This is a genomic window from Pantoea sp. X-Soil-TKNS-1280, assembly GCF_059730475.1.
Map to the genome: position 1 here is coordinate 2,005,857 of NZ_AP035962.1, position 57,671 is coordinate 2,063,527.

General features: G+C 55.2%; 54 protein-coding genes (2 of these 54 cut by a window edge). 31 read left to right on the forward strand and 23 right to left on the reverse strand.

The genetic code is table 11. The annotated features are described in order from the left end of the window. The 7 genes in view from AC6I8X_RS09410 to AC6I8X_RS09440 are tightly spaced (at most 20 nt apart) and all read right to left on the reverse strand, a layout consistent with a single transcriptional unit that may run on beyond the window. Positions 1–588, reverse strand: the beginning of a protein-coding gene (locus AC6I8X_RS09410; RefSeq protein WP_497840954.1) for an amidase family protein. Its footprint begins 678 nt before the window's first position; only the first 588 of its 1,266 coding nucleotides appear in the window; it begins with the start codon at positions 586–588; its stop codon lies off the left edge, out of view. A gap of 3 nt (positions 589–591) precedes the next feature. Further along, positions 592–1,446 (reverse strand): TauD/TfdA dioxygenase family protein, encoded by an 855-nt coding sequence (locus tag AC6I8X_RS09415; protein WP_313683420.1) that lies wholly within the window; start codon positions 1,444–1,446, stop codon positions 592–594. Positions 1,447–1,464: 18 nt separating this feature from the next. Then, positions 1,465–2,202: a class II aldolase/adducin family protein gene (locus tag AC6I8X_RS09420; protein WP_299452792.1), complete on the reverse strand. Its 738-nt coding sequence runs from the start codon at positions 2,200–2,202 to the stop codon at positions 1,465–1,467. Between the two features lie 2 nt (positions 2,203–2,204). Further along, positions 2,205–2,942 (reverse strand): ABC transporter permease, encoded by a 738-nt coding sequence (locus AC6I8X_RS09425; protein ID WP_299452794.1) that lies wholly within the window; start codon positions 2,940–2,942, stop codon positions 2,205–2,207. Between the two features lie 2 nt (positions 2,943–2,944). Then, positions 2,945–3,691: an ABC transporter permease gene (locus AC6I8X_RS09430; protein ID WP_313683419.1), complete on the reverse strand. Its 747-nt coding sequence runs from the start codon at positions 3,689–3,691 to the stop codon at positions 2,945–2,947. Continuing rightward, positions 3,688–4,518 (reverse strand): ABC transporter ATP-binding protein, encoded by an 831-nt coding sequence (locus tag AC6I8X_RS09435; RefSeq protein ID WP_313683418.1) that lies wholly within the window; start codon positions 4,516–4,518, stop codon positions 3,688–3,690. Before AC6I8X_RS09435 ends, AC6I8X_RS09430 begins: the two co-directional genes overlap by 4 nt. A gap of 20 nt (positions 4,519–4,538) precedes the next feature. Next, positions 4,539–5,549 (reverse strand): ABC transporter substrate-binding protein, encoded by a 1,011-nt coding sequence (locus AC6I8X_RS09440; protein WP_299452800.1) that lies wholly within the window; start codon positions 5,547–5,549, stop codon positions 4,539–4,541. Positions 5,550–5,812: 263 nt separating this feature from the next. Between AC6I8X_RS09440 and AC6I8X_RS09445 the strand changes: the two genes are divergently transcribed. The 6 genes from AC6I8X_RS09445 to AC6I8X_RS09470 all read left to right on the forward strand — a co-directional run bounded on the left by AC6I8X_RS09445 (position 5,813) and on the right by AC6I8X_RS09470 (position 12,159). Continuing rightward, positions 5,813–6,490, forward strand: coding sequence for a GntR family transcriptional regulator (locus tag AC6I8X_RS09445; protein ID WP_299452802.1), 678 nt, complete (start codon positions 5,813–5,815; stop codon positions 6,488–6,490). Between the two features lie 63 nt (positions 6,491–6,553). After that, entirely contained in the window at positions 6,554–7,336 is a 783-nt protein-coding gene (locus tag AC6I8X_RS09450; RefSeq protein WP_021183342.1) for an SDR family oxidoreductase, read from the forward strand. 13 nt (positions 7,337–7,349) lie between these two features. Then, a complete protein-coding gene (locus tag AC6I8X_RS09455; RefSeq protein WP_497840955.1) occupies positions 7,350–8,483 on the forward strand; it encodes a pyridoxal phosphate-dependent aminotransferase in 1,134 nt (377 codons plus the stop codon). A gap of 10 nt (positions 8,484–8,493) precedes the next feature. Further along, positions 8,494–9,372, forward strand: coding sequence for an alpha/beta fold hydrolase (locus AC6I8X_RS09460; protein ID WP_497840956.1), 879 nt, complete (start codon positions 8,494–8,496; stop codon positions 9,370–9,372). Positions 9,373–9,390: 18 nt separating this feature from the next. Then, positions 9,391–10,617 (forward strand): M20 family metallo-hydrolase, encoded by a 1,227-nt coding sequence (locus tag AC6I8X_RS09465; RefSeq protein ID WP_497840957.1) that lies wholly within the window; start codon positions 9,391–9,393, stop codon positions 10,615–10,617. 135 nt (positions 10,618–10,752) lie between these two features. Beyond that, positions 10,753–12,159 carry an MFS transporter gene (locus tag AC6I8X_RS09470; RefSeq protein ID WP_313683413.1) on the forward strand — a complete coding sequence of 469 codons (1,407 nt, stop codon included), beginning with the start codon at positions 10,753–10,755 and terminating at the stop codon, positions 12,157–12,159. 62 nt (positions 12,160–12,221) lie between these two features. Here the strand turns inward: AC6I8X_RS09470 and idnD are convergent, their stop codons facing one another. The 3 genes from idnD to AC6I8X_RS09485 are packed head-to-tail and all read right to left on the reverse strand — an operon-like array spanning position 12,222 to position 15,448. After that, a complete protein-coding gene (idnD, locus tag AC6I8X_RS09475; protein WP_497841031.1) occupies positions 12,222–13,262 on the reverse strand; it encodes an L-idonate 5-dehydrogenase in 1,041 nt (346 codons plus the stop codon). After that, the gene (locus AC6I8X_RS09480; RefSeq protein ID WP_313683410.1) at positions 13,262–14,632 is read right to left on the reverse strand and encodes an MFS transporter; all 1,371 of its coding nucleotides are present in this window, start codon (positions 14,630–14,632) and stop codon (positions 13,262–13,264) included. The genes idnD and AC6I8X_RS09480 overlap by 1 nt, the downstream gene beginning before the upstream one ends. Positions 14,633–14,680: 48 nt before the next feature. Further along, positions 14,681–15,448 carry an SDR family oxidoreductase gene (locus AC6I8X_RS09485; RefSeq protein ID WP_497840958.1) on the reverse strand — a complete coding sequence of 256 codons (768 nt, stop codon included), beginning with the start codon at positions 15,446–15,448 and terminating at the stop codon, positions 14,681–14,683. 284 nt (positions 15,449–15,732) lie between these two features. Between AC6I8X_RS09485 and AC6I8X_RS09490 the strand changes: the two genes are divergently transcribed. From AC6I8X_RS09490 to AC6I8X_RS09500, 3 genes are all read left to right on the forward strand, one after another. After that, positions 15,733–16,437, forward strand: coding sequence for a FadR/GntR family transcriptional regulator (locus tag AC6I8X_RS09490; protein ID WP_416412547.1), 705 nt, complete (start codon positions 15,733–15,735; stop codon positions 16,435–16,437). Between the two features lie 70 nt (positions 16,438–16,507). After that, complete coding sequence (locus tag AC6I8X_RS09495; RefSeq protein ID WP_497840959.1) at positions 16,508–17,761, forward strand: enolase C-terminal domain-like protein; 1,254 nt, start codon at positions 16,508–16,510, stop codon at positions 17,759–17,761. A gap of 141 nt (positions 17,762–17,902) precedes the next feature. Then, positions 17,903–18,535 (forward strand): DapH/DapD/GlmU-related protein, encoded by a 633-nt coding sequence (locus AC6I8X_RS09500; RefSeq protein ID WP_497840960.1) that lies wholly within the window; start codon positions 17,903–17,905, stop codon positions 18,533–18,535. Positions 18,536–18,696: 161 nt separating this feature from the next. Here AC6I8X_RS09500 and AC6I8X_RS09505 read toward each other — a convergent pair whose 3' ends face one another. Next, entirely contained in the window at positions 18,697–19,665 is a 969-nt protein-coding gene (locus AC6I8X_RS09505; RefSeq protein ID WP_313687598.1) for a GT-D fold domain-containing glycosyltransferase, read from the reverse strand. 612 nt (positions 19,666–20,277) lie between these two features. Between AC6I8X_RS09505 and AC6I8X_RS09510 the strand changes: the two genes are divergently transcribed. Further along, the gene (locus tag AC6I8X_RS09510; protein ID WP_313687586.1) at positions 20,278–22,638 is read left to right on the forward strand and encodes a membrane-bound PQQ-dependent dehydrogenase, glucose/quinate/shikimate family; all 2,361 of its coding nucleotides are present in this window, start codon (positions 20,278–20,280) and stop codon (positions 22,636–22,638) included. A gap of 72 nt (positions 22,639–22,710) precedes the next feature. On the opposite strand, the gene AC6I8X_RS09515 is transcribed toward AC6I8X_RS09510, so the two are convergent. After that, complete coding sequence (locus AC6I8X_RS09515) at positions 22,711–23,340, reverse strand: LysE family translocator (protein WP_497840961.1); 630 nt, start codon at positions 23,338–23,340, stop codon at positions 22,711–22,713. Between the two features lie 130 nt (positions 23,341–23,470). Here AC6I8X_RS09515 and AC6I8X_RS09520 point away from each other — a divergent pair, with 130 nt between their 5' ends. The 5 genes from AC6I8X_RS09520 to AC6I8X_RS09540 all read left to right on the forward strand — a co-directional run bounded on the left by AC6I8X_RS09520 (position 23,471) and on the right by AC6I8X_RS09540 (position 30,776). Continuing rightward, positions 23,471–24,130 carry a glutamate racemase gene (locus AC6I8X_RS09520; protein ID WP_497840962.1) on the forward strand — a complete coding sequence of 220 codons (660 nt, stop codon included), beginning with the start codon at positions 23,471–23,473 and terminating at the stop codon, positions 24,128–24,130. A 243-nt stretch (positions 24,131–24,373) separates the two neighbouring features. Continuing rightward, positions 24,374–25,531 carry an efflux RND transporter periplasmic adaptor subunit gene (locus AC6I8X_RS09525; protein WP_299452835.1) on the forward strand — a complete coding sequence of 386 codons (1,158 nt, stop codon included), beginning with the start codon at positions 24,374–24,376 and terminating at the stop codon, positions 25,529–25,531. Between the two features lie 2 nt (positions 25,532–25,533). Further along, a complete protein-coding gene (locus tag AC6I8X_RS09530; protein WP_497840963.1) occupies positions 25,534–28,695 on the forward strand; it encodes an efflux RND transporter permease subunit in 3,162 nt (1,053 codons plus the stop codon). 1 nt (position 28,696) lies between these two features. Beyond that, the gene (locus AC6I8X_RS09535; RefSeq protein ID WP_497840964.1) at positions 28,697–30,124 is read left to right on the forward strand and encodes an efflux transporter outer membrane subunit; all 1,428 of its coding nucleotides are present in this window, start codon (positions 28,697–28,699) and stop codon (positions 30,122–30,124) included. An 85-nt stretch (positions 30,125–30,209) separates the two neighbouring features. Beyond that, positions 30,210–30,776, forward strand: coding sequence for a TetR/AcrR family transcriptional regulator (locus AC6I8X_RS09540; RefSeq protein WP_497840965.1), 567 nt, complete (start codon positions 30,210–30,212; stop codon positions 30,774–30,776). 1 nt (position 30,777) lies between these two features. Here AC6I8X_RS09540 and AC6I8X_RS09545 read toward each other — a convergent pair whose 3' ends face one another. After that, positions 30,778–31,353: a TetR/AcrR family transcriptional regulator gene (locus AC6I8X_RS09545; protein ID WP_497840966.1), complete on the reverse strand. Its 576-nt coding sequence runs from the start codon at positions 31,351–31,353 to the stop codon at positions 30,778–30,780. Positions 31,354–31,519: 166 nt separating this feature from the next. On the opposite strand from AC6I8X_RS09545, the gene AC6I8X_RS09550 reads away from it, so the two are divergent. From AC6I8X_RS09550 to AC6I8X_RS09585, 8 genes are all read left to right on the forward strand, one after another. Beyond that, complete coding sequence (locus AC6I8X_RS09550; RefSeq protein WP_299452845.1) at positions 31,520–32,224, forward strand: pirin family protein; 705 nt, start codon at positions 31,520–31,522, stop codon at positions 32,222–32,224. 263 nt (positions 32,225–32,487) lie between these two features. Further along, on the forward strand, positions 32,488–33,270 hold the full coding sequence (locus tag AC6I8X_RS09555; protein WP_497840967.1) for an SDR family oxidoreductase: 783 nt from the start codon (positions 32,488–32,490) through the stop codon (positions 33,268–33,270). Next, positions 33,270–33,647 carry a nuclear transport factor 2 family protein gene (locus AC6I8X_RS09560; protein WP_313684490.1) on the forward strand — a complete coding sequence of 126 codons (378 nt, stop codon included), beginning with the start codon at positions 33,270–33,272 and terminating at the stop codon, positions 33,645–33,647. The genes AC6I8X_RS09555 and AC6I8X_RS09560 overlap by 1 nt, the downstream gene beginning before the upstream one ends. 17 nt (positions 33,648–33,664) lie before the next feature. Further along, positions 33,665–34,525, forward strand: coding sequence for a fumarylacetoacetate hydrolase family protein (locus AC6I8X_RS09565; RefSeq protein ID WP_313684492.1), 861 nt, complete (start codon positions 33,665–33,667; stop codon positions 34,523–34,525). After that, positions 34,522–35,748 carry a DUF3500 domain-containing protein gene (locus AC6I8X_RS09570; protein WP_497840968.1) on the forward strand — a complete coding sequence of 409 codons (1,227 nt, stop codon included), beginning with the start codon at positions 34,522–34,524 and terminating at the stop codon, positions 35,746–35,748. The genes AC6I8X_RS09565 and AC6I8X_RS09570 overlap by 4 nt, the downstream gene beginning before the upstream one ends. 154 nt (positions 35,749–35,902) lie before the next feature. Continuing rightward, positions 35,903–37,237, forward strand: coding sequence for a hypothetical protein (locus AC6I8X_RS09575; protein WP_313684496.1), 1,335 nt, complete (start codon positions 35,903–35,905; stop codon positions 37,235–37,237). 12 nt (positions 37,238–37,249) lie between these two features. Next, positions 37,250–37,636, forward strand: a complete 387-nt coding sequence (locus tag AC6I8X_RS09580) for a RidA family protein (protein ID WP_313684498.1) — start codon at positions 37,250–37,252, stop codon at positions 37,634–37,636. Between the two features lie 149 nt (positions 37,637–37,785). Continuing rightward, entirely contained in the window at positions 37,786–38,607 is an 822-nt protein-coding gene (locus AC6I8X_RS09585; RefSeq protein ID WP_497840969.1) for a DUF2218 domain-containing protein, read from the forward strand. A 110-nt stretch (positions 38,608–38,717) separates the two neighbouring features. On the opposite strand, the gene hpaI is transcribed toward AC6I8X_RS09585, so the two are convergent. The 7 genes from hpaI to hpaD form a co-directional block, all read right to left on the reverse strand. After that, entirely contained in the window at positions 38,718–39,482 is a 765-nt protein-coding gene (gene hpaI / locus AC6I8X_RS09590; RefSeq protein ID WP_497840970.1) for a 4-hydroxy-2-oxoheptanedioate aldolase, read from the reverse strand. Between the two features lie 7 nt (positions 39,483–39,489). Beyond that, positions 39,490–40,293, reverse strand: a complete 804-nt coding sequence (gene hpaH, locus AC6I8X_RS09595) for a 2-oxo-hept-4-ene-1,7-dioate hydratase (protein WP_313684536.1) — start codon at positions 40,291–40,293, stop codon at positions 39,490–39,492. Positions 40,294–40,295: 2 nt separating this feature from the next. Further along, entirely contained in the window at positions 40,296–41,171 is an 876-nt protein-coding gene (locus AC6I8X_RS09600; protein ID WP_497840971.1) for a fumarylacetoacetate hydrolase family protein, read from the reverse strand. 120 nt (positions 41,172–41,291) lie between these two features. After that, on the reverse strand, positions 41,292–42,338 hold the full coding sequence (locus AC6I8X_RS09605) for an amidohydrolase family protein (protein ID WP_313684506.1): 1,047 nt from the start codon (positions 42,336–42,338) through the stop codon (positions 41,292–41,294). A 34-nt stretch (positions 42,339–42,372) separates the two neighbouring features. Then, the gene (locus AC6I8X_RS09610; protein WP_313684508.1) at positions 42,373–43,659 is read right to left on the reverse strand and encodes an FAD-dependent monooxygenase; all 1,287 of its coding nucleotides are present in this window, start codon (positions 43,657–43,659) and stop codon (positions 42,373–42,375) included. A gap of 26 nt (positions 43,660–43,685) precedes the next feature. Further along, entirely contained in the window at positions 43,686–44,852 is a 1,167-nt protein-coding gene (locus AC6I8X_RS09615; RefSeq protein WP_497840972.1) for an MFS transporter, read from the reverse strand. A gap of 64 nt (positions 44,853–44,916) precedes the next feature. Further along, positions 44,917–45,930 (reverse strand): 3,4-dihydroxyphenylacetate 2,3-dioxygenase, encoded by a 1,014-nt coding sequence (gene hpaD / locus AC6I8X_RS09620; protein ID WP_313684513.1) that lies wholly within the window; start codon positions 45,928–45,930, stop codon positions 44,917–44,919. Between the two features lie 289 nt (positions 45,931–46,219). Here hpaD and AC6I8X_RS09625 point away from each other — a divergent pair, with 289 nt between their 5' ends. From AC6I8X_RS09625 to AC6I8X_RS09645, 5 genes are all read left to right on the forward strand, one after another. Next, entirely contained in the window at positions 46,220–47,218 is a 999-nt protein-coding gene (locus AC6I8X_RS09625) for an alpha/beta fold hydrolase (RefSeq protein ID WP_497840973.1), read from the forward strand. A 91-nt stretch (positions 47,219–47,309) separates the two neighbouring features. Further along, positions 47,310–48,050: a response regulator gene (locus AC6I8X_RS09630; protein WP_299452887.1), complete on the forward strand. Its 741-nt coding sequence runs from the start codon at positions 47,310–47,312 to the stop codon at positions 48,048–48,050. Next, positions 48,047–49,342 (forward strand): ATP-binding protein, encoded by a 1,296-nt coding sequence (locus AC6I8X_RS09635; protein WP_313684519.1) that lies wholly within the window; start codon positions 48,047–48,049, stop codon positions 49,340–49,342. Before AC6I8X_RS09630 ends, AC6I8X_RS09635 begins: the two co-directional genes overlap by 4 nt. A gap of 167 nt (positions 49,343–49,509) precedes the next feature. Next, complete coding sequence (locus tag AC6I8X_RS09640) at positions 49,510–50,280, forward strand: alpha/beta fold hydrolase (RefSeq protein WP_313684521.1); 771 nt, start codon at positions 49,510–49,512, stop codon at positions 50,278–50,280. Positions 50,281–50,300: 20 nt separating this feature from the next. Next, positions 50,301–51,488 (forward strand): cytochrome c biogenesis protein DipZ, encoded by a 1,188-nt coding sequence (locus tag AC6I8X_RS09645; RefSeq protein ID WP_313684523.1) that lies wholly within the window; start codon positions 50,301–50,303, stop codon positions 51,486–51,488. Between the two features lie 36 nt (positions 51,489–51,524). Here AC6I8X_RS09645 and AC6I8X_RS09650 read toward each other — a convergent pair whose 3' ends face one another. Further along, the gene (locus AC6I8X_RS09650) at positions 51,525–52,946 is read right to left on the reverse strand and encodes an aldehyde dehydrogenase family protein (RefSeq protein WP_313684525.1); all 1,422 of its coding nucleotides are present in this window, start codon (positions 52,944–52,946) and stop codon (positions 51,525–51,527) included. Between the two features lie 106 nt (positions 52,947–53,052). Here AC6I8X_RS09650 and AC6I8X_RS09655 point away from each other — a divergent pair, with 106 nt between their 5' ends. Together AC6I8X_RS09655 and AC6I8X_RS09660 are read left to right on the forward strand one after the other, a co-directional pair. After that, positions 53,053–53,958: a LysR family transcriptional regulator gene (locus tag AC6I8X_RS09655; protein WP_497840974.1), complete on the forward strand. Its 906-nt coding sequence runs from the start codon at positions 53,053–53,055 to the stop codon at positions 53,956–53,958. Between the two features lie 262 nt (positions 53,959–54,220). Further along, positions 54,221–55,120: a diguanylate cyclase gene (locus AC6I8X_RS09660; RefSeq protein ID WP_497840975.1), complete on the forward strand. Its 900-nt coding sequence runs from the start codon at positions 54,221–54,223 to the stop codon at positions 55,118–55,120. Here AC6I8X_RS09660 and AC6I8X_RS09665 read toward each other — a convergent pair. Next, the gene (locus AC6I8X_RS09665) at positions 55,111–55,410 is read right to left on the reverse strand and encodes a hypothetical protein (RefSeq protein ID WP_497840976.1); all 300 of its coding nucleotides are present in this window, start codon (positions 55,408–55,410) and stop codon (positions 55,111–55,113) included. The genes AC6I8X_RS09660 and AC6I8X_RS09665 overlap by 10 nt on opposite strands. A gap of 124 nt (positions 55,411–55,534) precedes the next feature. Here AC6I8X_RS09665 and AC6I8X_RS09670 point away from each other — a divergent pair, with 124 nt between their 5' ends. Further along, the gene (locus tag AC6I8X_RS09670) at positions 55,535–56,647 is read left to right on the forward strand and encodes a lactonase family protein (RefSeq protein ID WP_497840977.1); all 1,113 of its coding nucleotides are present in this window, start codon (positions 55,535–55,537) and stop codon (positions 56,645–56,647) included. 65 nt (positions 56,648–56,712) lie between these two features. On the opposite strand, the gene AC6I8X_RS09675 is transcribed toward AC6I8X_RS09670, so the two are convergent. After that, a protein-coding gene (locus AC6I8X_RS09675; protein WP_497840978.1) for a hypothetical protein crosses the window boundary here: on the reverse strand, positions 56,713–57,671 show its final stretch. Its footprint extends 4,564 nt past the window's final position; 959 of the gene's 5,523 nt are visible here — the last part of the coding sequence; its start codon lies off the right edge, out of view — the gene reads right to left on this strand; the stop codon is at positions 56,713–56,715.

Sequence of the window (57,671 nt, forward strand, 5' to 3'; positions counted from 1 at the left end):
GTCGATGCGTTGCGCCAGAATTCCAGCGGTATCGCGGCTGACCGAGATGGGCGCGATGCCCTGTTGCGGATAGCGCAACAGTGAAGGGCGAAAACCGATCAAACCGCAAAATGAAGCGGGCAGCCGGACAGAGGCCCCGGTATCGGTGCCGATGCTGGCAGAGACGATCCCTGCCGCCACGGCAGCCGCGCTGCCACTGGAGGAGCCACCCACCACGCGCCCGGAGAGAAAAGGGTGCAGCACATCCCCCTGAGCAGCGTTCAGCCCGCTGGTGCCGGAAGCCAGCTCATGCATACTGGCTTTACCGATAATAATGGCCCCTGCCTGTTGCAGGCGGGTGATGATCTCTGCGTTGCGGCTGACGTTTTCCTCCGCCAGCAATGCGGTGCCAATACTGGTCGGCATCCCCGCCACATCAATATTGTCTTTGACCACCAGAGGCAAACCGGCGAGCGGCGCTGTGCTGGTGCTTAACGTGGCAGCCGCTGCCAAAGCAGGCTCCGTCGCCAGCCAGCTCAGGCTATTAAGATGGCGTTGTTTATAAGCCTGCAACAACGCCCGATGCAGTCGTTCACCGGATTGCGCCATGATTTACCCCATCGCCTGCGGGCGTTCGCTGCCTTTTACCGTGGCGCGATGCATCACGCGGCGGTAAGCAACATCATCATAAGGGGTGGCCTGATGCATGGTGCAGCGGTTATCCCAGATCAGCAGATCGTGAGCCTGCCATTTATGGCGGTAGGTAAAGGTTTCACTGATGGCGTGGGCGTTAAGGCGCGCCAGCAGCGCCTCGCTTTCTTCCGGCTCCAGGCCGACGATCTCTTTCACGATGTCCTGCCCGACAAACAGCGATGGACGCCCCGTTTCCTGATGGCGGCGCACCAGCGGGTGGACGACATCCGGGGTCGCCGCTTTTTGCTCGGCGCTGAGGGGTTCACGGTCGGCAAAGGCTTTGGCGTAGTAGGTTGAATACGAATGCACGGCGCTCAACGGCTGAATCAGGCGTTTGGTGTCGTCATCCAGCGCGTCATAAGCGGCAAACATCGAGGAAAATAGCGTATCAGCCCCCACCGGTGGCACTTCCACCGCGTGCAGCACCGAGCCAAAACAGGGCACTTCGTAATAGGACCAGTCAGAGTGCCAGTTCCAGCCCTCTTTATGGTTGCCAATGGGTTTGCCGTCCTGTTTCACGTTCGATAACACATACAACTCAGGGTATGGCGTGGTCAGAAACTGGCTCAGCACATGCACCTGAAGCTCACCGAATTCACGCGCAAACGCGACATGCTGTGCTTCAGTCACTGGCTGGTTACGCAACAGCAGCACAGAGTGGGTATTGAGTGCGGTGCGAAGTGCAGCAAATGTCGCTGGATCAATGGGTTGTGTCGCATCGATGTTCAGCACTTCCATGCCGATATGATCTGTTAACGGGCGTAACTCTAACATCGGTAACCTCCTGAATGTTTACTGACGATAGCTGGGATCGAGTTTGTCCAGCAGACGGATAAAAGCGGGCCACTCGCGCTCACCACGCAGGCGGATATCCCCTTCACATTGATTAAACTGACGGGCGGCTTTCTCGGAGACCGCTTCCGGTGGCAGCAGCAATTTGCTGCCGCTGCCCTGTGCCATCAACTGAATGCGCGAAGCGCGTTCAAAGTAGTAAGCGAGCATAAAGGCTTCCGGAATGGTGCGACCGGCCGCAAGGATGCCGTGGTTGCGCAGCACCATCACCTGATGCGGACCCAGGTCACGCACCAGCCGGGCGCGTTCGTCGGTGTCCAGCGCCACGCCTTCATAGGCGTGATAGCCGAGGCGATTCCAGAAATGCATCGCGAACTGGCTCACCGGTTGTAAGCCTTCTTCCAGCGCGGAAACTGCCGTGGCAGCGTCAGAGTGGGTATGCAATACGCAGATGGCGTCTTCACGGGCCGCGTGGATAGCGCTGTGGATGACAAACCCGGCGCGGTTGACCTCATAGTCACTTGGTTCCAGCGCATTGCCTTCCAGATCGATTTTGATCAGGCTGGAAGCGGTGATCTCCGGGAAAAACAGGCCATACGGGTTGATCAGAAAGTGGTGTTCCGGCCCCGGCAGGCGCACAGAAATGTGGTTGTAAATCAGGTCATCCATGCCGAAATGCGCCACCAGCCGATAACAGGCGGCAAGCTGAATACGAAGTTGCTGCTCGGTTTGCGTCATGATTATTTCCACCAGATAAAGGTTGTGTCGATCCAGGCCAGCAGGCCATACAGCGCGATGCTAACCAGTGAAGAAACCACCACGGCTGCCCACACGGTCAGCAGATCCACCTGCTGGGTGGACTGGAAGATGGTCCAGCCGATGCCCTGATACGCCCCCAACATCTCAGCAACGATGGCCACGATGATGCTGCGCACCAGGCCAACACGCAGCCCGCTGACAATGTTGGGTAAGGCGGCAGGCAGTTGCAGCTTGCGCATGATGGTGACGCGGCTGGCACCGAAGCTGCGCATCAGGTTGATCATCTGCGGGTCAGCCTGTTTCAGCCCATGCAGGCTGTTGACCAGAATCACAAAGCTGACGGCCAGCACCACCAGCACGATTTTTGACATGGCCCCCATGCCAAACCAGATCAGCGCCAGCGGGATCCAGGCCACGGTAGGCACTGAGTTAATCGCCACCGCCAGCGGCATCAGAATGGCTTCCAGTGGGCGGAAAACCGTCATCAGCATCGCCAGCAGCAATCCGGCCAGCAGGCCCAGCGCGAAGCCGCTGAGTGCTTCCAGCAGGGTCCAGCCCATCGATAACCACAGGCTGCTGCCGCTGCTGATGATGGCCAGCACGATGCTGTGCAGCGAAGGCAAAACAAACGGCTGAATATCAAACAGCCAGATACTGCCTTCCCACAGCAGGATCAGGCTCAGCACGCCGCATATTGGCGGCAGAAGTTGGCGTATCACGGCTATTTTCCCCACCATGCTAATTTTCTCTCGCAGCGCTCCACCACGGCATACAGCAGCGCCCCTGTCAGCCCGCAAATGACGATTAACGTCCACATGCGCACCACATCTTCGTTGTACATTGACTGGATCAGCAGTACGCCCAGTCCAACGGTGTCGCCAAACCACTCGCCGACAATCGCGCCGACCAGGCTCAGGGAAATGCCCAGCTTGAGGGCGACGAAAATTGAGGGGGCAGCAGCGGGGAAGTGCAGAACCAGGAAACGTTTCATCCCACTGGCCCCAAAGCTGCGCAACAGGCTGATATGCAGCGGGTCCACCATTTGCAGCCCGCGTTTGGTATTGAGCGTGACCGGCAGAAAGGTCAGATAAAAGGCAATCATCACCTTGGCAAACAGCGTATTGCCGAACCAGATCACCACCAGCGCGCCGAAGGCGATCACCGGTACGGTTTGCGAAACGACAAACAGCGGAAACCAGGCGCGATCGATCCAGCTGACGTAGAAAAACAGGATGCCGCAAGCCACGCCAAATGCGGTGCCGAGCGCAAAGCCCAGTAGCGTCTCCAGCGCGGTGCGTCCGGTGCTGGCCAGCAACTGCGCTGCATTCGCCTGGATATCCTGCGCCACCATCTGAATGGACGGCAGGTAGCGCGGGCTGATGGAGAACAGCGTGACGCTGCCCTGCCAAAACAGCAGCACCAGTAGCACCGTGACCAGCAGCGGATGAGTCAGCAGGCGCTTCGTCATGATTGCCCCTCAAGTTGGGTAAAGCGGAACGACTTCATGCTTTCTTCTTCGATCGCATCGAGCAGGCGCTTTTTGATGGCGATAAATTCAGCAGAAGTCACGATATCCGCGGTACGTGGGCGAGGCAGGTCGATCGGTTCGATACATTTGATGGTGCCAGGGCGCGCGCTCATCACCACCACTTTGCTGCCAAGAAAGATCGCTTCGTCAATATCGTGGGTGATAAACAGAATGGTGCGGCGATGCTGTTCCCACAGCTGGAGCAGCCAGCGCTGCATCAGCGTGCGCGTCAGCGCATCCAGCGCGCCAAATGGCTCATCCAGCAGCATCAGATCGCGCTGAAACAGGAAGGTACGCATCAGGGCGACACGTTGACGCATGCCGCCGGATAATTGATGGGGGTAGCTCTGTTCAAAACCGCTCAGACCGAAGCTGGGAAACAGCGCCTCGGCCCGTTTGCGCGCGTCCTTGCGCGCAATGCCTTCACATTCCAGTGCCAGAATGGCGTTATCCATAATGGTGCGCCACGGCAGCAGCAGATCGCGTTGTGGCATAAACGACACTTTGCCCAGCAACTCGCCATCCTGCTGTGACTGGCCTTTAAACAGGATGGCACCGTCGTTGTCCGGATTGATCAGGCCAGCGATCATGTTAAACAGCGTCGATTTGCCGCAACCGGAAGGACCCACCAGCGTGACAAACTCCCCTTCGTTCACCGTCAGGTTGACGCCAGAGACGGCGACCACCGGCTTCTGTGCATCGCCAAAGCGTTTCCATAAATTATCCAGCTGCAACAGGGGCAGTGAGTTTTTGGGTGCAACGGTCATCAGGCTTCTCCGCGCGGGCTTTAGTTGAGGGTTTTGTCTGCTGCCGGGACTTTCTGCCAGAAACTCAGATCAAAGGTTTGATTCACGTCCACCGGCTGCTTCAGCGCGCCGTATTGCACCAGCAGCTTCATCATCTTCTCTGCCTTCGGCATATCGACGTAGCCCAGTCCCGGTGAGCCCTGCGGGTACATCAGCGTGGCGATGGTATCGAGCATCGCTACCTGGTGTTTACGGTCGAGACTCGGGTTGGTTTTCATCAGGATATCGATGGTTTCAGCGCGGTGGGTGAGTGCGTATTTCCAGCCTTCCAGCGTGGCATCCACAAACGCCTGAACTTTTGCCGGATCTTTTTCCACCATGGCTTTTGAGGTGATCAGCGCATCCTGCTGAGTGGTGACGCCGACATCGTCCGGCGAGATCAGCTTCAGATTGGTCACGCCTTTCTCTTTCAGCGTGTTGTATTCGTTGTACAGGGTGACGGTGGCGACATCGACCTGCTTATCAATAAACGGGTTAAGCGACACTGATTGCGGCAGCAGGGTGATATCGTCTTTCTTCAGGCCAGCGGCACCCAGCGAGGCCAGCAGGGGATACTGCACCCCGGTAAACCACACTGACACCTTCTTACCTTTGAAATCTTTGAAACTGTTGATACCGGAATCCGCATAGGTGACAAAGGCAAACGGGGTGCGCTGCTGCGACATCGCCAGCGCGACAATAGGCAGGCCTTTTTCCCGTGCCGCCAGTACGCTCTCCATGCCGCCCGCCAGGCCGAAGGTATCGGCACCGGAAGCGACTAACGTCTCAACGTTGATGTTCGGGCCACCGGGATTGATGGTGACATCCAGCCCCTGTTGTTGATAAAAGCCTTTTTCTTTTGCGACATAAAAACCGGCGAACTGCGCCTGAGCCAGCCATTTCAGGCGGACTGAAACTTTCTCCGTGGCAGCCTGCGCGGCGCTGGCGAGCAACGCGGTGCAGAGTAATCCGGTCAGACAACGGCGGGCGAACGGTGAGGTGAATCCTGGCATTGGTTTATCCTCTGGTCTCGGGTGTCAAATAGCCTGGTCATGTCTTAGGTACTTAATCTATGTATACATCTCATCGCTTATAAAATTACGGTGATGCATTACCGGACTTGCAGGATGTGTGCCAGCTTCGATAAAGGGCATTGACCCGTGCCAGAAATCAGCGACAATATGCATTATCTAGTGACGGAATGGATGTATACCTAAAGTAATTTAAGGTATGCAAAAAGGATCATATCAGTGCAACCTGACGAGCAAAAAGCACCATGAGTGAGCAAAAAAGTCTCTCCCGCCTGGCGGGAACATCGCTGGCGGATGGCCTGAAGCAGAGCCTGGAAAAAGAGATCGCCAGCGGAGTGCTGGAACCCGGTAAGCGTCTGGACGAAAAGGAAATTGCCGCACGCTTTGATGTCTCACGCACCCCGGTACGTGAGGCTTTTCGCCTGCTGGCAGCGGATGGGCTGGTGGATCTGAATGGCCGCCAGGGCGTGATGGTCCGGGCGCTCGGCATGAATACGCTGCTGGAGATGTTTCAGGTGATGGCAGAGCTGGAGGGACTCTGCGCCCGACTGGCAGCGCGGCGGATCGCGCCGGATCAGTTGCACCAGCTACGCCAGATCCATCAACAGATGGCAGATCAGGGCACCTCGATCTCACCTGCCGCGTTCTATGAAATGAACCTCAGTTTTCATGAGGCAATCTATGCCTTTGCCCGTAATGAGTTTTTAGCGGAGGAGACGCGTGCGCTGCGTAATCGTGTGGGCGTGTATCGCCGCCGGGTCACCTTTCATCCGGGCCGGGTGAATAAGACACTGGAGGAACACGGTGCGATTGTCGAAGCCATTGCCCGCAACGATGCTGATGCCGCACACGATGCGATGCGTAAGCATCTGACTTTACTGGGTGACGATTTGGTGGATTTTATCGCGGGTTTCGCCGGATAAATAAATTTGCTTTCCTGGTATGCAAATTGCTTTGCCTTGTATACCTAACACGGAGAGCACAACATGAAACTGAATCTGAATGGCAAAAGCGCGCTGATCACTGGCGCATCAAAAGGGATTGGTGAAGCGACAGCACGGGTGCTGGCTGCGGAAGGTTGCACCTTACATCTGGCGGCGCGCAATGGCGCGGCGATGCGCGATTTGCAGCAGGCGTTAATAGCGGAATATGGCGTCAGCGTCTCGGTTTATGAAAAAGATCTCAGCTCCACAGCGGCGATGGAGTCGCTGGCGGCAGAAGTCGGGGCCATCGATATTCTGGTTAACAACGCCGGTGATATTCCCGCCGGATCGCTGGATATCGTTGATGATCAGGCCTGGCGCGCCGGTTTTGATCTCAAGGTCTTCGGCTATATCTCGCTGTGCCGTCTTTATTATCCGCAAATGAAAGCCGCCAAAAGTGGCGTGATCATCAATGTGATTGGCAACTCCGGCGAGAACTGGGACGCCAGCTACATTGCTGGCAGCACCGGCAATGCAGCGCTGATGTCGTTTACCAAAGCGCTGGGTGGTCGCAGTCTCGATGACGGTATCCGGGTTATCGGCATCAACCCAGGTCCGGTAGCGACCGATCGCATGCTGAAAATCATGAAGCGTAAAGCGATTGATATGCTGGGTGACGAAGCGCGCTGGGAGGAGCTGTTCGCGCTCTATCCGGGCAAGCGTCCGGCGACTTCAGAAGAAGTGGCGGACCTGGTGGCGTTTATGTCTTCCGATCGTGCCGGTTATATCAGCGGCACCAATATCACTATCGACGGCGGCATTGCTGCGCGTGGGTCGGTCATCTAACCGGGAGCGCAGCATGTCAGATATCTATACCCGTAACGCCTGGTTTGATCAGTTATTTGCCACCGAAGGGCTGATCTGGATGGGGCAAAATACCAACCATTTACCTGCACATCCGACGGTGCTGGCGGCGCTGCAAGCGTCGGTGGCGGCCGCCGAGTTTAACGCCTATGCGCCGCCGCTCGGTTTTGAATCGCTGCGCCGCGCCATTGTCAATGACATTGGCGTCGCCGGGGTTGAAGCGATGGTAACCGATGGCGGCGTGAATGCGTTGGCGACGCTGTGCCGTGCGCGCTGCCGTCCCGCCACCACCTTCGTCACCACCGATCCCAGCTGGAAATGGCCATGCCAGTTTGCGCAGCAGATGGGATCGCAGGTGATTCAAATCCCTATCTGGAATGCAGCTTGTCATTATCGCCTGACCCCGGAAGCACTGGCGGCGGCGGTGGATGACAATACCGCCCTGATCTACCTCGTCGATCCGAATAACCCGCTGGGTATTCACTACAGCCGTGAAGAGTTGCAGGCGTTTATCGCCATTGCGCGTCGGCATAATGCGCTGCTGATTCATGACTGCACCTATCGCGATTTCGCCCCGGACCATGTTGCTGCGCTGGGACTGGATAGCGAGCAAGTGGTGATGTCGGTGAGCTTCTCGAAATGGCTGGGACTGGCAGGGTTGCGCGTCGGCGCGTTGATCGCCGCACCGCAATTGCTGGCAGAGCTGGCTCCATACAACGGCGGGGTGCTGGGGGCCAGCGTACCGGCACAACGTGCGGCCGAAGCCGGGCTTCAGGTGAAAGAGGAATGGATGGCCCGCTTACTGGCGGCCGATCACCACAATAAGGCATTGATTGCTGAAGCGGTCAGGGCCGTACCCGGTTTGTCGCTGCCGGTGTATCCCTCCGGTGGCAACTTCCTGGTGATCGATGTCACCGGCGCAGACATTCGCCCGGAAGCGCTGGTGGAGTGCTATCTGCAACAGGGCATTCAGATCCGTCACGGCGGTTATCACACTGCAACCTTTGGCGATCGCTTTATCAAAGTCAGCACCACGGTTCCTGCTGCCTGGGCAGAGAAGTTTGCTGCACTGCTACCGGAAATGGTGGCGCAGGCTGCGCAACAGCAGGAATTCCGTCAACCCTTCTGAGGATCGAACCATGTTTATCACTACCAATGATGACGTTCAGCTGTGGGTCGAAAGTACCGGTACTGGACTGCCGATTCTTTTTATCCACGAATTTGGCGGCAACTACGATAGCTGGCAGCCGCAAATCCATGCCTTCAGTCGTCGTTATCAGTGCATCACTTATGCGGCACGCGGCTATCCGCCTTCTTCGGTGCCGATGCAGTTAGAGGCCTACTCACAACAACGTGCGGTGGAAGACGCGCTGGCGGTGCTCGATGGTCTGGGTATTGAGCAGGCACACATTGTCGGTTTATCGATGGGCGGGTTTGCGGCGCTGCATTTTGGTCTGAATGCGCCTGAGCGTGCGCTGTCGCTGACCGTAGCCGGGGCGGGTTACGGTTGTGAGCCGGAAACCGAAGCCTATTTTCGTCAGGTCTCGCTCCAGGTTGGGGAAAACTTTGCCAGCCAGGGCGCTAAAAAGTTTGCGCCGACCTATGCGCTGGGTGCCAGCCGTGTGCAGTTCCAGAATAAAGATCCGCTGGGCTGGCAGCGTTTTGCCGATCGGCTGGCAGAGCATGACTCGCTCGGGGCATCGCTTACCATGCGCGGGGTGCAGGCGCGTCGTCCGGCCTTTTATCAGCTGGAGCCACAGATTCAGGCGTTGCAGTTGCCCGTCCTGATTATGGTGGGGGACGAGGACGACCACTGCCTGCAACCCGGCCTGTACCTGAAAAAGCATCTGCCCGCTGCCGGGCTGGCGATCCTGCCGAAAACCGGCCACACCCTCAACCTGGAAGAACCGCAGCTGTTTAATCAACTGCTGGCGGAGTTTTTTGCCCAGGTGGAGAGCGGCAACTGGGGTGAGCGCGATCCGCGCGCCAATCCGGCGCAGATTATGCGTACCGACTGATACCGGCTGGCAGGAGAGATGATGAAAATTGCGGGTGAACGCCTGTGGCAGCGGTTGATGCAAATGGCACAAATCGGGGCCATTCCCGGTGAGGGCGTCAATCGTCAGGCACTGAGCAGGGAAGAGGAGGAGAGCTGGCAGCTGATGCAGCACTGGGCGCAGGAAAGCCAGCTGGAAACCTGCGGCGATGCGGCAGGAAATTTGTTTGTGATTTTACCGGGGGTTGACCGCCAGGCCGCGCCTTTGCTGTTGGGCAGCCATCTTGATAGTCAGCCCACGGGTGGACGCTTTGATGGCGTTTACGGCGTGCTGGCAGCGCTGGAAGTGTTGACGGTACTGCGCGAGAGCAACTGGCAACCGCGCTGTGATGTGGTAGCCGTCTCCTGGATGAATGAGGAAGGGGCGCGCTTTGCTCCCGGTATGATGGGTTCCTCCTGGTTCGCCGGGGCGCGTGATCTGGCGGCGATTCACGCCGTCGCCGACGCCAGTGGGGTGACGGTGGGTGAGGCGCTGGCGGCCATCCGGCAAAGGATGCCGTTGCCGGTCTGGCGCGGCACCTGGCCCCCGGCGGCTTACCTCGAGGCGCATATCGAGCAGGCAACCGTACTGGAAAAAAACGGAGCGACCATCGGCGTGGTGAGCGGGATTCAGGGAAAAGTCACCTGGCAAGTGACGCTACACGGCGAGCGCGGCCATGCGGGTACCGTCCCGATGAAAGAACGGCGCGATGTGCTGCGCAGTTTTACCCGCATTGCTCAGCAACTTTATCAGGTAACTGGCGACGCCGATCCTGAGGTGATGTTTACCATCGGGCGGGTCGAGATGCTGCCCAATGCGCCCTCGGTGATCCCGGATAACCTGACGTTTCGCATCGACCTGCGTCATCCACAGGAACCGATGCTGACCGCGCTGGCAGCGCAAATCGAACAGATCATGAATGCGCTGGCGGCCCCCTGCCAGGTGGTAATCTCCCGGCTGAGCGAAGCTGCGCCAAATACCTTTGATCCCCGCTTGCAGCAGATGATCGCCGGGTCTGCCCGCGAACGGGGTTATCCGGCCATGCCGTTGCTCTCAGCGGCCGGTCATGATGCGCGCTATCTGGCGGCCATTTGTCCCGCGGCGATGATCTTTATTCCCTGCCGGGCGGGGATCAGTCATGCCCCCGAGGAGTGGTCTGAACCAGAACAGGTGTGTGCCGGGGCACAGGTGTTGCTGGATGTGGCGGTGAAGTGGCTGGAGAGGTAACACAACACCGGTAGCGGCGCGATTTATCGCGCAGTTTTTTGCGGCTGCATATTGAAAAGAGCGCGATAAATCGCGCCGCTACGGCTATCCTGTGGATTCTTCACGCAATTTGTACCTGAACAGGATGCCGCAGGAATGTCTCACCCCTCGTCGCAAACCCCCTCAACAGCAGGCAGTCCGCTCTGGCTGGCGCTGCTGGTGGCGCTGACCTTTTTTATGGAAAACCTCGATGCCACGGTGATTGTCACCGCGATACCGCAAATGGCGCATGAGTTTGCCGTTGGCCCGGTGGCGCTCAACGTCGGCATCAGCGCCTATTTGTTAGCGGTGGCGATATTTATCCCGATCAGCGGCTGGCTGGCGGGACGCATCGGGGCGCGTAATCTGTTTGCTGCCGCCATTCTGTTGTTTACCCTGGCATCGGTGTTGTGCGGCGTCAGCGACAATCTGCCATTCTTCACCTTTAGCCGGGTGTTGCAGGGGATCGGTGGTGCCTTGATGGTGCCAGTTGGGCGTATGGTGGTGCTGGGTGTCACGGCGAAAAAACACATGGTGAAAACTATCGCGGTGATCACCTGGCCTGGCTTGATTGCGCCGGTGCTGGGGCCGCCGTTGGGTGGTTTTATCGTCACTTATGGTCATTGGTCGTGGATCTTCTGGCTGAATATCCCGTTAGGCATACTGGCGCTGCTGGCCACCTTCAGGCTGGTACCGAAAACCCATAACACCTCAGCGCGACCGTTTGACGGCCTTGGCTTTGTTTATACCGCTTTAGCCTGTGTTGCACTGGTCACCGGGCTGGAATTGCTGGGACACAGCGAGCTGACCAGTGGATTGTTGCTGATGGCGGTGGGTATCGTCAGTGCGGTACTGACCTACCGCCACAGCCTGCACCATCCGGCACCGTTGTTGCCTTTCGGCACGCTGTCGATTCCAACCTTCCGCAGTACGGCGATTGCCGGATCGTATTTCCGTGCCTCCATCAACGCCATTCCCTTCCTGCTGCCGCTGCTGTTTCAGTTGAGTTTTGGCTGGAGTGCGGTACAGGCAGGATCGATGGTGTTGTGGGTGTTTGCCGGTAATCTGGCGATGAAACCTGCCACCACCTGGCTGATGAATCGTTTTGGTTTCCGCCGCATCCTGCTGTGGAATGGCTTGATTAGTCTGCTGGCGATTCTCAGCTGTGTACTGCTCAGCCCCTCACTTAGCTATTTCGCCATCGCCACCATTCTGTTTATTGGTGGCCTGACGCGCTCGCTGCAGTTCAGTTGCTATAACAGCCTCGGATTCGCCGATGTACCGCAGGAAAAGATGGCGGATGCGTCGGTCATTTTCAGTATCTTCTTCCAGTTCAGCATGAGTGCCGGGATCGCAATTGCCGCGCTGCTGATGCGTATCTCAATGGGATGGCGGGAGAGTAGCGTGCCAGGACAGGCGGATGTGAACGTGGCTTTTATTGGCGTGTCATTGCTGGTGGCCTGTTCGCTGTTCAATGTCTATCGGCTGGAAAAGAATGCCGGGCAGCAACTGCTGAAACAATAAAAAAATCGCGCCCGGTTGTTGCGGCGCGATTTTTTCACCGATTAAAGTCCGCTATCGGATGATTAAAACACCAGCTGCACTTTGGCGGCCCGCTCTTTATCGGCGGCCAGATCCAGCGCGCTAACCGCTTCCGTCATTGCAATTTCGGCGGTGAGCAGTGGCAGTGGCTTTATTTTGCCTGATTCCAGCCAGCGCACGGCAGTAGTGAACTCACCGGTAAAGCGGAAAGAACCGCGCAACTGGACTTCTTTGACCAGCAGCGGGCCGACAGGGTAATTCACTTCAGGGGTGCCCATTCCGAGCTGGACAATGATGCCGCCGGGCCGGGTAAAACTGACGGCAGATGCGACGGCCGAGGCTGCGCCGGAGGCCTCAAAGCAGACATCAAAGGCACCGCCATTTTCCGTCCAGCCAGCGGTGATGTCCGTTACGCGCGGATCTGCCGTCAGCGAGGCCCCCATTTGCTGTGCCAGCTCACGACAACGTTCACTGATGTCGGTCGCCATCACCTCCGTCGCACCTGAGGCCAGAGCCGCAGCAATCACCAGACAACCGATCGGGCCCGCACCGGTGACCAGCACCCGTTTGCCGGTCAGGTCGCCCGCCTGACGCACCGCATGGATACACACCGCCAGCGGTTCCGCAAATGCGATGACCTTCGCCGCCACGCTGGCGTCGTAAGGCACACACTGCACCGGATTGACGGCAACATATTCAGCAAATCCCCCATTCACATGGGGAAAAAACTGCGCGCTGCCCATAAAACGCATCGAACGGCACAGATTCTGTTTACCCTCCAGACAAAATGCACATTGCTGGCAGGGCTGCGAGGGGTTGATCGCCACGCGCTGGCCCGGCTGTAAACCACTACCCGCAGGTGCCTGATCGATAATGCCGACAAATTCATGCCCCAGCACCATCGGTGCTTTCAACACTGACATCCCTGCGCGACCATGCTGATAATAATGAATATCTGAACCGCAAATCCCGCCACGTTCAACACGTACCAGTACCTGATCGTCATGCCACTCAATATCACGGTTTTCACAGTGCACCTGATGTGCGGCGCTGACGACAACTGCTTTAACTGTTTTCTGCTGCATCATGCTTCTCTCTGTACGTTGGATTGGGTATCAAAATGTTCTTCTGCCTTGTCCTGCGATGGTTCGGCGGGCGGCGTCAGTACCTCAATTCTTCCGACCAGCAGCAGATAAGCGAGAAAGCCGCACAGCGCAACGGCGGCGATATACCACATCGCGTATTGGAAATTCTGGGTCCGCTGCAGAATGACACCAATGATGATGGGACTCACAATGCCGGAGAGATTGCCGAAGATATTCAGGAAGCCGCCAATGGTGCCGATCAGGTGACGGGGAATGACATCGCTGCACACCACCCAGCCAAGATTAGAAAACGCGTTGGCAAAGAAGGCGATAGACAAAATGGCGATGGCGATCACCGGCTGATCCTGAAAGAAGTTCACCAGGGCGATAGAGCAGGTCAGCAGCATACCGGCCATCACCGGTAGTTTGCGCGAGAAGGTACGGGAGTGGCCGCGTTTCAGCAGCATATCGCTCAGCGTACCCCCGCACAGCACACCGGCCATTGCCATCAGATAAGGAAACATGGCACCGATACCGGCTTTATCAATCGACAGGTGCAGCCCTTTCTCCAGATAAACGATAAACCACGTCAGGAAAAAGTAGAGGGTTGAGGAGGCGGCAAACTGAGCAATAAACAGCCCCCAGGTGATGCGCTGACGCAGAATATAACGCACCGATTGCCAGTTAATGCTGGGGTTTTGACTCAGCTGACCAGAGGAACCATAGCCACCTCCCTGACGAATCACTTCCAGTTCCGCCTGGTTAACACGGGCGCTGTGCTGCGGATCGCGATAGGCAATCAGCCAGTAAATGCCAAACACGATACCGATCAGTCCCGAGATATAGAACGACATCTCCCATCCCCACTGGCTGACGATAAATGACAGCGCCGGAGTCAGCAGAGCCAGACCAATATATTGCGCGCTGGAATAGGTGGCCGTGGCGCGGGCGCGTTCATGATCCGGAAACCAGGTAGCAATGATTTTAGTATTGGAAGGAAAAGAGGGCGCTTCCGCAACACCAATCAGGGCACGGCAGACCAGTAACATCATAAATGATGCGGTGGCTGTGGTGAAAAAGTGATGAGACGCCAGCCCCATTAACAGTGTGAAGAGGCTCCATAGCACAATGGCACTGCCGTACAGCCAGCGTGAACCAATGCGGTCGAGCAGGTAGCCGACCGGGATCTGACTCATGGCATAGAACCAGGTAAACATGGAAAACAACAATCCCAGCTGAGTGGCTGACAGGAAGAATTCTCCCTGGATGTGAGAGCCGGCAACGGACAGGTTGGCACGGTCCATATAGTTAATGGCAGTGACAACAAATAGCATTGCCAGAACAGAAAGTCGGGTACGGGTCGGTTTCATATTCAGCCTTTACCGTGAATGTTTTTTATTGGTGAAGTGACGAGGGGTTTATAACGTGGCCAGCCAGCCACCATCCACGTAGATCATCTGGCCGTTAACATAATCGGAGGCGGCAGAAGCCAGATACACTGCGGTGCCCACCAGTTCTTCTGGCTTGCCCCAGCGGCCGGAAGGGTTGCTGCTGCACACCCACTTGTTGAATTCTTCGTTATCGACCAATGCCGCGTTCATATCGGTGAGGATGTAGCCCGGCCCGATACCGTTGGTCTGAATATTGAATGCCGCCCATTCGGCCGCCATGGATTTCGTCAGCAGTTTGATGCCCCCTTTGGCCGCGGTGTAAGGCGCAACCGTGGCGCGTGCCGCTTCACTGGTCAGAGAGCCGATATTGATGATTTTGCCACCGCGTTTGCGTGCCACCATACGACGGGCCGCTGCGCGAGCGACCAGGAAGGCACTGGTCAGATTGACATCCAGTACGCGCTGCCAGTCAGCCAGCGCCAGCTCCAGCATCGGTTTGCGGAACTGGATGCCAGCGTTGTTGATGACGATATCAACGGCAATCTGTTCGGCATCCAGCCGGGCGAAAACCGCTTCAATTTCTGCTTCATTGGCCACGTTAAACAGAAATCCGCGAGCCTCGTAGCCCTGTGCCTTCAGAGATTCCAGCGCATGATGCATATGTTCTTCACTGGTGCCATTGAGGATGACGCGGGCACCCGCCTGGGCGAGCCCCTGTGCGTAGGCAAATCCCAGACCGCGGGTAGAACCGGTGATCAGCGCCGTTTTGCCGCTGAGGTTAAATAAGCTTTGCATAGAAATTTATCCCCTGATGTAACATGACTAACAAGTTGTATGGTGACGTTGTACGTTAAGCGATAATCGACAGCAATTCTGATGGCGAGTAATTGCAGGATGAGTCACATTTTTGCTGAGTCATATTGAGGATGGGAAACAAGGTTTTCTATTTAAATTATTGAAATTAATCATAAAATAGTTTATTTAATAAAATGCTATGCCGAAGGGGGAATAATTTTTCCTTGTCAGGCGGGCGCTGAAACGTTAAAACCTGACACATGTAGGACAAGTGAGAGCGCCCGGTGAGTCTTGAAAGTATCCAAAAACATAATGTCGTTGACGTTATTTATGAGCAGATGAAGCAAAACATTCAGAATGGCGTCTGGGAGTCCGGCTGTAAGTTGCCTTCTGAGGCGGAGCTGACGGCAACATTCCAGGTGAGCCGGGTCAGTGTCAGGAGCGCGGTGCAGAAACTGCGTGATCTGGGTGTGGTGGTGACGCATCAGGGCAAGGGGACGTATGTGACCCGCGATCTGGCGCGCTATGATGCCTTCAGTGACAACGCGCCCATCCTGCATCTGTCACAGGAAGAGTTCGACGATATGCGGGTGTTCCGCCAGACTGTCGAGTTCCGCTGTATGGAGTTGGCGGTAAAGAACGCCACCGATGAAGATGTCCAGGCGCTGGAAAAGGCGCTGAATCGGATGCTGATTAGTCGCGACGATTATAAAAAATACTCACTGGCTGATTATGACTTTCATCTGGCGATTGTTAAGGCATCCCACAACAAAGTCTTTATTCACGTGATGGAATCCCTGAAAGGGATCTACGTGCATTATCTTGAGGAACTGAACCGGGTGCTGGGCATTACGATTGAAAGCGTAGAGGCCCATATCAAGGTGTTTATGGCGCTTAAAAATCGCGATGCTGCATTGGCGACGGAGACACTAAACAGCGCCATGACGCATAACGTGCATGCCATCGAAGACGTGCGTCACAACGCTTAAAAAGAAGCCCATCGCGGGCTTTTTAATTCATTCAACATGTAGGACATCATACAGGATAAGTGAGGATTTCATGAGTGATCTGAAAATTACTGACGTCAAAACCATACTCACGGCTCCCGGTGGCATTGATCTGGTGGTGGTGAAAATCGAAACCAGCGAACCGGGACTGTACGGCCTTGGTTGCGCGACCTTCACCCAGCGTATATATGCCGTGGCCGCCGCTATCGAGAGTTACATCAAGCCTTTTTTGCTTGGCAAAGACCCGTCGCGTATTGAAGACCTGTGGCAATCTGCCGCCGTGAGTGGTTACTGGCGTAATGGCCCGGTAATGAACAACGCACTGTCAGGTATGGATATGGCGTTGTGGGATCTGAAAGGAAAGCTCGCTAACCTGCCCGTGTATGAGTTGCTGGGCGGTAGATGTCGTGACGGCATCGCCCTGTATCGCCACTGCGATGGCGCGGATGAGATCGAAGTGGAGGACAATATCCGCGCGCGTATGGAAGAGGGTTACCAGTACGTGCGTTGCCAGATGGGGATGTACGGAGGAGCCGGTACTGATGACCTGCGCCTGATTGCGGGAAAATTGTCGCGTGCGAAAAATATTCAGCCCAAAGTGTCACCACGTAGCCAGACGCATGGCGTCTATTTTGACCCCGATGCCTACGCGCGTGCCGTGCCACGTCTGTTTGATCATCTGCGTAACAAGCTTGGTTTTGGTGTGGAATTTATCCATGACGTGCATGAACGTATCACGCCGATTGCGGCGGTGCAGATGGCAAAATCACTGGAACCTTACCAGCTGTTCTTCCTTGAGGACCCGGTGGCCCCGGAAAATATCGACTGGTTAAGCAAACTGCGGGCCCAGAGCAGCACACCGGTGGCAATGGGGGAACTTTTTACTCAGATCAACGAGTGGAAGCCGCTGATCCAGCATCAGTTAATTGATTATATTCGCTGTCATGTCAGCACCATTGGCGGCATCACTCCGGCGAAAAAGCTGGCGACTTTTGCCGAGTTATACGGTGTCAGAACCGCCTGGCACGGCCCTGGCGATATCTCACCCGTCGGTGTGGCGGCCAATCTGCATATCGATATGAGTATCACCAATCTGGGCATTCAGGAATACACGCCAGTCAATGAGGCATTGCAGGAAGTCTTCCCCGGTTGCCCGGAAATTGATCGTGGCTATGCCTATTTGAGTGACCGTCCGGGACTCGGCGTGGATATCGACCTCAAACAGGCAGCGAAATATCCGGTTTCTGGCGGCATCCCGGATTGGACCAATGCCCGTTTGCCGGATGGCACAGCCGCTCGCCCGTAAAATCCGTGAAGCATCACGCGACTCTGTCCGGATGGTGTTGCTTGCCATCTGGCTGTCATCCTGGCCGGTTAAATTGATGTCTCGTCGCTGCCCTGTGGCAGCCAGGTTATCCAGACATCTGACCACTACGGAGTTTTCGCTATGGCACTCGCTGCTGTGCAACCGGCCAAATTACAACATACCGTCATCGATCCCAGCGTGCGTATGCGTGAGACCAACATTGGTCAGCAGTGTGAGATCCTCGCACACAGTTACCTTGAATATTGCGAGCTGGGGGATTTCTCTTACGTAGGTGAGCACTGCTGTATTGCTGATGCGCAAATTGGTCGCTTCACGGCCATTGCCAATCAGGTACGCATTGGCGCACCGAACCATCCGATGGATCGGGCTTCACAGCATCGTTTTACTTATTGCCCGGAATATTATGACAATCAGGCGCAACGCGATGCTTCCTTCTTTGCCAATCGCCGTGCCGATAGGGTGGTCATTGGCCATGATGTCTGGATTGGTCATGGGGTGATTGTGCTGCCCGGCGTCACGGTGGGTGATGGGGCAGTGCTGGCGGCAGGGGCAGTGGTGAGCAAAGATGTACCACCTTACACCATCGTAGGTGGCGTACCGGCCAGGCCAATTCGCGTACGTTTTACGCCAGCCATCGCCGCGCAGCTTCAGACAATCGCCTGGTGGCACTGGCCGCTGGAGAAGATTATGGCGCATCTGGCGGATTTCCAGTCCGGCGACATTGACGCTTTTTGCCAGCGCCATGGTCAGTAAATCCGTCGGACTTGCTTGTGGTTTGCCCACCCGGTTATCTCACGCAAACTCAAAATGACCCATTTTTGAGATTGCTTGCGATGAAGATACGCCGTCCACCCACTTGTGGGTTGAAACCGTGCAGGAATGGCTGGCAAAATCAGGCTGACGTTGCCAGCTATTCACTGCATTGTCTGTCGCAGCGGCTGGGTTGTCGGCACCACTTCGGGTTTCAATCCCACGTGTAGCAGAATCTGGCTGCGATAATGTTCATCATTGTCGCGTACTTCATCGCTCAGCAACACGCCAGCTTCGTTAACATTTTTTCCGGCGACCTTCACTTTGTCGCGCGCTGCGCTGCGCATCCACTCATACTCAATATCGATATGGCCGCTATCAATGCAGCGAATGCCTTGCTGGCTGAGATCATAGGCCAGCACCGTCGCGGTAGGACCAAGTGAAATCAGGACCAGGTCGAAATCGCGCCCGTGTGCCAGCACGGCGCTGTAAAGATCGTTGTAGAGTGAAAAAGCATTACGATTCAGCGTGGTGATCCGTTTAATTTCTGCCGCCCCGGACAGCAGGTCATTACCCATACCTAAACGCGTGCCACTGCCTTCCACGATTAAAATTTTCTTATTTTCAAAGAGCTGTTTAAATTTGGCAAACATCACTGCGGATAAGGCCTTATCTTTATAATCATGGTACGGTCTGGTCACGGAGGTATTTCCGTACAGATATTTTCTATTTAATAATGGCTCATAACGCAGAAAACAAAATGCTTTATGGAAAAACCAGAACAGGGCTGAACCGAATCGCATATTCCCCGTACCACGAAATGCATCAGGCATACAGATCAGGCAGCTGGGATTGTTATTAACGCCACGCTGCATAATCTCTTTTAAACGAACGGAAAGGCGCTCATCAAAAGCCTGAAAGCCAATATTTTTGAATAACGTCATCTCCAGCTCGCCATCGCCATAGCGGCTGATAGACAGGTGATCGTTTTTCAACAACAGGTCAATGGTCTGCTCGGGAGACAGTACCCTGTATAGCTTTACGCGCGCATTAGCCCGCGGGTATTTGAAAGCGGCATGGGTGAGTTTAAACGGAAAGCGTAATTTGCGATAAATTGAATTAGCGCTGATCATCATTAACCTTCTGTTATAGGCGGGCTTACCGCAGAGCAGTCGCGTGACTTATAACATGGGATGTTGTTTATTGGCGTCTGAGGAAACTCTCAAATTAACGGCGTTGCAGGTTTCCTTATCATTGGAAAATAATTCAACGAACCCTGTGAGATAAAAAGTGAATAAAATCGGCGGGTTTGTTTCACTTCACCAGGATAATCCTCAGCACAATGAAAATCACCGGTTAAGTAAATTCATTTGATGCGGATTATTGCAACGAGCACAGTTCCGGAACGCATCTGCCTGAGAAGATAAATACCCGGTGTTCAAAGGTTGCCATTTCTCTCGGTATTTTCGTAGTTGCTTGATTTCTGAACCAACCATAGTCAAAAAATGCTATTTATCCTCATTAATGATTAATTCTCCCCAACAATAATGAAACATGATTTCAATCTCAGCCAGGCACGGCAAGCGGCGCAATGCGATAAGTCACGCTAAATTCATAAGATTTATTAATGACACATTCAGTAAATGGTTTTAGCATTTTCTTAACCATGGTTAAAATTATGTTTAACATATGTAGTTTTCTTTTAGAAAAGTTTGCTTGATTTGAAAAAGGCTTGAGGGATAAGCATGGTTAATAAGCTAACCAGTATCGTACTGGCAATACTGGGCATCGCGCTGCTTTACATGGGTGGCAAACTTTTGATGCTAGGGGGGAGTGCATTCTATGCACTAATGGCGGTGGGGTTATTGATCACCGCCATTTTACTGTTCAGACAACAGCGGAGCGCACTGACGCTTTACGCCATCCTGATGTGGATGACGCTGGCTTGGATCATCTGGGAAGTGGGCGTTGATAAGTGGCAATGGATTCCACGCGGTGACCTGTTTGGTGTCATCGGCCTGTGGCTGGCGATGCCGTGGGTGGTGAAGCCGCTGTACCAGGCGCAACGCCGTTTCCATCCGTTCCTCGGTGGTACAGTTATCGTCATGATTTTGGTGGTCATCGGCCTGTGTTTCTATGACCCGGTACCGCAGGCGGGCACCATCAGTAATGAACGCGTGCACAACAGCGAACAGGGCGCGAAGGATGACTGGACCGCCTATGGCGGTTCCACCGATGGTCTGCGTTTCTCGACGCTGAACCAGATCACCAAAGACAATGTGCAGAATCTTGAGGTGGCCTGGACCTACCACACTGGCGATCTGCGCCAGGGGGATGATGCCAGCGAATACACATTTGAGGCGACGCCGCTGAAGGCCAACGGTATGCTGTATTTCTGTACGCCGCACAACGAAGTGCATGCCCTCGACCCGGAAACTGGCGCGGTGAAGTGGAAATATACGCCGGCTAAAGATCGTTCCTATCTGCAACAGCACCAGACTTGTCGTGGTGTCAGTTATTACCAACAAACGCCGGTGGCCGCTGACAGCGCAGCCAGCGATCCGGCTATCTGCCGTAAGCGTATCTTCAATGCTACCACCGATGCGCAGTTGATTGCGTTGGATGCCGATACCGGTAAACCTTGCGCCGATTTTGGCAACAATGGCGTGGTGGATCTGCATAGCAATATGGATGAAGTGCGTCCGCACGCGCTGATGCAGACCGCAGCCCCGTTAGTCGCGGGCAATCTGGTGATTGTTGGCGGTTCGGTAATGGACAACGGATTTAACAGCGGCAACCCGTCTGGCGTGATTCGCGCTTATGACGTGCAGAGTGGCCGTCTGGTGTGGAACTTCGATCCGGCCAATCCGGAGAACACCACACCTGTTGCCGCCGGTCAAACTTACCCGCAGGATACGCCAATCGCCTGGGGTACGCTAAGCGCTGACCTGAAGAATGGCCTGGTGTATGTGCCATTTGGCAATGCCTCGCCAGATGAAGTCGGCATTGAACGTGATGCCAGCAGTAATACCGAGAAGTTCCGCGATGCGCTGGTTGCGCTGGATCTGCATACCGGTGCTTTTAAATGGCGCTATCAGAGTTCAAACCACGATCTGTGGGACCGTGATAACCCGTCGCAGCCGTCACTGGTGGATATCGACTATCAGGGCAAGCGTGAGCCAGTGGTGATCCTGCCGACGAAAACCGGCAACCTGTTTGTGCTTAATCGTCTGACGGGTGCGCCGGTCTATCCGGTGAATCAGGTGAAAGTCTCCACCGCTGGTGGCGTCGCCGGTGAGAAGTTTGCTGCCACGCAACCGGTCTCCAGCCTGAACTTTATTCCGCAGCCGCTGACGGAAAAATCGATGTGGGGTATCACGCCGTTTGACCAGATGGCTTGCCGCATGGATTTCCGCAGTCTGCGTTACGATGGCAACCCGTGGACGCCAGCAACCGAAACCGGTTCGCTGATCTTCCCGGGTAACATTGGGGTGTTTAACTGGGGTTCCGTCGCCGTTGATCCACAGCGTCAGTTGCTGATTGCTGCGCCGGTGCGTCTGGCTTACAAATACACGCTGATCAAACGTACACCGCAGACCGCCACCGAACGTATGTTCACCAAAGATGGTCAGCCTTACTGGAATGAAAACTTCCACGGTGATTACGCGATCCACATTCAGCAACTGGCATCTGATCTCGGCATTCCCTGTATTGCGCCGCCGTGGGGCCGCATGGTAGGTGTCGATCTGAAGACCGGTAAAACCGCATGGTTACGTCGTGTCGGTACTACCAAAAACCTCAACACCAGTTTCCTGCCGGGTCGCTTCCCGCTTGGTTTCCCAATGGGAATGGTGGCACATGGTGGTCCGCTGGTCACCGCGGGTGATCTGGTATTCCACGGTGCGACGGCAGATAACTTCTTCCGTGCATATGACAGCACCACCGGCGAGCTGCTGTGGCAGACCGAACTGAGTGCAGGCGCACAGGCAACACCTGCCACCTTTATGGGCAAAGATGGTAAGCAATACGTGGTCATCGCTGCGGGTGGACACGGTTCACTTGGCACCCAGCAAGGTGATAGCGTCGTGGCGTTCCGTCTGAAGTAAGTTGATAACATGCGCCCTGAACGGTTCAGGGCGCATGTCAATGTAGATACCGTCTTGAACGTCAAGCGGGAGCTACGACAACCCCAGTAATTTCAGCAGTAGGTGTCCGAAGTTTTGCAGGGCAAAAATCACCAGCACCGCCCCTCCCACCACGTTAATAAAGTAACCGATTTTCTGGATGTTGATGAGTTTGGCTGAGGTCAGCAGGGCACAACATACCACCACCAGCCACAGACTCATGATCAGGATATGCACTGTGGCTAACAGCAGAAAGTGACTCAATGCCGCCTGTTTACCGGCAAACTGCGACACCACGGTGAGATAAAGCATCACCGCTTTGGGATTCAGCACATTGGCCAGCCAGGCATCGAAGAGGGTGGTTTGTCGGGGACGACGGGAGACATAAGGTGACGCCACATTGCGCCCCCGTTTAATCAGCTGTAATCCGAGCCAGAAGAGATAGATGGCTCCGGCGAAACTGAGCAGGGTAAAAATAGCCGGGGAGCGTATTAGCAGGGCACTGATTCCGGAACCAATCAACAGCGCATGGGTATAGATACCCAGCGTGGTCCCGATAATAATCGCGGTCAGGCCACGGTAACCCGACGTCAGGGTATTGTTAATCGCCAGCGTGAAGCTGGCCCCGGGTGACAAGGCGATCGGCAGGATGGCGATAATAAACGCAACGAGATTCGAATCCATAATGGCAAGCGACGGGCGATAAGCTGCTGATGGCAATGTAAAATAATTCTGATGAAAATTCGTGACTAATGCAATGTGGCTAAGCAGGATAGTGATAAGTATCCGCCAACAATCACAAAAAGGATTTTCTATGACCATCGCCTGTTTACATACTGCTGCCAGCAATATCGCTATTTTTGATCAAGCCGCCGTCAGCCTCGGCATGCCATCCACGGCTTTAAACCATCTGGTGATGCCTCATCTGCTGGCCGAAGCCGAGTTGAGTGGTGGTATGACGTCTGAGCAGCAAACACGTCTTACCGCGTTGCTGCATAGCCTGACACCTTGGTTTGATGCGATTCTGATTACCTGTTCTACCCTGGGTCCGGTAGCGGATAGTTTCCACAACGATGCCAACGGCTGCGTTGTCTGGCGTACTGACGGCATGCTGGCCGATGAAGTACACCGTCGGGAAGGTCAATCCGTGGTGCTGTGCGCTGCGGAATCGACGCTGGCAGCGACCACTGCCTTGTTTTGCCCGCCTGCACGGGACGGGCAACAGCCGGAAGTGCGCCTGATCCCCGATGCCTGGACAACATTTAAAGCCGGTGATCAACTGGGGTATCGGCGGCTGATCAAGGAAGCGGTGGAGCTGGCGCGTCAGCAGGGCGCGGTGAATGTGGCACTGGCGCAGGTGTCGATGGCGATTGCGGCGCAGGATTTCAGCGAAGATCAGCGCCCGTTAACCAGCCCGCAGCTGGCATTGCGTTGTGCGATAAATCGAACGGGCCTGTCGCAACCCGGCCAATAACCGCACTGAGCCGTAGCGGCGCGATTTTGTGCACCGTGCCAGTAAACCCCGCGCAATAAATTGCGCCGTAACAATCCGGTGCGATATTTCACTGCGGGGTTCAATTATCCGTTATCGCCCGGAAATCCCGCAACGTTGCCGATCATGCGGCATGATCGATCTTTTCACTTTACTTACATACACCATCAACGGTTGTTTGTTAGACTTTTGCGCTGAGAATGAACGTTCACTATAGGGTAAACCATGATGGTTTTTCAGCGGTATGTCATTGCAGGTCTGGCGTTTCTGATTGTCGCCTGCGACCAGAGTGCAGAGAACAAACCCGGGGCAATGGTCACGGAAGTTGGCGTAAAAACGCTGCAAACAGAACCGGTTACACTGACCAGTCAATTGACAGGGCGTGTCACCGGTACCATGACGTCAGATGTACGTCCGCAGGTGGGAGGAATTATCCAGAAACGCCTGTTCACCGAAGGCGATGAGGTTAAAGCCGGTCAGGTGCTTTACCAGATTGACCCGGCCAGTTATCAGGCCAGTTATGACGAAGCGGTCGGGCAACTCAAAAATGCCATCGCGGTAGTCAAAAGTAGCAAGCTCAAAGCCGAACGTTATGCGGCGCTGGTGAAAGAGAACGGTGTTTCCCGTCAGGACGCCGATGATGCGGAAGCCACTTACCAGCAGAATATTGCCTCGGTTGCGCAGTACAAAGCGGCGGTGGAAAGTGCACGTATTAACCTGAATTACACCCAGATCAAAGCGCCGATCAGCGGCCGTATTGGTATTTCATCGGTGACGCCTGGCGCGCTGGTGACGTCCGAGCAGACCACGGCGCTGGCGACGATTCGCGCTCTCGATCCGATTTATGTCGATCTGACCCAGTCCAGCGTGCAATTGCTGAAACTGAAACGCCAGCAGGCGTCACTGAACCAGAACAGCGATGAGGTACCCGTCACGGTGCAGCTGGAAGACGGCTCCACTTACGATCGCACCGGTAAGCTGGAACTGACCGAAGTCTCCGTGGATGAATCGACCGGTACCGTTACGCTGCGTGCTATCTTTCCCAACCCGGATCACCAACTGCTGCCTGGCATGTATGTCCGCGCCAGTGTCACCAATGGTGTGAAAAACGATGCGATCCTGGCACCGCAGCAGGGGATTACCCGTGATGCGAAAGGCAATGCCACCGCGTTGGTGGTGGATAAAGACAACAAAGTGGAAAGCCGCGAAGTGGTGACCGATCGGGTGATTGGTAACAAATGGCTGATCGACAGTGGCCTGCAAAGTGGCGACAAGCTGATTGTCGAAGGCACGGGCAAAGTGCAGCCAGGCCAGACCGTCAAAGCGGTAGAAACAGGCACCACCACGACTGATACCCCTGCGAATACCGCCGGAGGAAACTGATTATGTTGGCTCAGTTCTTTATCCGCCGACCGGTGTTTGCCTGGGTGATTGCCATCTGCATCATGATGTTCGGTCTCCTCAGCATCAAAAACCTGCCGATTGCGCAATACCCTGATGTGGCACCGCCGCAAATCAGTATTCAGGCAACCTATACCGGTGCGTCAGCGGAAACGCTGGAAAGCAGCGTGACCCAGGTGATTGAGCAGCAGCTGACCGGTCTTGACGGCTTGCTGTACTTCTCGTCTACCAGCACTGCGTCCACCGGCCAGGTCAAAATCACCGTGACCTTCGAGCAGGGCACTGACCCTGATATCGCTCAGGTACAGGTACAGAACAAAGTGCAGCAGGCAGAAAGCCGCTTGCCGGACGCGGTGACCCAGCAGGGCGTGACCGTCGAGAAGGCGCAGAGCGACTTCCTGCTGATCATGGCGCTGTACGATAAAAACAACAAAAGCACCTCAGCGGATGTGGCTGACTACCTGGTCAGTAACATGGAAGACACCCTGGCCCGACTGCCGGGCGTGGGTAGCGTGCAGGTGTTTGGTGCCGAATACGCGATGCGTATCTGGCTGGACCCGGCGAAACTGGCTTCCTATTCATTGATGCCTTCTGACGTGGAAACCGCGCTGGAAGCGCAGAACACCCAGGTATCATCCGGGCAGCTCGGGGCGCAACCCGCCAGTAAAGAGCAGCAACTGGTGGCGACCGTGCGTTCCCGTTCGCGTCTGCAAACGCCAGAGCAGTTCCGCAACATCGTACTGAAAAGCCAGACGGATGGTTCGGTGGTGCATCTGAGCGATGTCGCGCGGGTGGAAATGGGTGATGACGACTACAGCGCCAACGTGCTGGCTAATGGTCATCCGGCCTCAGGGATCGCGATTCAGCTGGCGTCCGGTGCCAATGCACTGTCCACCGCTGAGGTCGTGAAATCTACGGTAGATGAGTTCCGTAGCAGCCTGCCAACCGGTTACGACATCGCCTATCCGCTCGACAGTACCGACTTCGTTAAGATCTCGATTGAAGAGGTGGTAAAAACCCTCGTTGAGGCGATTGTGCTGGTGGTGATCGTGATGTTTGTGTTCCTGCAAAACATCCGTACCACATTGATCCCGGCGATTGCTGTTCCGGTGGTGTTACTCGGCACCTTTGGTGTGCTGGCGGTATTTAACTACTCGATTAACACCCTGACGATGTTTGGGATGGTGCTTGCCATCGGGCTATTAGTGGATGACGCCATCGTGGTGGTGGAAAACGTTGAGCGCGTGATGCGTGAAGAACATTTGCCGCCACGGGAAGCGACCGAAAAATCGATGAAGGAGATCACCGGTGCGCTGATCGGTATTGCGCTGGTGTTGTCGGCGGTGTTCCTGCCGATGACCTTCTTCAGCGGTTCAACCGGTGTTATTTACCGTCAGTTCTCCATCACCATTGTGTCTTCGATGGTGCTGTCCGTGATTGTCGCTCTGACGCTGACCCCGGCGCTGTGCGCCACCATGCTGAAACCGCACGATCATGAAAGCGGACAGAAAGGCTTTTTCGGCTGGTTTAACCGCAGCTACGAGAAAATTCAGGCGCGTTATCACGATAAAGTCGGGCATGTGATTCACAGCTCAGTGCGTTACCTGCTGCTATACGCGGTGCTGCTGATTGGTTGTGCCTTTATGTATCTGCGTCTGCCGACCGGCTTCCTGCCGACTGAAGACCAGGGCTACATCATGGTGCAGTACACGCTGGCTCCGGGTGCCACGGAAAACCGCACCAGCGAAGTTCGTCGTCAGATTCAGCAATACTTCGCCACCAAAGAAAAAGATAACGTCAACGTCAGCATGCTGGTAAACGGCTTCAGCTTTGCCGGTAGCGGGCAGAACGCTGGTGTGGGCTTTATCTCGTTGAAAAACTGGAGCGAACGTAAGGGCGCGGCCAATACCGCTGACGCCATTGCCGGACGCGCCATGATGAACCTGTCTGGTATTCGTGATGCGCAGGTGTTTGTCTTGTCGCCGCCGTCCATCTCAGGTTTGGGTCAGTCGAATGGCTTCACCTTCGAATTGCAGGGACGTGGAACCACCGATCGTAACCAACTGCTGAAGCTCCGCGACCAGTTGATTGCCGAGGCCAATCAGGACCCGGTTCTGAGCAGCGTGCGCGCCAATACCTTGCCAGATCTGCCGCAGTTGCAGGTGGATATTGATGACGAGAAAGCCCAGTCGCTCGGTCTGACCATCAGTAATATCAACAGCACGCTGAGTACCGCCATTGGCGGAACCTACGTCAATGACTTCACCGATCGCGGCAGGGTGAAAAAGGTCTACATGCAGGGTGATGAAGCGTTCCGCAGCAAACCAGAGGATATCGATAAATGGTTTGTCACAGGTACTGACAGCGAGGGTGACACCACAATGGTGCCGTTCTCGTCATTTTCTTCCTCACACTGGACTTATGGCCCGGATGTGCTGTCCCGGTACAACGGTCTGTCGTCCTATGAAATTCAGGGGTCGTCGGCAAGTGGCAAAAGTTCCGGTGATGCGATGACCGCAATGGAGAAACTGGCGAGCAAATTGCCACAAGGCACCACCTTTGCGTGGAGCGGTTTGTCCTACCAGGAGCGACTGGCAGGTAACCAGGCGGTATCGCTGTATGCCATCTCGCTGATGGTGGTATTCCTGTGTCTGGCGGCGCTGTATGAAAGCTGGTCGGTGCCGTTCTCGGTAATGATGGTGGTGCCATTGGGCGTGTTTGGCTCCCTGCTGGCGATTACATTGCGCGGTCTGGAAAACGATGTTTATTTCCAGGTGGCACTGCTGACCATCATTGGCCTGTCGACCAAGAACGCCATCCTGATCGTGGAATTTGCTGAAGATAACTACCGCAGAGGGGAAAACCTGGTGAAAGCGGCGATGCACGCGGCATCGATGCGCTTGCGTCCGATCATTATGACCTCGCTGGCGTTTACTGCCGGGGTATTGCCGCTGGCGATATCGACCGGTGCGGGTGCTAACAGCCGTATTGCCATCGGTACCGGCATTATCGGCGGTACCATTTCCGCCACGCTGTTGGCAATCTTCTTAGTTCCGCTGTTCTTTGTGCTGGTCCGTCGCGTATTCCCTGGGATGCCGCATAGCCATGCAAGCCACACTGAAACTGCTGCGAAGACGGGGGAATAACATGTCAGCAAAACTCTTAGTGGTATTTTTACCCTGTTTCCTCGCAGGCTGTGTCTCACTGGATCCGGACTATAAACGTCCGGAAGCCCCGGTGAGCAAAACCATGCCCTCCGGTGAGGCTTATCGTTCATTGCAGGGGGCACAGGCGGCCAATTATCGTGATATTGGCTGGCAGACCTATATCCTGGATCCGCAGCTGCGTCAGGTGGTAGCAATGGCGCTGGATAGCAGTCGCGATCTGCGTGAAGCCGTCGCCAGTGTCAAAGCCGCCCACGCCCAGTATGGTGAGGAACGTTCAGAGCTGTTCCCGACCATCAATGCGGGTGTTAGTGGCACCCGTTCGCGCGCCCTGACGGGCGAAGGTAATCAGACGGCGATCAGCAACAGTTATGAAGCCGAGGGCAGCGTCAGTTCGTTCGAGCTGGATTTGTTTGGCAAGAATCAGAGCCTGACGCGCGAGCAGTATGAAACTTATCTCGGTACGCTGGAGGGCGCACGCAGTACGCGCCTGACGGTGCTGTACAACACGGCGGATTACTGGTTACAGCTGGCGGCCGATCGCAGCAATCTGGCGATCGCGAAAGAGACGGCGGAAAGCGCCCGTCAGTCGATGGAAGTGACGCGCAAGCAGATGGAACATGGCACTGCCTCAATGGTGGATCTCTCCTCTGCCGAAACCACTTATCATTCGGCGATGGCGGATGTGGCCAGTTACACCACGGATGTCGCGCAGGATAAAAACGCGCTGGATTTGGTGGTGGGACGCAGCGTGCCGGATAACCTGTTGCCGCAGGGTATTGATGCGCTGGGGCAGGCATTCCGTGAGGTGCCTGCCGGAATTTCGTCAGACGCGCTGTTGAATCGTCCGGATGTACTGGAAGCGGAACATAACCTGAAGTCAGCCAATGCCAGTATTGGTGCGGCGCGCGCCAACTTCTTCCCCACCATCTCGCTGACCACCAGCGGTGGTGTGGGCAGTTCTGACCTTTCTTCACTGTTTAAAAACGGTGCCGGGATTTGGTCGTTTGCGCCGAGCATCTCGCTGCCGATTTTCACCGGTGGCTACAATATTTCGCAGCTGAAATACACCAAAGCGGAGAAGGAATACTACGTCGCGGCGTATGAGAAAGCGGTGCAAACGGCGTTCCAGGAAGTGGCGGATGCGCTGGCACGGCGTGGCACCATCAACGACGAGTTAACCAGCCAGCGTCACAACGTGGCGGCCTCGCAGACCTACTACCATCTGGCAGATCTGCGTTATCGCAACGGTATTGATACCTACCTGGATGCTCTGACCGCGCAGCGTACGCTGTACAGCGCGCGCACCAGCCTGGTGACCACCCAACAGGCGTATTACCTGAATCTCATCACCTTCTACAAAGTGATGGGGGGTGGGACCGCATTGAAAGAGTCGGAACTCAAGCTGTAAAATCCTGTGGGCCGATTACGTATCGGCCCACGGCGACGAATTCGTACATTTTTTTTGATGAGGTTTCAAATTGACCAGGAAAGACTTGGAAGATTTTACGCTCCAGCGTAAACAGCTGATTATTACTGCGGCGAAAGTCTGTTTCAGTCGTTCTGGTTTTCATGGTGCCAGCATGGCAGAGATGAGTGCTGAAAGTGGGCTGGGTGCTGCACAAATATATCGTTACTTCAGCAGCAAAGAATTATTGGTGATTGAAACGGTAAAGGTCATCGCGACAGAATGGCGCACCTTTCTGGAAAATAAACTCAGCCAGCAACCGCAGGTGGCGGATATTATTGCCAGGGATTCGGTGTTCTGGCAGGGATGGTCAATTAAGGACCAGTGTTTATTGCTGGAAGTCTATTCTGAGGCTTCACGTAATGCCAGTGTGCGAGACATTCTCGCTGAGCAGGAGCAACAATTAATTGCCATGCTGGATAATGTATTTCAGCAACGGGAACCCCAGGCGACTGCGGAGCAACGTTTTAATCAGATCCATTTTTTATTACTGCTGATTGATGGTGTGGCCTGTCGTACTTTTGTTGATGATGATTTAGATCAACAGGAACTGGCGCGTCTGAGCACGATTCTCAGTCAGCATTTATTGCCTTAATTTATTGTTTAATCACGGTATTGTTCACATCGTTGATAATGCCGTCAAAAAATGGCACAAAAGACGGTGCAATTTCGCGTTGTTTCATGCTGCGACGGATAATAATGCCGTCAATAATCAGTGACAGCACATATAAGCGGGTATGAATAACATTGCTGTCTTTCTCAGGATGCAGTGCCTGTTCTTTAGCGATGAAATTATCTTTCAGATTTTGCCAGGCATTGGTCATGATTTGCATAATGCGCGAGTTACGCATTGATTCAGACGATATTTCCATTAATAACACAATATCATTTTCCACTTCACGCGGTACCAGCCCGGCGGAAAACAACGGCAGGCGTGCCTGACCCCCTGATTTGGCAATTTTTTCCAGATCATCATTTAAGCGATCTTTTAAACGTTGCGTGATGTTTAACACCAGCGCTTCGATAATAGACTCTTTATTGGTGAAATATTTATAAATCAAACCCACGCTGACATTTGCCTCACGGGCAATATTCTGGATTGATGTCTGGTAAAAACCTTTAAGCCGCATGCATTGTTCTGCTGCGGCAAGAATTTGCTCTGTCCGATTCATTGTGTATGGCCTGCGGAAAGTAAGCGTTTATTTTACGTAATTTCCGCAACGATGGCGAATGATCAATTGTCAAAAAATTTGATTTAACCGAGCAAATCCCCCTACTGGTGTGCAATTTTCCAGTCACTATCATGGTTGCCATAAACTGATTTTGTGGAGGCTGATAATGAACGTGTTACGTGCACAGCGCGACCAGCTGTTTGAATATGGTCCTTTTACCATTCGCCGCCAGCGTCCTGGCGAGGCGTTTGGGCCGCTGGCGATTGTGGACCAGATGACGCTGAAAACCGGCGCACGCGTACCGATGCACAGCCATCAGAATGATGAGATCTTCACTTACGTCTGGCGCGGTTCCTCCCAGCATCAGCATGAAGATGGCGAACGTACGCCGCTTAATGCTAAACGCGTGATGGTGGTGAATGCCGGTGACGGTCTGCGTCATGAAGAATCGGCACCGCTGATCGAAACCGAAATGTTGCAGGCTTACATCCGGCCCGCCAGCGCGGGTGGCGAAGGGCGTGTGCAGCAATTCACCCGGCCAGCAGGCGCGGCGGTGAATGACTGGACATTACTGGCAGGACCGGAAGGCAGTGATGCTCCTCTGACGTTACGTCAGGCGGTGTATGCCTGGGATCTGAAACTGGAAAGAGACCAGCAAATTCAGGTGCCGCAGCGTGAGGGCTTTGCCGTCTGGATCACCCTGCTGGAGGGTGTGGTGCGTATTGGTGAGCAGAGGTTGCATAAAGGTGATGCGGTCAGCGATGCGGCATCCTTGCCGGATATTCGCGGAGAACGTGATGCCACGCTGATCTGTTTCCTGGTGAAAGCCGATGCGCCCGCGGTGCTGAACGGTACCGTCAGCGGGCAATAGTTTATTAAAACCCACGCGATAAATCGCGTCGCTACGGAATGTGCAGTTATTAGCACCAATGCCAACAACCGCAACCTAACGTAGCGGCGCGATTTATCGCGCTGTTATAACACCTCTCATTTTCACATCCTGTTAACGATCCGTGACCCGCCTCTTAGTTTTGTAGCGTCGAGCCGTGCAATATTCTGACATATCGTAATACTAGATATATCTAATTATTCGTTATCGCACCGTTATCCACGCCATCAATGCAGGGAGAAATCATGGATCTGGGCATACGCCGTAAAATCGCTTTTGTCTGCGCGTCGTCACAGGGGCTGGGTCTGGCATGTGCGCAGGCACTGGCGGCAGAAGGGGTGCGCGTCACGCTGAACGGACGCCATGAAGCCAAATTGCAGGACGCTGTGCAGCGGTTGCGTGAGGAAAATCCTGCGGCGGAAATCAGCTATATCTGCGCGGATTTAACCACCGAGGCCGGGCGTAGCAGCATCATCAGCGCTTTACCGCAGGTCGATATCCTCGTTACCAACAATGCCGGGCCGCAGCCCGGAGCGTTAACGGACTGGGAAGCGAGCGCGTTGCGTGAGGCAATGGAAGCCAACTTTATTCCCGCGATTGCGCTTATCCGCACCTGGCTGCCTGCCATGCAGGCACAGGGTTTTGGCCGCATTATCAATATCACTTCGGCGATGGTGAAAACGCCGCATTACATGATGGGGCTCTCCACCGCGGCGCGTGCGGCGTTAACCGCGATGTGCAAGGCCATCAGCCAGGAAGTGGTGCGTGACAACGTCACCATAAATAACCTGCTGCCGGAGCGGATCGATACACCACGCCAGGAATTTATGCTGCAGCGCCTGATCGCCAAAGAGGGCATCAGCCGCGAAGAGGCACGCCAGAGGAATGTGCAATCCATTGCCGCCAGACGCTACGGCACACCGGCTGAATTTGGCGCCGCCTGTGCGTTTCTGTGCAGCCAGCAGGCCGGGTTTATTTCGGGTCAGAACCTGCAACTGGATGGCGGCTCCTATCCGGGGTTGATCTGATGACTGAGCTGATTCATCAATTGCTGGCGTTTGAACAGCAGCGGCAACGCGCGCTCATCGAAGCGGATTTAACCGCGCTGGAAAACATGCTGGCAGCGGATCTTATCCATATCCACAGTACCGGCATGGTGCATAACAAGGCGCAGTTTCTGGCGCATGTGAAACGGATGGGGGGCTTTGTGGCCATTCAACGCGAGCCGCCGGATATCCGTGTCGAAGGTGATATCGCCATCCTGACTGGCAACACCCGTAACCGGGTACGACGGCTGGAAACCGGTGAAGAAGCAGAGCGTTATGGCTTCTCGACGCTGGTACTGCGCCGCGCCGCTGGTGGCTGGCAAATTCTGCTTTCGCAGTTAACTCCTCATCAGGTCTGACAGCAAAGGAAAACAGCATGAAACTGGTACGTTTTACCGAACAGGGCCGCACCCGCATTGGCAAAGTGGTGGGTGATCAGGTCATAGACCTCTCTGGCGTGCCTGGCGTGGGGGATTCCATGCGCCAGCTGCTGGCAGGATTAACGCCGCTGCGCCCACGACTGGCAGCGGCACGTTCGCCGGCCTTTGCCTTAGCTGCGGTCCAGCTGGAAGCGCCGATTCAGGACGCGCAGAAATTTCTCGGCATTGGCATGAATTACCGCAAACATGCGGAAGAAGCGCGTCAGGCAGGCATTCCAATTCCGCAAAGCCAGCTGTGGTTTAACAAACAGGTTTCCTGCATCAACGGGCCGTTCGCACCGGTGGTAAAGCCAGATGCCAGCGACAAAATGGATTACGAAATCGAACTGGGCGTGGTGATCGGCAAACGCTGCCGTCACGTTAAAGCCAGTGAGGCGGCAGGCGTGATTGCCGGTTATCTGATCGTCAACGATGTCTCGGCGCGTGACTGGCTGCATAAATCACCAACCTTCACCCTGGGTAAATCCTTCGATACCCATGGTCCGATCGGGCCGTGGATCACCACTGCCGATGAAATCCCCGATCCCCTGCGACTGGAGATGAAGCTATTCGTCAATGGTGAGCTGCGGCAGCATGCCGACAGCGGCGACATGATTTACGACATCTATGCCCAGATCGCCTATCTCTCGACGGTGATGACGCTGGAACCGGGTGACATTCTGGCAACCGGCACGCCCTCCGGCATTGGTGCGCCGACCGGGCGTTTCTTACAACCCGGCGATGTGATGCGGCTGGAGATTGAGGGTCTCGGTCATATTGAGAATCCCGTGGTTGCTGAAACCCGCGAGGAGGCATGATGACCCGTGACAACTTTCGTGATTACCTGATGCCAGCGGATGCCGAACGTATCGGGCTGGCGCGCGGTGTCGATCTGCAAACCTATGGCGCGCGGATGCTGGCCACTGACAAAGCGCAAAAACTCAGGGCGCACTGGCAGGCAATGCTGGATGAAACTTTTCGCGGCATCACCAGCAATGGTGAAGTGCAGCCGGATCTGTTTGCCCTGCGCGATGAAGGGTTTGCCGTGGAGGAGGCGGTCAGGGCGGCACAGGCATTATTTTCCACGCTGGATAGCGCGCAACAGCAGCAGGTGTGTTATGCCATCGACGCCAAACAGTGGCGTGCCTGGTACAACCCGGAAATTCCCTTCAATGATTATGGTGTCCGGCTGGATGAAACCGCCGCATCAACCCACGAGGCGTTCTGGTCATTACTGCAAAGCTGCACCAGCGCACGCGGTTTCCGCAAAGTGCAGCAGGTGATGGATGCCAACCATTTTCTCGGCGAACTCTACGATCTCACCCACATCATGAATCGCTGGAGTTTCCACTTTTTACTGTTCGGCACCCCTTCGACCACGCAGCCGTGGGGCTGGTCGATTTACGGTCATCACGTGGCATTTTGTTGCTTTATCAGCGGCAGGCAACTGGTGATTGCGCCGACCTTTTTTGGCGTCGAACCCAATGTGATCGAACGGGGTGATGCCAGCGATGGTGTGCTGTTCCGTGAAGAGGAGCAGCTCGGTCTGGCGCTGATGCAATCCCTCAGCGCCGGGCAGCGCCAGCGCGCCACTCTTTATGCGTTGATGGAAGACCCGTTGATGCCTGCCGAACGCTTCAATTTTGCCGATCAGCGCCATCTCGGTGGCGCGTTTCAGGATAACCGGGTGATCCCGCTGGAAGGGGTGTGCGTGGCGGAGTTTACCCCGGCACAGCGCGCCAGCCTGATGGCGCTGGTGGCGGTCTTTCTCGATTTTCTGCCGGATGGCCCGCGAGCCTGGCGTCTGCGCCAAATCGAAGACCATCTGGATGAAAGCTGGTGGAGCTGGATTGGCGGTCACGGTGATGACGATGTGTTTTATTACCGCCTGCAAAGCCCGGTGGTGATGCTGGAGTTTGATCATCACAGCGGCATGTGGCTGACCAATGAACACCCGGCGCGTTTCCATATTCACACCATCACCCGCATACCTAACGGCAACGACTACGGCAAGGCATTGCTGTCGCAGTTGCAGAAGTAACCTCAGGCTGTAAAGCCTGAACTCCTGTCGTACCGGGTGACGTCGTTTTGCCCGGGTAACCCCAAGTGTCAATTGACCGTTCCCCCACGGGACGCGGGCGGCCTCGCTGCGCGAAAAATCGCGCAGCTACACATTATGACGAGGTTATCAGGCAATGCATGTTCAGAAAAAAACCAAAATTGCTGCATTAACCGTAGTGCCTCTGGCGTTGTTCTGCGGTAACTGCTTTGCGGAGGCATCACCTGCATCGGACTCCGACAGCTTTAACGACTGGCTCACACAAGGCAATATCTCGGGCGAGCTCAAAACCATGACCTTCTTTAAAGAATTTAGCGGCACGCTGCCCAATAAACGCACCAGCTCGGCCGGAGGGGATATCCAGTACCGCAGCCCGCAGGCGGCAGGATTTAGCGTGGGATTGGGGGTCTATGGTGCCTATAACTTCGGCCTGAATAATGACGATGCGGAAAAAACCGAGATCTATCTGCCATCCGAAGACGTGACCGTGCTGGGCAAGGCCTTCCTGCGTTATCAGGGATATGGCTTTGATCTCCAGGGCGGACGTATTGGACTGGACACGCCCTTTGCCAATGAAGGTGAAGGCTGGACCATGATTCCGGCGCTGTATGAAGGGTTTGGCGGCAGCTATGCCCTGAATGACACCGGCGATTTCCGGCTGAATGCGTACCGCATTTATCGTTTTAAACCCGAAAGTTCGGATGAATTTGGCAAAGGCGATGCCGGTGCGCCTGAAATTGAAGACACCAGCATGCCATCGGTGGACAGCAACGGCTTCACCACCGTGGGCCTGCGCTATGGACAGCAGTGGAACACCCTTGCCGAAGCCTGGTATTACCACTTCGATAAACGCGCCCAGCTGGGTTATGGCGGGGTGCAACTGCCGGTCTCCGCGCTGAAGTTTGGCAACTGGACGCCGTACTGGGGGGCGCAATATCTGCATGAATGGGACGCCAGCGATCAGGCGTATCCCTATCACAACATCGATACCGACCTCTATTCCGGGCGCATCGGCATGAAAACGCGCAATCACGATCTCTATTTCGCCGCGACTTATGTGCCACGCAAAGATGATGCTTTCCTGAACGGGGGGTTCTTTGCCCCGTATAGCTACGGCATTTATGATCACACCCCGCTGGAAAGCGGGCAACCGCTGGTTTCGATGGTCACCACCAACCAGCCAGGCAAGGCGTTTGCCTTGCGCTATGCGTACCACGACGAAAAGTACCTCGGAGTGTTTGGCCTGACGCGGCTGGAACTGGAGGACTCCAGCGGCATTTACTATCCGCTGCCTGCCGAGAATATCAACGCGGCCTTTATGATTCTCGGTTACAACGTCACGCCACGCCTGCATCTGGAGTTCGAGTTTGACTACGTCCATTCCCCTAATGAGGTGACGGGTAACTATCACGCCGAGCGCCTGCGTCTGGTGTATCGCTTTGGCGCGAAAATGGCGGATGACGATTATTAATCAGGAGGCAATATGGCTAAACGCGAAAGCATTTATATCGACGCTTTTCCCCATGCTAATCCAATCCCGGCGGCGTGCCGGGTGGGATCGATGCTGTACTCCGGGGTGATTTATGGCCGGGACCCGCAGACGCAGCAGGTGCCCGCCGATTTGGGCGAGCAGTGTGCACTGATGTTCCGGCATATGGAGAGTATCGTCTGTGCGGCAGGCGGCAGCATGGAAGACGTCATCAAGGTCACGTTATGGATGCAGGATAAAACCCAGCGCGAAGTGGTGAACCGTTACTGGCTACAGGTTTTCCCGCAGCCACACTCACGTCCGGCACGCCATGCGCTGGAGGGGCACTTCAGCGGTAATACCTTAATTCAATGCGACTTTATTGCCGTGCTGGCACGCTAATCCCCTGATAGCGGGCAGTATTTGTATCTGCCCGCCGCTTTCTCTATATTGCCTGTGAGTCATATCCATCTGGACTATATCGGAAATTTCGATATATTTAAATTCAGTGAGATTTGTGTGGTTATTCAGGTAACAGCGCGGGGGCAGACATGGTCGGACAGAGCGAATTGGACACGCAACCTGCGGGTGGCAAAACGGGCCGCCGTGCGCGTGCCTTTGATTATGGCGAATTACGTCTGTTGTTGCTGGCAATTATCGCCAAACAACCCAGCCATGGTTACGAACTGATTCATGAAGTCAACGAACGGCTGGGCGGCACCTATAAACCCAGTCCGGGCGTGCTCTACCCGGCCTTAACCTGGCTCTACGATCGCGGCTACGCCGAAATCGATTTAGAGAAAGGTGGACGCAAACGCTACAGCATTACCGATGAAGGGAACGCGTTCCTCAGCGCCAATAAAACCGTGATTGATATGCTGGTGGCGCGCGTGGTGCCGAAGGGGCAAGGGCACGGCAAGTCACCGCAGGCGATTGTGGAGGCGATGGACCATCTGAAACGTGCCCTCAGCCTGCGCGCCAAAATGGAACCGGTAGCAGAGCAGGTGGTGACGCGTATGGGAGAGATTATCCATGTCGCGGCCAACCAGATCGAAGCCCTGCTCAATGCACCGATGCTCAGCGACGCGGCGGCAAAATGTGTGGCCGATATCGTCACCCCCAACGGCGAGCGCTTTCTGCGCCGCCTCGGCAGCCATTTCCAGCATCGCACGCCGGTGGTGATGGATGAAAACAGCGGCCACTTCCGCATGAGTATGGGCGAGGTGCGGATGGAAGCGCTGGACGGCATCTTCCGTGTCACCTTAACCGCGCTGAATGACGAAAAACTGATGGAGATGCAACATATTCTGGTGCGTCATCTGGAAGAGGCTGCGGTGCGGGAAACGCTGGACGTGGTCTGGCAGCCAACCTGACCGGGCGCATAACTGCACGTTTTCGTAGCGGCACGATTTATCGTGCGTATTTTGCCATCGTAAAGGTCAAAGGCGCGCGATTAATCGCGCCGCTACCTGAGTCTGCGTAATTAACGAAAATCCGCCGCCAGTGCCGAGGTCGCTTTCACCAGCAGCCCGACATCACTGCCCACTGCGACAAAAGTGGCACCCAGTTCCAGATAACGCGCACAAAGTTTCGCATCGGCACTCAGAATCCCCGCCGCCTTGCCATGTGATTGAATGCGCACCAGCGCCGCTTCTACCGCCTGCTGTACCTCAGCGGCGGCGGGTTGTCCCGGATAGCCCATATCTGCCGCCAGATCGGCTGGACCAATAAACACCCCATCGACACCCTCAGTGGCGGCAATCGCATCCAGCTGCGCCAGACCTGCACGGCTCTCAACCTGCACCAGCAGACAAATCTGCGCATTGGCGGTGGTCAGATAATCCGGCGTACGGTTAAAGGCCGAAGCCCGTGCCAGCGCCGCACCCACACCACGTATGCCATGCGGCGGATAACGTACCGCTTTCACCAGCGCCTGCGCCTGTTCTGCACTTTCCACCATCGGGATCAGTAGCGTCTGCGCGCCAATATCCAGCAGCTGTTTTATCAGCCAGGGGGCATCCATCGGTGCACGTACCACGGCATGTGCCGGTGCTGCCGCCAGCGCCTGGAGCTGGCTCATCAGCAACGGCACATCATTGGGCGCGTGCTCGCCATCCAGCAGCAGCCAGTCAAAACCGGCAGTGCCGCAGATCTCGGCGCTGTAGGGGCTGGCCAGTGCCAGCCACAGGCCAATCTGCGCCTGTTTATGTTGCAGGGCCTGTTTAAAACCATTGATCGGTGCGGACATCGTTGCCTCACGCAAAGTAGCAGCTGACCGACCCATGACGGCCATAGTCAGCATGGAGGGTATCGCCATGACGGGCTTCAATCGGGCGGATAAAGGAACCGGCCAGCACAATCTGTCCGGCGGCGAGGTGGTCGCCATACTGCGCCAGCCGGTTTGCCAGCCAGGCAATGCCGCGTGCCGGATGGTTCAGCACCCCAGCTCCCAGCCCGGTCTCCTCAACGGTGGCGTTACGCGACACAATCGCTCCCAGCCAGCGCATATCGACGTTTTCCGGGGAAAATAGCTGGCTGCCCAGTACCACACCGGCATTGGCGGCGTTGTCGGAGACGGTATCGACGATGGTGCGTGCTTTACCACTGGCGGCATCGCTGCGCACAATGCGGGTATCCAGAATTTCCAGCGCGGGTAACACGTAAGCCGTCGCCGCCAGCACCGCTTCGACATCCACATCCGGCCCCTGTAACGGTGCCTTGAGTACAAAGGCCAGTTCCGCTTCAATACGCGGCTGAATAAAACGATCGGCGGGAATGGTCGCACCATCGTCAAACACCATATTGTCGAACAACACGCCGGAGTCGGGGGTGTCGATATTCAGGGCGTATTGCATCGCTTTCGAGGTCAGGCCAATTTTCCAGCCAATCACCTTGCGCCCCCCCTCAATCTTTTGCCGGACCCACGCCTGTTGCACCGCGTAAGCATCGTCCAGCGTCATCGCCGGGAAGCGCAGCGATAGCAATCCGGTCTGGCTGCGGCTGCGTTCGGCATGGTCGAGCGCCTCCACTGCGGTTAATAATTCGCTCTGGCTCAGCATCATCACACCTCATCTTCAACGACGTTGCGCAGGGTGCCGATACCTTCGGCATGCACTTCAATCACATCGCCCGGTTTCAGCCAGATGGGGGGATCAAAACGCGCTCCGGCCCCGGTGGGGGTGCCGGTAAAGATGATGTCGCCGGGATTGAGCGGAATAAAGGTGGAGATATAGGCGATGATCCAGCTAAACGAGAAGGTCATATGGCGGGTACGATCGTCCTGACGCAGCTCGCCATTCACATGGGTGGTTAAACGGATATCGGCCAGCTGTGCGGCATCGCTGAACGGAACCAGCCACGGGCCGATCGCGCCGGAGCGATAGAAGTTTTTACCCTGGGTAACGTTAAATTTGCTGTGACGTACCCAGTCGCGCACCGTACCTTCGTTACCGACGGTAATGGCGGCGATATGGTTCAGCGCCTCACTTTCAGCAATGCGGCGACCGGCTTTGCCTATCACGATCACCACTTCACCTTCGTAATCGAGTTGCACGCTCTCGGCGGGGCGCAGCAGCGGCTGCTGATGCCCGGTCAGCGATTCGGCGAAGCGCACAAACATCGACGGATAATCCGGTGCCGTCTGCCCATCTTTATATTCCGCGTTGCGGTTGGGATAGTTGACGCCGATGCACAGGATTTTACCTGGCTGGCTCAGCGGCACTTCGTACTGAATATCGGCCAGCGCGTAATCCACCGGCAGGTTTTGCGCCTCAGCTGCCAGGTACACCAGCGCCTGGTCGGCAATCACCGCATCCAGCGTTGGCCAGCGTGCCCCAAAGCGTGGCGTAAGATCGATAACACCGGAACCGCTGATCAAACCATATCCCTGCACCTGGCCCTGGTGGGCCGAAAAACGGATAAATTGTGGTCGTTCCACGGGTTTTCTCCTTCTTTTAGCAAAAAGACGGCGAGCAGAAGCCCGCCGCTCCCAGCATGGTGGCTGAGCAGTGTTCAAGACACAGGAGGGTTTACGGCGTTGACGCAGCGCCGTGGCGCGTTATGCCAGGTTAAACATGCGCGCGGCGTTGCCGCCCAGAATATTGGCTTTATCCTCAGCGCTGATATCCAGACCTTCGATGGTTTCAATGCCTTTGAAGAACCAGTCTTTACGGATCGGATAGGAGCTGCCGTAGAGGATATTTTTGCCGCCGATCACTTTCACCGCGGCTTCCAGTTGCGCTTTACCCCATTGCGGCGCACCGGAGGTGTCGAAGAAAATGTTGTTGCCGAGCTGTGCACGCAGGTTGCCGGTGCCGGTCTGAAAACGATCGACGGCATCGTTGAACTGATGTTGCGGCGGAACCAGCATATCGGCGAAGGCATAAAACGCGCCGCCCAGCATGGAGTGGATAAAGCGCAGGTTCGGCAGCTCATCGAACATCCCGCTGAACAGCTCGCGGCCGACCGCTGTCGCCTGATCAATGCAGCGGCCAAACTGACGACGCTGGTTGGTGTAAGGCAGCACCGAGTTGAAATCCACCGGCAGCGGCGTGTGGTGCACCACCACCGGGACGCTCAGATCATTGAGAAATTTCAGGTACGGGCGGAATGCCGCGTCGTCGAGGTAAATCTGGCCGTAGTGCGCCACGATCTGCGCGCCACGGAAGCCCAGCTGATTCAGGCAACGATCCACTTCGCGCAGGCAATCTTCCGTGCCCCACGGCGGCACCACCGCCAGCGCAGACATGCGACCTTCGCTGCGGTGCACGTATTCGGCCATGCGGGTGTTGACCTCTTTACAGGTCTCCAGATCCAGCCATTCCTGCCACACCGGCAGACGGAAAATGGCGTGATCAACTCCGGCTTTTTCCATATCGGCCAGCTGGCTTTCCAGCGTGTATTGCCCTTCGGCGTAGTTCAGGTTAACGAAGCCTTTCGGCTGCTCGATAATCAGCTGGCTCAGTTCTTTGCCTTCAATTTTCTCTACGCGGGTATGCACGCCATATTGTTTCGGTACGCAGTCGAGAAATGAATTCAGCAGCTTCTTGTCAGAAAACAGCTCGCCTGGCAGCCAGTGCATATTGGCATCGATGATCTTGCTCATAGTCAGTTCCTTTCTATCTGAGTGAAAAGGGAAATTATTTATGGGTGGCAAAAACCGATTGGTATTTCGTCGGTTGGTCGGTCTCTTTTTCTGTCGGAATGCGCATACCGGCTCTGGCGTGGTATTCGCTGAAAATCGACAGGGCTTCTTCGTGGGGAAAGATTTTTTCGATGTCGTCGAATGGCTTACCGCCGCTGCGCTCCTCAACGATACGGCGTACCACTTCCGGACCTTCGCCGCGTGACGCCAGCACCAGCCAGTTCACTTTTTCGCGCCGTTCCAGCTCGTAAGCCTGCAAGGCGGCAACCGGGTCGCTGATGCTGGCGAGTTTCTCTGCCACCACGCGCGCATCGACAAAGGCCTGGCAAACGCTGTTGCCACCGCGCGGATACATGGCATGCGCGGCGTCACCGAGCAGGGTGATGCGGCCAAACGACCATTGCGGCAAGGGGTCATGATCGATCAACGGGAACAGATAACATTCGCGGGCGTTGCGGATCATGGCGCTGACATCGAGGAAATCGAGCTGGCAGTCATCAAAAACGTGTTCGATCTCTTTGACGCCGGTTGCCTGGTTCCAGTCTTCTTCGGTTTGCGGCTTCTCGTTCTGTTCAATCACCCAGTTCACCAGCTGATTGCCCTGACCATCGACGTTGTTCTGAATCGGATAGACGATCAGCGTGCCCTGACGAATCGGGTCGCCGATGTGCAAAATGCTGCCGCCGGTTTTGAACGGCGGCATCACGGTGACGCCGCGATACAGCGTCAGACCGGAGAAGTGGCTGCGGGCGGATTCCGGCAACAATTGGCTACGTACCACCGAACGGATTCCATCCACGCCAATCACCACATCGGCACGCACGCTGTTCGGCGCATTGGGGTTTAAACGGGTATCAAAATGGACGGTCACGCCGCTGTCATCCTGCTCGAAATGGCTGCAACGACAGCCGAGGGTGATGGCGTCAGCGCCCAGACGTTGCTGGACCGCTTTGTACAGCATCATTTGCAGGTGGCCGCGATGGACAAACCGCTGGTCGTCTTCGTAGCCCATATGTTTGCCGCACTGCTCGCCGAAGATTTGCTGACCGTAGCCGGTGTAAAAAATCGATTCTTTGGCTTCTACCGAGAGAGCCACAAAGGCGTCGTACAGGCCCAGCTCGGTGATTTCTTTTACCGCGTACGGCTTGATATCCACGCCGACGCCCAGCGGTTTTATCTCGGCTACCGCTTCAAACAGGCGGGGGCGAAAGCCCTGCTGATGCAGGCGCAGAGCGGTTGCCAGTCCGGCCGGGCCAGCACCAATAATGACGATATCCAACATGATGACTTCCTCTTGTTATTCAGCGTTCAACTATGACTTTTCAGGGTGTTGGTTTTGAGATCGTGATGGGTCTGGCGATGCACATCGCGCAGCCAGATCGGCAGTCCTGCCAGACACACCACCAGCCCGGCGATCACCAGCAGCGCCAGCGACTGCGGGTTTTCACTGCTTTGCGCGGCGATAAACAGCGGTGGGCCTAAGAACACGCCGACCAGCGTCAGCTGGGTGATTAGCCCACTGGTGGCCCCAATGCTTTCGCGTGAGGGTGCCACTACCGGGGCCAGTGCCCACATGCCCACCAGCAGGCCACTGCCAAACATAAATACCCACGAGGCGGCGATGGAAACCATAAAGCCGAGCGGCAGGGTGTAGATCGCCAGAGCGGGCGCGCCGGTGAGAATCAGGCCGACCACGCCAATCGCGGCGGCTTTCACGCCCCGGTTCAGCATCGCGCCGACCATCAGGCAGCCGATGCCGTTACACACCATTGCCATCACGTTCCAGTGCGCCACTTCCAGCACCGGCACGCTGTAGCGTTTGGCAAGATAAGGCGCGAGGGTGGAGATAATGCCGGTTTGCAAAAAGGCGTCGGCACCGAATGAAATGCCCAGCAGATAGATCAACGGGCTTTTCAGCACGGCACGTAAACCCCGGGTACGGGAGAACTGCGCTTTCTCCTCGGCGGTACGGCGCGGCAGGCTCACGGTGGCGACAAACGCCAGCGCCAGGGTGAGAGCCGAGTGCGCCACAAAGGCGGCACGCCAGTTGCCAAAATGTTCCGCGAGGCCCGCCGAGAGAAACGGCAGCAGGAAACTGGCGGGAACAAACGTAGACCACAGCGCCATCGCCATATTGCGCTGCTTGCCGGTGATGATGCGTCCGGCCAGCAACAGATTGAAGGCCGGGGCGGTGACGACGCAGATATCGCCAGCGACAATCACCACCGCACCTGCCAGTAACACCACCCGGTCACCGATTCGGTCAACGATGTAGCCCGCCAGCAGTGCGCCGAGCGCCACCATCAATGATGGCAGCGACATAATCAGCCCGATCTGGCTGTGTTCAAATACCTGGAACTCTTTAGCGATGGAACCTAACTCGGTGACGGCTTCACTGACGGTCATCGCCGCCATCACGCCAAGCGCATAGGCGACCAGAATTCTGACCAGCGGATTTTGAATGAATGTACTCACGATCCTTTCTCCCAATGGCTGATTTCATAACGTGCTCAGGTTTTACCGGGTATGGCCGGTACGCCTAACCATCATTGGCAAGGGCGAGAAAGCGTTCCAGCGTAGGCGGATCGACGGGGATTTCCGGCTGAATAACCGGGACGTGGGCGAAGGGCGTCGCTTCGGTAAACCATTTGTTTTGCGCCGGTAATCCCCACTGATCGGCGCGTTTGGGATCGGCCAGATTCCAGCCGAGGGCCGGTTCAATATCGATGTGCTGGTAATGGGTATTAAACAGCTCGATACGGTGTCCATCCGGATCGCGGAAGTAGACAAACAACGCGCCGCTGATGCCGTGGCGGCCTGGGCCACGTTCGAGCTGTGGTGCGTACCCCAGAGCCCCGGCCACATCGCAGGCACGGATCATGTCGTTGGTATCGGGCAGGGTGTAGGCGAAATGGTGCAGGCGCGGCCCCGGCCCCTGGGTAAAGACGATATCGTGTGGATTACCCTTGCGTTGCAGCCAGACGCCCCACAAATGCTGATCCTGCTCAACCTGAGACCAGGTATATTCACTGACGCGAAAACCCAGCGGTTGATAGAACGACCAGGCCTGGCGTACATCGCTGGTCTGGAGCTGGTAATGATCGAGACGCTGGGCGCTGGCACCACGGTAATGCTGATACTGTTTCAGCATCCGCTCACAAGGTGCCATGGACGCGCAGAACTCCAGCGGCACGCCGACATTATCAGTGACATGCAGGGTCAGGCCCTGATAAGGCAGCTCCACCACGGTGGTTTCCCGGCCCTGTGAGGCAAAATATTCTTGCGCTTTGTTGATATCGTCATCGCTGCGCACCCGCATACCGATGCGAGCACAGTGAACATCCGGCGATTTTTTTAACACCAGGCTGTGATGTCCGCGTTCTTCCAGTCCGCGCAGATACACGCTGGAATCATCCTCGTCACTGACCACCAACCCGATGAGATCGGTATAGAACTGTTTGCTGACCTCAAGGTCGCGAACGTTCAGGACAACATGACTGGCACGCGTCACGTTGAAAGGTGGCTCCAGAACCAACTCGTCGATCTGTGGCATGGGTATGTTCTCTCTTTCAGATTAAACCAAGGGTAGCGTTGTTGTGATAAATTTAGATATATCGTGTTAATAGATATATCTCATAATGTTGCCGCGAGAGGAGATCGCGCGCACAGTTCGAAGGGAAAATTTTGGAAAGTTGTGGCGGCGTTTTGTATCGCACTGTATCTGCGTCGCTCACCAATACATCGCGAGGCAAAAAACCGGGTTGTCAGAAACAACCTCAATACATCGGCATGGTGTTATGTAGGCGTTGTCACTCATCAATCAAATTTCTGGAGATACCGCCATGTTTCGTAAACCTTTGCTGGCTACATTGATCACCGCGACAGCCCTGTTTGCTGCCACCCATGCCGCTGCGGCAACCCCGACCGAAGCCGATTATGCGCAGGCGTTTCACACCATCCATCAGGTGAAAGCCGGGGTGCTGAACGTCGGCTATGTCGATATTGGTCCGCGCGATGGACAGCCGGTGATTCTGTTGCACGGCTGGCCTTACGACATCAACAGCTACAGCCACGTCGCGCCACAACTGGCGGCGCGTGGTTATCGCGTTATCGTGCCGTATCTGCGCGGTTATGGTTCCACCCGTTTTCTGTCCGCCAGCACGCCGCGCAATGGACAACCCTCAGCGCTGGCTGCCGATACGGTGGCGCTGATGGATGCGCTGGGCATTAAACAGGCGGTGTTTGCCGGTTTTGACTGGGGCGCACGCACGGCGGATATCGTGGCGGCACTGTGGCCGGAGCGGGTCAAATCCCTGGTTTCCGTCAGCGGTTATTTGATCAGCAGCCAGCAGATTGGTGAAAAACCGCTGCCGCCGCAGGCCGAGCTGCAATGGTGGTATCAGTTCTATTTCGCCACTGAACGTGGCCGTGAAGGTTATGCGAAAAATACCCATGATTTCGCCAAATTAATCTGGCAGCAGGCGTCGCCGGGCTGGAAATTCAGCGATGCCACCTTTAACCAGAGCGCCCAGGCGCTGGATAATCCGGACCAGGTGGCCGTCACCGTCAGCAACTACCGCTGGCGTATCGGGCAGGAGAAAGGCGAACCGCAATATGCGGCGTATGAGAAAAAACTGGCCACTCTGCCGGTTATCAGCGTGCCGACCATTACCATTGAAGGGGATAACAACGGCGCGCCGCATCCGGCCCCGGCAGCTTATCGGGCCAAATTCAGCGGCAAATATGAACATCGCACCTTTAGCGGCAATATCGGACACAATCCACCGGCAGAAGATCCGCAGGATTTTGTCAAAGCGGTGGTTGATGCCGCAAAGATGTGATTTTGTGGTAATAATTTGTTTTCGGACCGGTATTTTGTACCGGTCTTTTTTGCATTCATCCTTTTAAGCTGACTGATGACAGGGGGTTGTTTTGGAGCATATTGATCACATCCTGGTTGTTGATGATGACCGGGATATCCGCGAACTGGTCACCGACTATCTGATCAAATCCGGCTATCGCGCCACCGGAGCCGCCAATGGCCGGGAAATGCGCGCGCTGCTGGCGGCCAACGCGATTGATCTGGTGGTGCTGGACATTATGATGCCCGGCGACGATGGCCTGACCTTATGTCGTCAGTTACGCAGCGATCCGCAGCGTAATTTGCCGATTCTGATGCTGACAGCACGCAGTGAAGACAGCGACCGCATTCTTGGGCTGGAAATGGGCGCGGATGATTATCTGATCAAACCCTTTGTCGCCCGTGAACTGCTGGCGCGGATCAAAGCGATTCTGCGCCGCACCCGTGCTTTGCCGCCGAATCTGCAAATCACCGAGACCGGTCGCCTGATAGCGTTTGGTGACTGGCAGCTGGATACCTCGGCGCGTCATCTGCTGGATAACGAAGGAGTGATTGTGGCGCTGAGCGGGGCAGAATATCGCCTGTTGCGCGTGTTTCTCGATCACCCCCAGCGGGTATTAACCCGTGACCAGCTACTAAACCTGACGCAGGGACGTGATGCCGAGTTGTTCGAGCGCTCCATCGATTTGCTGGTCAGCCGCCTGCGTCAGCGTTTACGTGAAGATGCGCGCGAACCCGCCTACATCAAAACGGTGCGCAGTGAAGGCTATGTGCTGGCGTCGCCGGTGATGATTAAAGAGGTGAATCTATGAGGCTGTGGCCGCGTTCGCTGCTGTCCCGGCTGGTGCTGATCGTGTTGCTGGGACTGGTGCTGGCGAACGGGATGACGGTGGTCAGCCTGATGATTGAGCGCATGAGCAGCGCCAAAACGGTGATGCTCGGCAACCTTGAATATGACGTGGCGACCAGCGTGGCGATCCTTGATCATCTCTCCCCGGCAGAGCGGCCGGGATGGCTGGCAAAACTGGAACGGGGCAACTATCGCTATGAACTTTCGCCGGGACAGGCCGGTCCCTGGCCTGACAGCTGGCGTGCGCGCGATGCCATCCGTTCGCTACAGGAGACGCTCGGCGGGCACTATCCCTTAACCTTCAGCAATATCCCCGGGCCGAAGTTGCATATTCAGGCCCATATCACCTTGCATGATGGCGCACCGCTGACGCTGGATCTGTGGCCACGCATGCCTGCCATTGCCCGCTGGCTGCCGGTGGTGTTGTTTGCTCAACTGGTGCTGCTGGCATTCTGCGCCTGGATCGCGGTGCGGCAGGTGGTGCGTCCTTTTATGCGCTTCACCCAGGCGGTGGAAGGGCTGAAACCGACCCGTGCCAGTATCATGCCGGAAAGTGGTCCGGCCGAGGTGCAGCAGGCGGCACGCGCCTTTAACGCCATGCAGCTGCGCATCCAGGAGCATCTGAAGGAAAGGGCGCAGATTCTGGCCGCTATTTCTCATGATCTGCAAACTCCCATCACCCGTATGAAGCTACGGGTAGAAATGTCAGAACAGCCGGAACTGCGCGATAAGCTGCTGGGTGATTTAGATAATATGAGCCGGCTGGTACGTGAAGGCATCGATTATGCGCGATCGGCACAGATACCGGACGAAACGCCACAGCGGGTGAGCCTCAATGCATTCCTCGATAGCATCGCCTGTGATTATCAGGATGTCGGCAAAGCCGTGACCTTTTTGCCCTGTAGCGGCAAAGATAACTTCAATGTTCGTCAGCAGGCGCTACGGCGCATTATGACCAACCTGATTGATAATGCGCTGAAGTTTGGTCATCAGGCCGAGGTGTTACTGCTGAACGGCGCGGATGGCAGTATGGCGATCCATGTGCGTGATAACGGGCCAGGTATCCCGGAGGCGGAGCTGGACGCGGTGCTGGAACCTTTCTATCGCGTCGAGAATTCACGTAATCGTCATACCGGGGGTACTGGCCTCGGGCTGGCTATCGCCGCGCAGCTGGTCAGCCAGATGGCCGGTAGCCTGACGTTAAGTAACCGGGCGCAGGGCGGGCTTGATGTGCAGATCCTGTTGCGTGAGTAAAAAAGTCCCCCTTTTGTAGCCTTATGTATCAACGCCATCCCCGGATATTTACTGAGACAAAAAGGGGGGATTGCGGAAACGTCGTGAACACATCAGCTGGGTTAAATAAGCGCACTGCCAGATAACGCAGTGGTTCATTTCACTCCATCACATTCACGAGGTTTCCAATGAAAAAGTTTCTGTTTAGTGCCCTTGCCGCTGTTACGCTTAGCGCTTCTTTTGCCTCTTTCGCCGCGCAGGAAAGTCCCGCGGTCAACACCGTGGTGCTGGTGCATGGTGCCTTCGCGGATGGCAGCAGCTGGAATCGGGTGATTCCGCTGCTGCAATCTCACCACATCAAGGTGATTGCGGTGCAACTGCCACTGACCTCCTTACAGGATGATGTTGCCGCCACCCAGCGGGCAATCGACCGCGCTCCGGGCAATGTGGTGCTGGTGGGCCACTCGTGGGGCGGCACCGTCATCACTGAAGCGGGCAATAATCCACGCGTGAAGGGCCTGGTGTACGTCGCCGCTTTCGCGCCTTCCGTCGGACAATCGACCGGCGATCTGGCAGGAAGCTACCCATCCCCGCCAGGTAGCGCCGGTATTGCCAAAACGCCGGACGGTTTCCTTTACCTGCCTGCGCCAACGGTGGCACAGGATTTCGCCCAGGATTCGCCGGTCAGCCAGCAAAAACGCCTCACCGTGACCCAGGGGCCGATTCGCGCTGCGGCATTTGGTGACAAAGTGAGCCACGCCGCCTGGACGCAAAAACCGAGCTGGTATCTGGTCAGCACAGAAGACCGGATGATTAACCCCGACCTGGAACGGGCGATGGCGCAGCGCATCCACGCCAGTGTTAGCAGCGTGGCGGCCAGCCATACCTCAATGCTGAGCCACCCGACCACTGTCGCTCAGGTTATTACCCGTGCCGTCGCAGGCGTGAACGCGCAATAATCATTCTCTGGAGGTTAGCCATGTCGTTAATTATTGCGTTTCTGGCGGGGATGCTGACGTTACTGAGCCCCTGCACATTGCCGGTCATACCGTTTGTTTTTGCCAGCGTGCGCGGCAAAAGAGGGCAGATGGTGGCGTTGCTGGCGGGTATGGTACTGGTATTCACCGTCGTTTCCCTGCTGATCTCGGTGGCAAGTAGCTGGGTGACGCAGGTGACGGCCGCAGGGCGCTGGCTGGCTCTGTTGTTCCTGGCGTTGACCGCTATCACGCTGCTGTCCACGCGGGTGGCGCACTGGATCACCACGCCTTTTATGCTGCTGGGTAACCGCATTAACAACGCCAGCAACCAGCGTACTGGCCTGACCGCAGCGTTGCTGGCCGGGATGGCGATCGGGATGTTGTGGTCCCCCTGTGCGGGGCCGGTACTCGGGGCCATTCTTAGCCTGGCGGTCACCGGTCAGCATGCCCTTTCGGTGGGATTGTTGCTGGCGGCCTACGGTGCCGGGTGTGCGTTGATGCTGGGGGTATTGTGGTATGCCGGGCACGAGTTACTCATTCGTCTGCGTCCTGGGCTGGCAATGATGACGCGTTTGCGCCAGGGGGCCGGAGTATTGATGTTGGCGTCGGTGGTGCTGCTTGCCAGCGGCAGGCAGGGGGCGTTACAGGCGGCTCCGGTGCTGGCACAAAACCTTGAGCAGCGCCTCAGCCACTTTCTGCCGACCAGTACGCCAAAAATTACCCCGGTGCCGGTGGTTGAACAGACACAAAGTGCCTTGCCGGGGCTGGAGGGCGGCACGTCCTGGTTCAATAGCACACCTCTTAGCCGGGCAGATTTAAAGGGCAAAGTGGTACTGATTGATTTCTGGACCTATGACTGTATCAATTGCCAGCATACGTTGCCGCATGTCCGTGATTGGGCAAAGAAATATCAGGCGGATGGTCTGACGGTGATCGGTGTGCATACCCCGGAATATCCGTGGGAACGTGACCCGGCGGCAGTCGGCCGGGCCATCAAACAATGGGGGCTGCCATATCCGGTGGTGGCGGATAACAACTACAGTATCTGGAATCGCTTCGGCAATATGTACTGGCCAGCCCATTATATTTTCGATGCTCACGGCCAGCTGCGTTACACCGCCTTTGGTGAGGGCGATTACGCCGGGCAAGAGAAGGTGATTCAGCAACTGTTGCAGGAAGCCAAAGCGTAAAACAGCGCCGCTACCATAGCGGCGCACTTTATTGCGTTACCGTGCGAAGGTTAACGCGCGTGGTTCCAGAAACGCGGTAATCCCCCATTGGCCCATTTCCCGTCCGATGCCGGAGCTGCGAAACCCACCAAAGGGCGCGCGCGGTTCATGCGCCAGGGTATTAATCATCACTCTTCCGGCCAGAATCTGCTCACCAACCTGACGGGCTCTGGCTTCATCTTCGCCGATCACCAATGCTGAGAGTCCATACTGGGTGTCATTAGCGATAGCGATCGCTTCTTTCTCATCACGGTAGGTTAACAGGCTAAGTACCGGGCCAAAGATTTCATCCTGCGCAATGCGCATATCGTTGCGAACATCTGTAAATAAGGTTGGTTTCACATACCAGCCCTGGGTCAGAGGTTCTGGTCGGCCGCAGCCTCCGGCCAGCAGACGCGCACCCTGTTGCGTACCCATCTCAATGTAGTGCTGAACACGTTCCCATTGCTGCTGGTTAATCATCGGGCCAATGGTGGTGCAGGCATCAGCTGGATCGCCGGATATCTGTCGTTGTACGGCGGCAGTCAATGCACGCTCAAACTCGGCTTTACGCTGCTCAGGCACCAGAATGCGCGTCCCGGCGATGCAGGCCTGCCCGCTATTGATAAAACCCGCCTGCACCGCAAGTTCGGCTGCACGTGCGGCATCAGCATCGGGCAAAATCAGGGTGGGGGATTTGCCTCCCAGTTCCAGCGTAACGCGTTTAAAACTGTCTGCGGCACTGCGCAGGATGGCTTTGCCGGTGGCAGTGGAACCGGTAAAGGAGATTTTTGCCACATCCGGGCTGGTGCTGATGGCATGACCCACTGTCGCTCCACGACCGGTGACGATGTTAAAGACGCCGGGTGGTAATCCGGCGCGATCCAACGCCCTGGTGACCACCTCAGTTTGTAGTATGCTGAATTCACTCGGTTTGATCACCGTGGTACAACCGGCAGCAATGGCAGTAGCCAGTTTATGGCAGATAAAGCCGGCATTGCTGTTCCACGGGGTGATCAGTCCGGCCACCCCGAGCGGCAGCATTTGTACCCTGGCGCGTCCTGCCTGTTGCTGAAACGGGTAGGTTTGCAACTCCTTCATCACCTGTTTGATGACATCAGCAGGATAGGTGGCCATCCATTGCGAACGTGAAGACGGTGCGCCATATTCTTCACGTACCGCCTCGTGCAGTTCCTCTTCACATTGCTGCATGGCGTGAAACATAGTTTCCAGCAGCGCCAGCCGCTGTGCGACGCTATATTGGCTAAAGTCGGGGAAGGCGGCTTTGGCCGCCGCGATGGCTTGCAATGCATCACTTTCATTAGCCAGCCGGGCGGTGCCGATAACACTGCCGTCGGAGGGTCTGATAATATCCATCCTCTCGGTGCCTGCCGGGGTGACAAAGCGGCCATTGATGTAGATGTGTTCGATTGAGTGCATGGGCTGTTCTCCTGGAATGCTGTGGTGCAAAGAAAAGTAGCACGCACGCGATGTCGCTATAATCCGCCAGACCCTGCAAAGGCTATTGCGTTTAACGGAATAATTGATGAATCGAACCGGTATCAGTGAACTTGAAATCATGCTGGCAGTGGCGCGGCGCGGCAGTTTCAGCGGTGCAGCCAGTGAGCTGGAAATCTCTCCCTCTGCTGTGACCAATGCCGTCGCAGGGCTGGAAAAACGGCTGGGTGTGCGTCTGTTCAACCGAACTACACGCAGTGTCGGGTTAACGGAGGCCGGGCGGCGTTTTATGGTGAAGATTGCGCCTGCGGTCGAGATGATTCGCAGCGCGTCTGCGGAGGTTGCCAGCCTGCCAGCCGATCCTGCCGGGTCACTGCGCATCAATGTCCCGCCGGAAAGTTGTGCGTTGTGGTATGACGAAATTCTGCTGCCATTTCTTGCTCGCTACCCCCGTATCCGGGCGGATATCCATAGCCAGAAGGACAAGGTGGATATTGTTGCCGCAGGCTATGACGCGGGTATTCGCCTGGAGGATGATATCCCGGCCGACATGATCCCGGTAAAACTGACGCCACCGTTACGCATGATCCTGGTCGCGTCGCCCGACTACCTTTCCCGCGCGGGGACGCCGCAACAGCCTGAACAGCTGAGTGAGCATTGCTGTATCTGTATGCGTATGGCTGACGGCAGTATTTACCGCTGGGAACTGAGCCACCAGCAGCAAAACTATAAGGTGCAGGTGGAACCGTTGCTCACCGTCAATGACCTGGCTTCGGCGCAGAAAGCGGTAGTGGGAGGACTGGGGATTGCCTGTTTGTCAGAGCGTCATATCGCGGCAGATGTGCAGGCGGGCAGGGTGATTCAGCTGATGCCGGAGTGGCAAGTCAATCTCGGCACATTGTGTCTGTACTATCCCGGTCATCGCCTGGTTCCTCCCACATTAAAGGCGCTGACGGAATTTATTCGGGAAGTGATGACCACAACGGACCTGTAGTGGCGCGATATATCGTGCATATTACTTTACATATATTTGATGTGGATATTTAACATCTGCCTCATATTCGCGACAAATAAAACATAATTTCTATAGTTCAATCCTCATGCCGCCAGTTAAAACAATGTGTTGCGTGACATAACGTTGCTTTGCTCACAAAAAATAAACTGAGTCACCAGGATGATTCTTTTTTACAAAAACAATCAAATCTATAATTTTGTTTTTGTAATCTTATCCATAGTTTTTTAATTGTGGAGGAATAATGCAAAGGACCATCTACGATATCGATGTTGATATCAGAAATTTGAACCATGCCATCAAACATCATTATGAATGGTCAAACAGGCTGCTGGAGATCAGTTTGTTCGGGGGCGATTTCGATAAATCTTTAGAGGATAAAAACTCTCAAGGCTATTGTGATTTTGGTAAGTGGATCGATGCTGCACTCATCAAATATGACTTTAACGAAAACGATCTCCTGCGTATTTCTGACTCCCATATGAAAATGCATCAAACGGTCAGGGATATTATAGCGGCAATTAAAGTGAATGCATTTACCCACTCACAACTTAAGGAATATTTTTATAAGCAGAAAAACTTCCTCGATGCTGTAGATACTTACAAATCCAGCTTGCTAGCAAACCGCAGTGCTTACGACGCATTGACCGAATTACCTATGCGTAACAAACTGATAAATGACTTTCCACGTTTACAGGCACGATGTGCGCAGAGTGATAAAGACCTTTATTTGATTATTCTGGATGTTGATCATTTTAAACAGGTGAATGACAGATATGGTCACAATGGCGGCGATACGGTGCTTAAAGGTCTGGCTAACCTCCTGCTGGGTGCAATGCGAAAAGATGAAAAGTGTTACCGCTATGGTGGCGAGGAATTTGTTATTTTAGTCGAAGGTGAAAATCTTCACGACATCAAAAAAATCATTGAACGACTGATGATAAAAATCCGTGGTGAAATGTTTCTTTATGAAGACAATATCATTAACATTACGGTGACTTTTGGTATTTCTCCGGCTAAAACAGATTGTTCACTGGAAGATATTATCGCGTTGGCTGATAAGGCGATGTATTACGGCAAGCAATATGGCCGGGATGTTTGTATGCTAAATCACAATGATGAGATTGGGGTACTTTATAAATAGCCATCGCGAAATATTAGCGAGCTAAACTCAACCGGTGACAGGGCACTGGGTACGCGTAACGCAACCGAGGTCTGGCTCTCGCTCCAGAAATCAGCAAACAGGCGCAGTGCCGCAGGTGCCTGCGCCGCCGCCCAATCCTGCGGCAACTGTGCGACATCAACCCACTGGATCAAATCATCTGGGACTTCGATATGCTCAAGAGGGGTGATCAGTTTCAGCACTTCATATGTTGAGCCGTCCGGCACCAGTGAGCCAGCGCACAATCCCACATAAAACTTTTTCGGCCACATCAGGCTAACCCACTGAAAGTGGATACCCTCTGGACATTTGCCCAAACTGTCTCGGGCAATCACACCTTACCGCCCGGATTCACGCCAGATACGCTGCTCCGACCCTGACCTGTGGAGAAAAATAATGAAAAATGTTATGCGTCTGGCGTTACTCTCTGCCCTGGCTTTCAGTGGATCACTGATGGCACAAACCTTCGTCTACGTGTCTGAGGCCACCGATGGCAACATTGCCCGTTATGCCCTGAATGACAAAACCGGGGCGCTGACCTTACTGGGGCAGACCTCAGCGGGAGGCAAAGTGATGCCGATGGCACTCAGCGCCGATCATCATCACTTATATGCCGCGATTCGCAGCCAGCCATTGCGGCTGGTGAGCTGGACAATTGATGCCCAAAGCGGTGACTTATCACAGGCGACCGAGGTAGCCGCAGCAGCCAGTTATCCTTATATCAGCCTCGATAGCCGTGGGCGTTTTTTGTTAGGTGCTTCGTATGATGGTGATGTGGTGCATGTTTATCGGCTGGCTAGTGATGGCAAAGTAGAAGCACCACCGGTGGCGGCGTATAAAACCGGCCATGTAGCGCATTCTGTGATCATCGATGCCACCGGGCACTCGGTCTATGTCGGCAATCTTGGCACTGACCGCGTGTTGCAACTCAATTTAACCCCGGACGGCAGCCTGACACCGATTGGTAAGGGTTATGTGGAGACTGCTGCGGATAACGGACCGCGCCATTCGGTGATGTCACCGGATAACCGTTATTTGTATAACGTGGGTGAGATGGGGGGCGTCATTACACAATTTAAGCGCCAGCCAAATGGTGCGCTGGATAAGATCGCTGAATGGCCCAATGCCGTTGCGGCGCAGTATCAGTTGCAACATGGTCGTGAACGTCCGGCAGATTACAACGATCCGACACCACGTATCTGGTCGGCGGATATTCGCATGACGCCCAATGGTCGCTTTTTGTATGTGACAGAACGCACCAGCAGTACGGTGAGTGGTTATCGTGTCAACAAAGATGACGGTAAATTAACGTTAATTGGCAGCTGGCCGGTGGAAAAACAGCCGCGCGGCATAGCTATCTCGCCTGATGGTAAATGGCTGATCGCCAGCGGCGAGAAAAGTAATGTGACGGGTAGCTATGCTATCAATTCACACAGCGGGGTGCTGAAACGCGCAGGTAGCGCCCCTGCCGGTGGTGACGCGAACTGGGTGACGGTGGTGACGTTTTGATGATGTCATTTTGATAAAATAATGTCGCGACGCAATAAATTGTGCCGCGACGACTTACCCGTGTTTTAACCTGAGTTGGCTGAATCTTTTTTCGAGGTTGAAGCACCCGCATTCACCTCATCCAACAGTGCAGTACCTGCCTGCAATACAATTGATTTTAATAAATCAAATTTAATCAGCGCATCTTTATCGATTTTCTGATTTGGTTCCAGATTTTCATATGCGACCTCAGCTACCCGATGCCAGAGGCTGACCATAAAGTCAGCATTCTGCTTCAGGAAATAAAGCAGGAATTTATGATTGTTATAGGCAATATCCATTAGTGAGCGTAATTCAATACGTTTTTTTGTTGCTTCATCACTAAAACGATTGTGATAGCGATAGGAATCCTTCCCTAAATATTGATTGACAAATTCCCAGATTTTATCTCTGTGGATAAAATCCTGAGTATGTCTCATTAATTGGTCGCAGAAACGCTCAAGGAATTCAGAGTCACGCATCAGGTAATCAACCAGATGGTTTCTATCCGATAAAAGTTCTTTGCCATATTGCTCGATGCCACGGAAAGTGAATTTTTTTATTGTATTGTAGGTTTCAATATATACCTCAGGGGGTGTGTAAGCAAAGTCCAAACCATTGTTAATATGGTCGGATTCATGTATGGCGATCTGTTTAAATATATCGTCATTGGGTATTTTTTGGGTGTAAATAAATTTATGTTTATCATCGATAGTCGTAAAAGCTATGTCTCCGGGACTAAAAAGTAATTTTTCGGCATCGTCTTTAAAACAGCCGCCAACCAGTTTGCCATCTTTAGCATATCTCTCCTCAAAAATCTGGAACCGATCGGGGGTGACTGCCAGAATGTTATTCTGTAATCTTCGGAAGTCGGTAGTGAATGAGCGCACTTCATCATCAGTAAATGTTTTCCCGGTAAACTCCGAAAGAATGTTACTCATCAGTCTCGGATGTAGTTTGTTATTGAAAAGGTCGCTAATCATCCGGGCCTGAGAATGGAGTTCAT

Coding starts and splice junctions, on each gene's coding strand:
- AC6I8X_RS09415 (WP_313683420.1), bottom strand. CDS start 1,446: ATGTTAGAGTTACGCCCGTTAACAGATCATATCGGCATGGAAGTGCTG.
- AC6I8X_RS09420 (WP_299452792.1), bottom strand. CDS start 2,202: ATGACGCAAACCGAGCAGCAACTTCGTATTCAGCTTGCCGCCTGTTAT.
- AC6I8X_RS09430 (WP_313683419.1), bottom strand. CDS start 3,691: ATGACGAAGCGCCTGCTGACTCATCCGCTGCTGGTCACGGTGCTACTG.
- AC6I8X_RS09435 (WP_313683418.1), bottom strand. CDS start 4,518: ATGACCGTTGCACCCAAAAACTCACTGCCCCTGTTGCAGCTGGATAAT.
- AC6I8X_RS09440 (WP_299452800.1), bottom strand. CDS start 5,549: ATGCCAGGATTCACCTCACCGTTCGCCCGCCGTTGTCTGACCGGATTA.
- AC6I8X_RS09445 (WP_299452802.1), top strand. CDS start 5,813: ATGAGTGAGCAAAAAAGTCTCTCCCGCCTGGCGGGAACATCGCTGGCG.
- AC6I8X_RS09450 (WP_021183342.1), top strand. CDS start 6,554: ATGAAACTGAATCTGAATGGCAAAAGCGCGCTGATCACTGGCGCATCA.
- AC6I8X_RS09455 (WP_497840955.1), top strand. CDS start 7,350: ATGTCAGATATCTATACCCGTAACGCCTGGTTTGATCAGTTATTTGCC.
- AC6I8X_RS09460 (WP_497840956.1), top strand. CDS start 8,494: ATGTTTATCACTACCAATGATGACGTTCAGCTGTGGGTCGAAAGTACC.
- AC6I8X_RS09465 (WP_497840957.1), top strand. CDS start 9,391: ATGATGAAAATTGCGGGTGAACGCCTGTGGCAGCGGTTGATGCAAATG.
- AC6I8X_RS09470 (WP_313683413.1), top strand. CDS start 10,753: ATGTCTCACCCCTCGTCGCAAACCCCCTCAACAGCAGGCAGTCCGCTC.
- idnD (WP_497841031.1), bottom strand. CDS start 13,262: ATGCAGCAGAAAACAGTTAAAGCAGTTGTCGTCAGCGCCGCACATCAG.
- AC6I8X_RS09480 (WP_313683410.1), bottom strand. CDS start 14,632: ATGAAACCGACCCGTACCCGACTTTCTGTTCTGGCAATGCTATTTGTT.
- AC6I8X_RS09485 (WP_497840958.1), bottom strand. CDS start 15,448: ATGCAAAGCTTATTTAACCTCAGCGGCAAAACGGCGCTGATCACCGGT.
- AC6I8X_RS09495 (WP_497840959.1), top strand. CDS start 16,508: ATGAGTGATCTGAAAATTACTGACGTCAAAACCATACTCACGGCTCCC.
- AC6I8X_RS09500 (WP_497840960.1), top strand. CDS start 17,903: ATGGCACTCGCTGCTGTGCAACCGGCCAAATTACAACATACCGTCATC.
- AC6I8X_RS09505 (WP_313687598.1), bottom strand. CDS start 19,665: ATGATCAGCGCTAATTCAATTTATCGCAAATTACGCTTTCCGTTTAAA.
- AC6I8X_RS09510 (WP_313687586.1), top strand. CDS start 20,278: ATGGTTAATAAGCTAACCAGTATCGTACTGGCAATACTGGGCATCGCG.
- AC6I8X_RS09515 (WP_497840961.1), bottom strand. CDS start 23,340: ATGGATTCGAATCTCGTTGCGTTTATTATCGCCATCCTGCCGATCGCC.
- AC6I8X_RS09520 (WP_497840962.1), top strand. CDS start 23,471: ATGACCATCGCCTGTTTACATACTGCTGCCAGCAATATCGCTATTTTT.
- AC6I8X_RS09525 (WP_299452835.1), top strand. CDS start 24,374: ATGATGGTTTTTCAGCGGTATGTCATTGCAGGTCTGGCGTTTCTGATT.
- AC6I8X_RS09530 (WP_497840963.1), top strand. CDS start 25,534: ATGTTGGCTCAGTTCTTTATCCGCCGACCGGTGTTTGCCTGGGTGATT.
- AC6I8X_RS09535 (WP_497840964.1), top strand. CDS start 28,697: ATGTCAGCAAAACTCTTAGTGGTATTTTTACCCTGTTTCCTCGCAGGC.
- AC6I8X_RS09545 (WP_497840966.1), bottom strand. CDS start 31,353: ATGAATCGGACAGAGCAAATTCTTGCCGCAGCAGAACAATGCATGCGG.
- AC6I8X_RS09550 (WP_299452845.1), top strand. CDS start 31,520: ATGAACGTGTTACGTGCACAGCGCGACCAGCTGTTTGAATATGGTCCT.
- AC6I8X_RS09555 (WP_497840967.1), top strand. CDS start 32,488: ATGGATCTGGGCATACGCCGTAAAATCGCTTTTGTCTGCGCGTCGTCA.
- AC6I8X_RS09560 (WP_313684490.1), top strand. CDS start 33,270: ATGACTGAGCTGATTCATCAATTGCTGGCGTTTGAACAGCAGCGGCAA.
- AC6I8X_RS09565 (WP_313684492.1), top strand. CDS start 33,665: ATGAAACTGGTACGTTTTACCGAACAGGGCCGCACCCGCATTGGCAAA.
- AC6I8X_RS09570 (WP_497840968.1), top strand. CDS start 34,522: ATGATGACCCGTGACAACTTTCGTGATTACCTGATGCCAGCGGATGCC.
- AC6I8X_RS09575 (WP_313684496.1), top strand. CDS start 35,903: ATGCATGTTCAGAAAAAAACCAAAATTGCTGCATTAACCGTAGTGCCT.
- AC6I8X_RS09580 (WP_313684498.1), top strand. CDS start 37,250: ATGGCTAAACGCGAAAGCATTTATATCGACGCTTTTCCCCATGCTAAT.
- AC6I8X_RS09585 (WP_497840969.1), top strand. CDS start 37,786: ATGGTCGGACAGAGCGAATTGGACACGCAACCTGCGGGTGGCAAAACG.
- hpaI (WP_497840970.1), bottom strand. CDS start 39,482: ATGTCCGCACCGATCAATGGTTTTAAACAGGCCCTGCAACATAAACAG.
- hpaH (WP_313684536.1), bottom strand. CDS start 40,293: ATGCTGAGCCAGAGCGAATTATTAACCGCAGTGGAGGCGCTCGACCAT.
- AC6I8X_RS09605 (WP_313684506.1), bottom strand. CDS start 42,338: ATGAGCAAGATCATCGATGCCAATATGCACTGGCTGCCAGGCGAGCTG.
- AC6I8X_RS09610 (WP_313684508.1), bottom strand. CDS start 43,659: ATGTTGGATATCGTCATTATTGGTGCTGGCCCGGCCGGACTGGCAACC.
- hpaD (WP_313684513.1), bottom strand. CDS start 45,930: ATGCCACAGATCGACGAGTTGGTTCTGGAGCCACCTTTCAACGTGACG.
- AC6I8X_RS09625 (WP_497840973.1), top strand. CDS start 46,220: ATGTTTCGTAAACCTTTGCTGGCTACATTGATCACCGCGACAGCCCTG.
- AC6I8X_RS09635 (WP_313684519.1), top strand. CDS start 48,047: ATGAGGCTGTGGCCGCGTTCGCTGCTGTCCCGGCTGGTGCTGATCGTG.
- AC6I8X_RS09640 (WP_313684521.1), top strand. CDS start 49,510: ATGAAAAAGTTTCTGTTTAGTGCCCTTGCCGCTGTTACGCTTAGCGCT.
- AC6I8X_RS09645 (WP_313684523.1), top strand. CDS start 50,301: ATGTCGTTAATTATTGCGTTTCTGGCGGGGATGCTGACGTTACTGAGC.
- AC6I8X_RS09650 (WP_313684525.1), bottom strand. CDS start 52,946: ATGCACTCAATCGAACACATCTACATCAATGGCCGCTTTGTCACCCCG.
- AC6I8X_RS09655 (WP_497840974.1), top strand. CDS start 53,053: ATGAATCGAACCGGTATCAGTGAACTTGAAATCATGCTGGCAGTGGCG.
- AC6I8X_RS09660 (WP_497840975.1), top strand. CDS start 54,221: ATGCAAAGGACCATCTACGATATCGATGTTGATATCAGAAATTTGAAC.
- AC6I8X_RS09665 (WP_497840976.1), bottom strand. CDS start 55,410: ATGTGGCCGAAAAAGTTTTATGTGGGATTGTGCGCTGGCTCACTGGTG.
- AC6I8X_RS09670 (WP_497840977.1), top strand. CDS start 55,535: ATGAAAAATGTTATGCGTCTGGCGTTACTCTCTGCCCTGGCTTTCAGT.